The sequence below is a fragment of the Mesorhizobium sp. WSM1293 genome (assembly GCF_000513875.1).
GTDB classification, from domain to species: Bacteria; Pseudomonadota; Alphaproteobacteria; order Rhizobiales; family Rhizobiaceae; genus Mesorhizobium; species Mesorhizobium ciceri.
In genome coordinates, this window is sequence record NZ_AZUV01000004.1 from 55007 (window position 1) to 111737 (window position 56731).

A 56731-nucleotide genomic window follows, 5' to 3' on the forward strand; every position below is an offset into this window, starting at 1 on the left:
CAATTCGATGCTCGGCCGGCGCACCGACATGCCCGAGAATCTCTGGATCAAGGATCCGGAGACCGGCGAGATGGTGTTCCACAAGGACCTGGAATCGAACCAGTTCGTCATTCCCTCGTCCGGTCATCACATGAAGATCTCGGCCAAGGAGCGGCTGAAATTCTTCTTCGATGGCGGCAAATACGAGACCCTGGACAACCCCAAGGTCATGCAGGATCCGCTGAAATTCCGCGACGAGAAGCGCTATGTCGACCGGTTGAAGGACGCCAAGGCCAAGACCGGCCTTGAGGACGCGATCATCAATGCGCTGGGCACCGTCGAGGGTCTGCCGGTTGTGGTTACGGTGCAGGACTTCGCCTTCATGGGCGGTTCGCTCGGCATGGCCGCCGGCGACGCCATCGTGCACGGCTTCGAAGTGGCCCTGCAGCGCAAGCGGCCGCTGATCCTGTTTGCCGCTTCCGGCGGCGCCCGCATGCAGGAAGGTATTTTGTCCCTGATGCAATTGCCGCGGACAACGGTCGGTGTCGACCGGCTGAAGGAAGCCGGCCTGCCCTACATCGTCGTTTTGACCAACCCGACCACGGGTGGCGTGACCGCCTCCTACGCCATGCTGGGCGACGTGCACATCGCCGAGCCCGGCGCGCTGATCGGCTTTGCCGGACCGCGCGTCATCGAACAGACGATCCGCGAGAAACTGCCCGATGGCTTCCAGCGCTCCGAATATCTGATGGAGCACGGCATGGTCGACATGGTCGTATCCAGGCTGGAAATGCGTGAAACGATCGCGCGCCTGCTCAAGATGCTGCTCAAGCTGCCGGAAGAGCAAAAAACGCTGGAGCCGGAAATCCTGCCGCCGGCGGTGGTTGCCGCGGAAGCTCGGCCGCAAGCCTGAAGCGACACGAAGCGCCGCGACCGCGATTGCACGAGGGCTTCGGCGCGCTGTAGCCTTTGATTGCCATGGCCATCCGAAACCGATTCTGGTTTTCAGGCTCATGCGCTAGGATTCCACCATGACGACGCTTGCCGCCGACCGCGAAATCGAAGCCCTGATGGCGCTTCATCCGAAAGGCTTCGACCTTTCGCTCGACCGCATTTCGCGGCTGCTGGAGCGGCTTGACAATCCGCAGGACCGGCTGCCCCCGGTCATCCACATCGCCGGCACCAACGGCAAAGGTTCGTGCGCAGCCTTTTCACGCGCCCTGCTCGAGGCTGCGGACTACCGCGTCCATGTCCATACCTCGCCGCATCTGGTCAACTGGCATGAGCGTTACCGGCTGGCCGCCGATGGCGGCGGCAGGCTGGTCGAGGACAGGGTTTTCGCCGATGCCATTGCCCGTGCGGCCAGGGCCAATGAAGGCGAGAAGATCACCGTCTTCGAGATCCTCACCGCCGTCACCTTCCTGTTGTTTTCCGAACACCAGGCCGACGCCGCCATCATCGAGGTCGGGCTCGGCGGCCGCTTCGACGCGACCAATGTCATCAAGGAGCCGGCCGTGTCGGTGATCATGCCGGTGTCGCTCGACCATGAGGCCTATCTCGGCGACCGTGTCGAACTGATCGCAGCCGAAAAGGCCGGCATCATCAAGCCCGGCTGTCCGGTGGTCATCGGCGCGCAGGAAAGCGAGACGGCGCTGCAGGTGCTGATCGAAACCGCCGAGCGGCTTGAATGCCCCACCTTCGTCTACGGCCAGGACTTCCTTGCCTTCGAGGAAAACGGCCGCATGGTCTACCAGGACGAAGACGGCTTGATGGACCTGCCGCCGCCCAGGCTGCCCGGCCGCCACCAGTTCGCCAATGCGGCGGCGGCGATCGCCGCGGTCAAAGCGGCCGGTTTCGAGATCAGCCATCGCGCCGCCGAAAAGGCGATGGTCAATGTCGCTTGGCCCGGCCGCATGCAGAAGCTCGTGCAGGGCCGGCTGGCCGAACTGGCACCCAAGGGCGCCGATATCTGGCTCGACGGTGGCCACAATCCGGGCGCCGGCGTGGTGGTTGCCGAAGCGCTGGCTGAGCAGGAAGAGAAGAACCCGCGTCCGCTGTTCCTCATCTCGGGCATGATCAACACCAAGGACCAGAGCGGCTATTTCCGTGCCTTCAAAGGCCTCGCCCGGCATGTCTACACGGTGCCGGTGAGCCTCAGCGAGGCCGGCGTGCCGAACGACGAACTGGCGATCCGCGCAACGGAAGCCGGGCTGACCGCCGAGCCGGTGAGTTCCGTCGCTAGCGCGCTGATGCTGCTGCGCGACACCTGGGACGGCCCGTCGCCACGCATCCTGATCAGCGGTTCGTTGTATCTGACCGGAGCGGTGCTGGCCGAGAACGGCACCCCGCCGACCTGAAGCAGGCGACTATTCATGCCTTGGGTGGCTGCGGCGGCTGAGGCCGAACCTTGGCTTTCGACCTTCAGAAATCCCACGGTGAGATCAGATCAAGGCTGGTGGTGCCAAAGTCGCTGAGATTGCGCGTTGCCAGCCGGCCACCGTTCACGCGCGCTATCGCCGCAATCATGCCATCGGGGGCTGACATGCCGCGACCTTGGCGTGTCGCGGCCCCCATGATCTCGCCGTAAGCCAAGGCAGCATCTTCAGTCAGTCCAAAAATCCGGCCGGCAAATCGATGGCGCCACCGGGAAAGTCCCTGCTCCAGCCGATCGGCACGCTCATCAGGCCGTATTTTTTGGATGCCGAAGGCGATTTCAGCAATCGTCACTGTGGGAAGTGCCAGTTCAGCGTCATTGCGGACAAGCCATGCCAGGACAGCTTGGTCCGGCGCCTTCTTCAGACTCTCCGAAATCACGTTGGTATCGACGAAAATCAAAGCTCAAGTCCCGAATGAACCTGGCGGCCTTCGCGAATGATCTTTTCCAGATCGATGTCGGCGCCGTGGTTTGCAGTCAAGCTGGCATAGAAGGTGGAAGCAGGTTCACGGCCAGCTTCATGAATTTCGTAGGATTCGAGCGCACGTTCGACCACATCGGCTATCGAACGATTTTCACGACGAGCAAGTCTATGAGCCAGGTCGCGTGCTTTTGCGCTTCGGACTGAGAGTTGTGGTTCGGCCATTTCGAACTCCCTTTTAGAACGGATATAGGCCGATCCACTGCTGCCATCAAGGTGGCAGTTGATGGCGTGCCATCACGCGGTGGATTTCCAGCGCATTGATAGGCGACGTTACTTCAGCTCGATCTCGATAAAGGCGTATTCGCCTTCATTGGCGTTGATGACGTCGTGCTCTACGCCCTCCTTGCGGAAATAGGGCGCGCCCTTCTTCATCTCGGCGAAGGATACGCCGTCCTTGGTCAACAGCTTCACCTTGCCGTCCATCAGCGGCACGACGACGTAGTCGTGGCCGTGGCGATGCCAGCCGGTGTTCTCGCCCGGCGCGAAGCGGTATTCGGTGACGATGACACGCTCGTTGTCGATGAAGACGGTGGCCTTGGCGGATCCGGTCATGGAGTTCTCCTGTCTGGCTCAAGCAGATGACATGGAGTGCCCGGATGCGAGAGCCAGAGCCACGCACCGATGACGCCAACAAAAAGCCCGGCGCGAGGCCGGGCTTGATATCAGGAATTTCAGATGGGTCAGGCGAGGTTGCCATTGATCCAGTGCGACAGCGCGGTCTTCGGCGCGGCACCGACCTTCATGTCGGCCATTTCGCCGCCCTTGAAGATCATCAGCGTCGGGATCGAGCGCACGCCAAACTGGGCGGCAAGCTCCGGATTCTCGTCGATGTTGAGCTTGGCGATCTTGACCTTGGCGCCGAGTTCGGTGGCGATATCTTCGAGCGCCGGCGCAATCATCTTGCAGGGACCGCACCATTCCGCCCAGAAATCGACGACGACCGGTACGTTGGCGTCAAGCACGTCAGCCTGGAAGTTGCTCTTGTCGACCTTCACGGTTGCCATATGGAAAAATCCTTTTGAAAGTTTTTGTCCCACCAAATGTGGTGGTGATCGCGCCCTTCTTCAAGCAGGTGTTGTGTCACGCTCCCGTGAGTCGAGCAAGGGCGTCGTCCATGGCGCTGGCAGGCAGTTCGATCAGCCGCGGCGCCTCGGTGAACAGCAAGGCCGCCTTGACCGTGCGGCCGGGATAGAGCGGCTGCAACAGCGCGCGGTAGAGCGCCAACTGCAGGACATAGGCCGGCGGCACCTCGGCCAGAGTGGCGGGCGCCGGCCGGTTGGTCTTGTAGTCGACAATCGATACCGTGTCCGGCGTTACCGCCAGCCGGTCGATCTTGCCGGAAATCGAGCGCTTCTTGCCCTTGACCTCCAGGCTGCCCATGATCGCAACCTCGGCACGCGACGATGGCGCAAACAGCTGACCGAAGCCGGGATCGGCAAGGATCGATGTGACCGACGCCAGGGCCTTTTCACGCTCTGATGGCGGCCAGTCCGCACCGGTTCGCAAGAGATAGCGTTCTGCCGCTCCCGCACGTTCGGGCTCGGCAATACCGGGCAGCATCTGCAGCAGTTTGTGGAGGGCGAGCCCACGCAGCACGGCAAAGCCGGGCTCGGCATCGGCGTCGAGCACCGGCGACGCCTTGTCGACAACGGCTTGCTTGCCTTCGTCGATCAGCGCCGAGGCGCCCGATGGCGACAACGGACGCGGCAGATCCTCGAAGGGCAGCAAGGGCCGGAACAGCGTCGCCGGCAAAGGCCCAAAAGCGTCGGCCTGCCGTACCTGCTCGGCGGAACTTGGCGCGACGGGGGGCAGCTTGGTGACATGGAAACGGTGCACCGGCTCGCCGCCGGCGGGATGCGCACGCTGCTCGCTCTCCGGCGCACCGATCAGCGCGCGGCTGACGATCGAGTGCCAGGTGCCGGCGTTCGGCGCCCGCTTGCCATGATAGCCGCAGACGATCAGCCGGTCCTCGGCACGGGTCATGCCGACATAAAGCAGCCGGCGGTATTCGTCGTCGGCGAGTTCTCGTGCCCTTGAGGCCGCCGCTTTCGAAAAACCGTTGGCGACCTCGCTGGCCGAGCGCCAGAGATAGCCCTTGCCATCCCAGTTCGCGCCGGAGCTATCGAAGGGCATCAGGCGCGGCAAATGCTGGTCGCTGAACGGCGCGGAACCGCCATCGACCAGGAACACGACGGGCGCTTCCAAGCCCTTGGCGGCGTGCACGGTCATGACCCGGATCTCGTCGCGGGTCTGGTCCATCTCGCGCTTGATCTCGGGACCGGCGTTTTCCAACGTCGACAGGAAGGCTTCCAGCCCCGGCAGGCCGGTTCGCTCCTCGGCAAGGCAGAAGCTCAGGAACTCGTCGAGAATATCGCCGGCTTCGGGCCCGAGCCGCGCGATCATCTTGCGGCGCACGCCATCGCGCGCCAGCAGGGCGGCATAGAATTCGAACACCGGCTTAAACGCGGCTTCGTTCGTCCAGATGTCGACCTGGGCGACGATCTTCGCCAGTCTCTCGCTTTCGCCGGCGTGCTGTCGCAGCGATGCAATCAACGACAGACCAGCCGGCCTCTGCGCGGCGAGCGTGAAAAGCGCCTCTTCCGGCAGATCGAAGATCGGGCTGCGCAACACGGCGGCAAGCGACAAATCGTCCTGCGGCTGGATGAGGAGGTGACCGAGCGCGATCAGGTCCTTGACCGCGATGTGCCCGGGCAGGCTCAGCCGGTCGGCGCCGGCAACCGGAATGTCGCGGCGTTTGAGTGCGCGGGTCAGGGCATGGACGAAGCGATCGCGCTTGCGCACCAGCACCAGCACATCGCCCGGCCGCAGCCGCTTGCCGCGGCCTTCGATGATTTCGCCACTGCCGATCCAGCCGGCGATGGTGGCGGCGACGTTCTCGGCCACGCGCACCGCCGGCGCGTGCGCATGGTCGATGGCTTGCGTCCAGTCGTCGGGCTCATCGACAACATCGGCGCCGACCGACGGCCACACCTCGACATAGCCCGGCGCGTCGGTGCGGATCGCCTGGTGGCGAAGCGGATCGGGATCATGACTGATGCCGCGCCGCACGGCTGGATCGGCGAAGACGCGGTCGACCGCGGTCAGAACATCGTCGGTCGAGCGGAACGACCAGGTCAGCTTGAGGTCGGCGAAGGACGCCTCGGCGTCACGCACTCGTCCGGCAAACAACAGCCGGCTGTCGGCGAAGGAGTCCGGGGCCGCACCCTGGAACGAATAGATCGACTGCTTCTCGTCGCCGACGGCGAACACCGTGCGATGGACCCTGTCGCGTGCGCCAAAGCCGGCAAAGAATTCCTCCGCCAGCCGTTTCACCACTTCCCATTGGTCCGGACTGGTGTCCTGCGCCTCGTCGAGCAGGATGTGGTCGATGCCCTGGTCGAGCTTGTACTGCACCCAGGGGCCGGCGTCCGGCCGCGCCAGCAGGTTGACGGTGCGGGTGATCAGGTCGTTGAAATCGAGGAAGCCGCGGCTGCGCTTCAGCATTTCGTAGCGGGCGATCAGCCAGTCGGCGATGGTCAGCGCGGCAGCCGTGCCTTCAAGCATCCGGAACAGGGCCAGCCGATCGGTGGTTTCGACTATGGCGTTGGCGGCCGAGAGATAACGCTCCGCCAGATCCGGCAACCGGTCGACCAGGGCCTTCTTGAAGGCCTTTGCCGGGTCGTAAGCGTCGCCATCGGTCTTGAGGAAGGCTCGCGCGAGCAGTTGCAGGCGGCGAATGGGATCGCCCTCGGCAAAAGCCTGCCGCGCATAGGGCAGGATGTTGTTCAGCACCGATCTGGCGTCGGTGGCCTCGGCGGCGTGGGCGAAGCCGGCAAAATAGTCGGGCAGGAAGCCCGGCAACGGCCATACCGAAGCGGCTATGCCCTCGGCCGTCTGGCCTGGATGGAAATGGAATTCGTCGAACAGGGCCTGGAAATGCGTGCCATCGCGCCCGACCGCCTCGATGAAATGGCGCAAGCCGTCGCGCTTGCGCACAATCTCACCCAGCAAGGCGTCGAGCCCGGCTTCGCCGCCCCGATCGAGAATGGAGGCAAAAGCCTCGGCCAGATCCCTGTCACCGGCGGACGTGCCCGAAATCATCTCGCGGCGCGCCGCGGCAAACAGCGATGCCTCCATCTGGCCGTCGAGCATCTCGAAATGGGCCGGGATGTTGGCCTCCAGCGGGAACTGGTGCAGCACCGATTCGCAGAAGGCGTGAATGGTCTGGATCTTCAGCCCGCCGGGCGTTTCCAGCGCCTCGGCGAACAGGCGCCGCGCCCGGCGCATGGTCTCGAGATCGGGCCGGCGCCCCTCCAGCGCCTCGACCTTTGCCGCCAGATCCACGTCACCAAGCGTCGTCCACTCCGACAGTGTCGAAAAGACCCGGTTCGACATGTTGGCGGCGGCGGCGCGCGTATAGGTCAGGCACAGGATCTTCGACGGATCGGTGCCGCGCAGCAGCAGCCGGATGACGCGCTGGGCCAGCACATGGGTCTTGCCGGAGCCGGCATTGGCCGACACCCAGGCGGAATTGCCGGGGTCGGCGGCGCGGGCCTGGCTGGTCGCGGTGTCGCTGGGAATGGGATAGGCCTTCTTCATGCCTCCCCTCCCTCGTCGCCGGCATCGCCGCCTGCCGACCATTCGAGCACGCGGGCAAGATGGTCGTAGTCGCCATCCGTCTCGCCTTCGCGGAACGGCAGCGCGCGCGACAGATACCCGGTCGCAGCGTCCGCATAGTGGATCAATAGCTTTTCCAGCCGTGCCCAGGCCTCTTCGGCAAGATCGGTCGCGGTCCGCGGCTGGCGGTTGTGTTCGAGGATGGATTCCTCGAACACCTCGCCATTCGGCTTCAGCCTGATGAAAGCCAGTTGAGAGGGCTCACGCACGCCCAAATCCTTGAAGGCGCCGCGCCTGAGCAGCGCGCCCTCCAGCGCCAGTTGCGGCGCAAGCAGTGTGTGCGCCTGCGCCTTGGACGGCGAGGAGCCGGTCTTGTAGTCCAGTATGTCGGCCATGCCGCCGGCCAGAAGGTCGACCCGGTCGGCGTAGCCGGACAGCGTCACGCCGGACTGGCCGACAACGGTCTTTCCGGCGCGCTCCTCGGCATGGCGCCTTGTCACAGCATCAGCGCGCGTGCGCTCCCACTCGATGATGTTGGCGGCGAGTTTCTCGAAGCGCGGCCACCACACCGCCTCGACATCGGCCGGAAGGGCGGCTTCGGCAAAGCAGGCGCGGCCGGCGGCGATGAGGCCGGCAAGCGCATCGGGAGCGCGCGGATCGGCGACGCTGCCTGAGAACAGGTGCAGGATGGCGTGAAACAGCGTGCCGCGCTCGGCCGCACCGGGGTCGCGGATGACCGGATCGAGCGGCATCAGGCCGAGGATGCGTCTTGCATAGACGGCGTAGGGATCACGGCGCAGGGTCTCGATCTCGGTGACCGAGAAATGCGTCGGGCGCACCGACAGCGGCGGCTTCGGCTGCGGCCGTGGCGCGAAATCCTGCCTTGGGCCGGCATCCAGCGCGCGCGCCCAGGCGAGCAGCTCGTCGCCACGCCGGCGCAGCTCCGCTGCCTGGTCGCTGCCGATGAAGGTCAGCAGCCGCTGAAGCCAGCGCGACGGCACGGCGGGTGCATCGCCGGCACGTGCCGAGCGGGACAGCACCACCTTCCCGGCGCCCATGGCCATCTGGAAATCATGCGCGGCAAGGCCGATACGCCGCTCGGGCGGTTCGAGGTCGATGCCGGTCTTCATCAGCCGCGACATGAAGCGGTCGCTCTCTGGCTTGCGCGGCCATACGCCCTCGTTGAGCCCGCCGATGACCAGCGTGTCGACGGTCTGCAACCGGGCTTCCAGCGCGCCCCAGATGGCGATGTTCCGGTCGGTGCCTTGTGCCGGCTTGACCGTTTCAGGCGCGATCAGCGCCGCCATGATGTCGGGCCACTCGGTCGCCGCGAAGGACAGCGAAGCCGAAGCCGCGACCAGCCCGCGCAGCAGTTCGGCAAGCTTCTCGCCGGCGTCACCGGCATAGAGTTCGCCAAGGCCGCCGTCGGCGATGCGGCCGAGATTTTCGAGTGTCACGACACTGGCCCTGACAAGCGCGGCAAGGTCGGCGTCATCCCGGCCTCGGAAGGCTGCGAGCGGCGCCAGCGCCTGCTTGAGACGTTCGAGCAAATTCCGCGCAGTTTCGATAGAGCGCACGGTCAGCCGGGAAAACCAGAAGGGCTGTCGGCTGCCGCCGCCCAAGCCGGTGAGGCGGGCTTCGAACAGTTCCGGTAGCGAAACGATGTCGGGGCGGCCTGTGCCGCCGCGCAACGCCACCAGTTCGATCAGCTCCGCCGCGTGGCGCACATCGGCCCGTTCGAGGCCGAGGCCGAGCAGCGGATGCTTGAGCAGCGACAGCAGGCCAACCGGATCGCCTGGCCGGAACAGTGCCTCGAGCGCCAGCCTGAGCAGGCTGGCCGCCGGGGTGTTGGCGAGCGGTGTGCCACCGGAATCGTCGGCAACGACGCCGAAGCGCTGGAGCTCGATCGAGACGCGCCGCGCCAATGCGCGGTCGCCGGTGACGAGAGCCGCCCTTTGGCCGGGCTGTTCGACCGCGCGCTTGAGCGCGACGGCGATGGCGACGGCCTCATCACGTTCGCTGGCGGCTTCGAGCAAGGTCACCTCGGCGAAGGCGCCGGCAATGTCGGACGCCGGGAAACCGGCACGTGTCTCGGCCCAGAGTTCGGTGGTTTCGGCCGGCCGCAGCGCTTCGCCGACAAGGGCAGCGCGAAGCGCACGTCGCGGTTCGGCCACGCCAATCTCCTCGACGTCGCCGCGCAATACGCCGATCTTGCCGATCAGCCTGGCCAAGCCATATTGCGGGTGGCCGAGTACGGCTGGACGCGCGCCAGGCGCGGCAATCGCCTGGAACGACGCTTCGTCCAGCGTCCGGTCGAGACCCGGCAGCACGATGGCGCCGCCGGGCAGGCGCGCGATCGCGGCAAGCAATTCGGCCGTCGCTGGTATCGAGCCGGTCGAGCCTGCGGCGATGACCGGGCCGGTGGGCGGATTGCGCAGCAGCCGCGCCGCCTCGGCGCGGATCAGCGCACTGCGATGCGCGGCCGGATTGGAGCGGTCGCTTTCCGCGAGGAATTTCGGCCAGGCTTCGGTGACGATGCCGAGGAATTCGAGCGTCACCTGCCACCATCCGGCGAGATTGCCGGTCACCAGATCGGTGAGCTTGGCCCAGTCGGTGCCTTCCGTTTCGATCTCGTCCATCAGCCGGGCGAGATCGCGCGCCAGCCAGATCGCGTCGGCGGTGGAAGCCGGGATGACGATCTCCTCGGCGAAAAGGGCGGCGACATGCGCCGGCAGCTGGCGTTTCCAGGCGCGCGCCAGCGGCGTCAGCAGCAACAGGCGTTCGGTTGCCGAAATCGGCGGCGCCAGATCGATGGCCGCCGATGCCTCGGTCTCGAACGCGGCCTCATCCTCGTCGAATTCGCCGAGTGGCCGGATGACCGGCAGGATCGCCGAGCCGCCGCCGCCGCGTGCCGCCAGGCTGTCGACGAAGACACCCCGCAAGGCACGCGCGGCACGGCGTGTCGGCACATAGATAGTAACATCGGCCAAAGCGAGCGGGTCACCGTCGAATCGAAACCCCGGAACAAGACGGCCGGCAAGCAGCGCCTCGGCAAGCGTCGGCAGAAACGGCGCTCCGGGCGGGATCGAGAAGACGCGGCTGGAGCCGCTCATTGCGACTCGATGAGCGCACCGGCGACCGCCGCTTCCGCGAGCGGTACGGCATCGGGCGTGCCGACGGTGATCCAGTGGCCATGCATGGGCATGCCGAACAGGCGCCCTGCGGCGATGGCGGAATCGAAATAGGCGTTGAGCGAGTGCGGCCCGGCCGGTGCGCCCTTGAACAGGCGCGGATCGACGATCGCCGCGCCGGCATAGATCAGCCCCGCCGGATCCCCCTTTGAACGCCGCAAGCCGCCATCCGGCGCCACCAGGAAATCGGTGCTGCCGCAGTGTCCGGTCGCCTGTTGGAGATCCGCCAGCATCAGCAGAATATCCATTTTCGCCGCGTCCCATGCAAGGGCGAGGCGCTGGAGATTGAGAGGACCGTCATCGATCCAGAAGGTGTCGGCATTGAGGATGTAGAAGGGTCGCTCGCCCAGTTCCGGCAGCGCCTTGACGATGCCGCCGGCCGAATCGAGCAGTTGTTCGCTCTCGTCGGAAATGACGATTTTTGGCGCACGGCGCGCGGCGACATGGGCGAGGATCTGTTCGGGAAAATAGTGGACGTTGACCACGGCCTTCGCGACACCGGCGGCAGCCAGGCTGTCGAGGCTCCAGTCGAGCAACGTCTTGCCGGCAATCCTGACCAGCGGCTTGGGAATGGTGTCGGTAATCGGCCGCATGCGTTTGCCAAGGCCGGCGGCAAGTACGATGGCGGTGTCCGGTCCTGCTGTCACAGCGCTCGCTCCTCCAGCAAACCGTGGGCATCGTAGAACTCGCGCAGGCTTGCCAGCGCCGGATGAGACAAGGCCCGGCGCAGATAATCGCGAATGCGCGGCAGGTGTTTTAGATAATAGGGCTTGCCGTCGCGCTTTTCGAGGCGGACGAAGATGCCGAGGATCTTGGAATTTCGTTGCGCCGCCATGATGGCGTAGGATTCCAGGAAGCTTGCCTCGTCGAAAGCACCGGCTGCGTGGCGCGCCGCGACATAGGCATCCAGCGTCTTTCTCTCGATCTCGGGCGACATCGTAACACGCGCGTCCATGGCCAGCGAGGCGACGTCATAGGCGGACGGGCCGATCAGCGCGTCCTGGAAATCGACGATGCCCAGCCGATCATGCCCTGAACGGTCGCCGCGCCAGATGATGTTGGGCGAATGAAAGTCGCGCAGCATCAGCGTATATTCGCGGCCGTGCAGCCGGTCGAGGAGCGCGCCCCATTGCTTGTGGTAGCCGGCGCGCAAGGCACCGCTTGCCGGGCTGCCCGTTATTGCCGGCACGTACCAGTCGACCAGCAGATCGGCCTCGATCATCATGGCCTCGCGGTCGAAAGGCGGGACATCGTGGAAGCCGCCATGCCCTGTTTCCAAGCGCTGCGGCCAGGTCCTGCCATGCATCATGGCCAGCAGCTCGGCCGCCGCCGCGCAGCGCTCGGCCAGCGGCTGGCCATCGCTGCCGAGAAAGCCTGCCGAGCCAAGATGTTCGAGCAGCAGGAATCCCTGCTCCTGGTCCTCGGCATGGATTTCCGGAACGCTGACGCCGCCTGCCTTCAAGGCGCGGTCGATGGCGACGAAAGCGGAAACCGACTGGGCGGTGTGGGCGATCTCGGCATAGGGCTTGCCGTCGCGGACCGGCGGGCCGAGCACCAGCCGTGGCGAGTTCATCAGCACTTGCGGCTTTTGGCCCGGCAGCGAAACGATCTCGTAAGAGCGGGCAGAAGCATCGCCAATGAAATGGCGGCGCTGCGCTTGCGCCCAGCCGGCGCTCACGAGAAAGTCGCGCATGGCCAGCGACCGTGCGGCCCGATCGAAGGCAGGTCCCTGCCCCGACAATCGTGCCAGCCGGCCGTTGCCATGCTGGACGAGCTCGATCAGGACCGTGGTTTTCGGCAGATGGGCTTCCGCCCGCTCCGGCCATTCGACCAAAGCAGCACCTTGCGCCAAGGCTTCGTCGAACCCAAGCTCATCGATCTCGTCGGCCGAGGACAGGCGGTAGAGATCGAAATGATGCACCGGAATGCGGGTGTCGTAGCTCTGCACCAGCGTGAAGGTCGGGCTCGGAACGTCGAGGCCGGCATCGTCGGCCAAGGTCCTGATCAAGGCCCGCGCCAGCGTCGACTTGCCGGCGCCCAGATCGCCCTTCAGGGCAAGCACGTCGCCTGGGCGCAGCGACAGCGCCAGATCTTCGCCCAGCCGCGCTGTCTGGGTCTCGTCGGCGAGTAATCGCTCCAGCACCAGTCCGGTCATCGAACGCGCTACTCGGCCGCGGCACGGATGCCCGGCATGTCTGGAAAGGTGCAGATGACGGTCGTGCCCTTGTCCTTGCCGGTTTCGATGCGAACGCTGCCGCCATGCAGCTCGACGAAGCTCTTGACGATCGACAGGCCGAGGCCGGCGCCGCGCCGGCGGCCACCATTGGCGCGCGGCTCGAAACGGCGGAACACCGAATCGAGCACATCGGGCGGCATGCCGGGACCGTCGTCATGAACCGAGAATTCCACCCCATCCGCCAGGTGGCGGCAAGTGAGCCGGATGGTGCTGGCTTCCGGGGCGTAATTGGCGGCGTTGCTGAGCAGATTGTAGAGGATCTGGCGGACGCGGACCTCATCGCCGTGAAACGTCTTCGGCGCCGAGGCTGCTTCGACCTCGAGCCTGATCGAATGCTCTTCCAGCCGGTCGGCCACCAGTTCGGCCGCAGCGGCGATGGTGCGATCGACCTGCACCTCGGAAATATCGAGCTGCATGATGCCGGCGTCCACCGTCGCCAGGTCGAGTATGTCGTTAACGATGGTGAGCAGGACCGCGGAGGAGGAGCTGACATGCTCGACATATTCCCGCTGCTTCTGCGTCAGCGGACCGGTCGTGGGCTGTGACAGGAGTTCGGTGAAGCCGATGATGTTGGTCAGCGGCGAGCGCAGTTCATAGGAAACGTGCTGGACGAATTCGTTCTTGAGCTGATCGGATTTTTGCAGCGCCTCGTTCTTGTCCTTCAGCGCCCGCTCGACATGGACGCTGTCGGTGACGTCGACGAAGGTCATCATCACCTGCCCGTTGGGCAGCGGGATCATGGCGTAACTCAACACGTTGCCGTTGTTGAGCTCGGTCTGTCCGTGGCGGTCGCGGCGCTCGTCGTCGAAGCCGGTGACGGCGGCAACAAAGCCGGGCCAGGGGCTGTCCGCCGCCTGCCGGTCGCAAAGGTCGCGGATGGTGGAAACATGGACGCTGGGCTTGGCCGCTTCGCCGCTCAATCCCCAGAGCGTGGCAAAGGCAGGATTCGACAGCCGGAGCCTGCCGTCGGGTCCGAACACCGCTACGCCTTCGGCAAGATTGTCGAGCGTCTCGCCCTGGACCCGCACCGCTGTCTGGTAGCGGCTCTCGAGGTCCATCTTCTCGGTCAGGTTCTCGAACACCCAGGTCACGCCGCCCTTGGGCTGGGGGTTGGCGACGACGCGGATGGTCTTGCCATCCGGCAGATGCCACCAATGTTCCTGGGATTCCACAGCGCGATAGGCGCCGAGCAGGCCTTCCTTCCAGCGGCGCCATTCAGGCTGTTCGGCGATCTTGCCTTCGCTGCGCAGCCGGTCGAGCAGCAAGGCATTGTCTGGAGCGCTGTGCAGGAAGCCTGCGTCCAGGCCCCAAAGCTTCTGGAAGGCCTGGTTGAAGAACCGCAGCTTCTCGTCGGTGTCGAAAATGGCGACCGCCGTGTTGAGCTGGTCGAGCGTGTCGGCGTGGCTTCGCACTGTCCGTTCGTATTCGCCGCGAACGGCTTCGATGGCACTGGTGTCGCAGGCAAGGCCGGCCGAGCCATCGCTGCCGGCGAAATCGGTGACCGCGAACACACGGCGATCGCCTTCGATCACGGTGGACAGCGACTGCTCGAAAACCGGATGCGTCCTGTGCTGGGCGGCAATCGCATCGCGCGCCTGGCCGCCGAGGAACTCTTTCTTCTCCCGAACCGCGGCTTCGGCATTTTCGGCTTCGACGGCATCGGCATAGGCGCGGTTGACCCACCTCAGCCCGCCATCCTCGCTGCGGAGCCACGCCGGCATGTTCAGCGCGTCGAGCAGGCCGATCATCGTGTCGTGGTCGGCGGCCAGCCGCTGGTTCTCGATCTTCAGCCTGGCCTGGCTGCGCTGCGTCTCCGAGAGCGAGACGAAACGCACGAGCACATGCGCGGCACTCTTGCGGCCATGCACTTCGAGCGGCGCACCGGCCTGCGATTCGATGACCAGGTCGAAGGGTTTGGCCTTTTCGCGCAATCCCGCGACGGCATGTTCGAGTGCCGCCGCCGAACGCGGCATCAGCCAGCGGCCGAAAGCAAGAAAAGCGGCCCTATCCTCGGGAGCGCCGCTTTCGACGGGCAATGTGCCGATGAGCTCGGGCTTCTTGTTTTCCGCAGCCCAGACGACGACGCGCTGGTCGCGCAGATTGAGCAGCGCCTCGGAACGGCGGAGCGCCGCGTTGATGTCGGCGAGGCGGCTCCTGAGTTCGACATTCTCCGCCGAGGTGCGGGCTCTTTCGCGGATGAGAACGATGGCCGATATCAGTGCGGCACCCGTCACGCCGACGAACACTGCAAGCTGCATGACATCAATGGCACTCACCGACAGTCCGGCGACGCTGGCAACAGCGGTCTCGGCATGCGCGGCGGCGCCGGCCAAGGGCCCCGCGAGCGCGGAGGTGGCAAGGAATGTCGACGCGCGGGCGCGCCAGGACAGGCTCCCCCCTTCCAGGGCGGAGCCAGCAATCCCCGAATCGTCATGGCCGCCGGAAACGGCCCGTCCCGCTCTGTGCGGGTGTTGCCCCGGCATGTCTTGGTCCTCTCCGCCGCCTGAATGCAAGACCGCCCTGATGCGTGCCTCTCTTGACCCTCTCGGGCTGGAAGCATCGCCGAATCACCTGACAATAACCCCTCGCCGAATCGGCGTGAAGGCTGATGGCGCGCAAAAATAAGGCCGGGCGAAAAGTCAATCGCCCGGCCTCAATATCTGGTAGTAATTTTAGCTTTGGTTAATAGCGGTAGTGTTCCGGCTTGAACGGACCCTGCGGCGTGACGCCGATATAGGCGGCCTGTTCACCCGACAGTTCGGTCAGGCGGGCGCCAAGCTTGTCGAGATGCAGGCGGGCGACCTTTTCGTCGAGATGCTTGGGCAGGACATAGACCTGGTTCTCGTACTGGCCGGGCTTGGTGTAGAGCTCGATCTGCGCCAGCACCTGGTTGGTGAAGGATGCCGACATGACGAAGCTCGGGTGGCCGGTGGCGTTGCCGAGATTGAGCAGCCGTCCTTCCGACAAAAGGATCATCCGCTTGCCGTCCGCGAAGGTGATCATATCGACCTGCGGCTTGACGTTGGTCCATTTCAAATTGCGCAGCGCGGCGACCTGGATCTCATTGTCGAAGTGGCCGATGTTGCCGACGATGACCATGTCCTTCATCGAGCGCATATGGTCGAGGGTGACGACATCCTTGTTGCCGGTGGTGGTGATGACGATATCGGCGGTGGGGGCTGCATCTTCCAGCGTGACGACTTCAAAACCGTCCATCGCCGCCTGCAGGGCGCAGATCGGATCGACCTCGGTGACCTTGACGCGGGCACCGGCGCCCTTGAGCGAGGCCGACGAGCCCTTGCCGACGTCGCCATAACCGCACACGACAGCGACCTTGCCGGCCATCATCGTGTCGGTGCCGCGGCGGATGCCGTCGACCAGCGATTCCTTGCAGCCATACTTGTTGTCGAACTTCGACTTGGTGACCGAGTCGTTGACGTTGATGGCAGGGAAGGGCAGCAGGCCCTTCTTCTGCAGCTGGTAGAGCCGGTTGACGCCGGTGGTCGTCTCTTCGGTGACGCCGCGGATCGCCGCCTTCTGCTTGGTGAAGAAGCCGGGCGAAGCCTTCAGGCGCTTCTTGACCTGGGCGTAGAAATATTCCTCTTCCTCGCTCTGCGGGTTGGACAGCACGTCCTCGCCGGCCTCGGCGCGGGCGCCGATCAGGATGTACATGGTGGCGTCGCCGCCATCATCGAGGATCATGTTGGAGAGGCCGCCATCGGCCCACTGGAAGATCTTGTCGGTGTAGTCCCAATACTCCTCCAGCGACTCGCCCTTGACGGCAAACACCGGGATGCCGGCCTCGGCGATGGCCGCGGCCGCATGGTCCTGGGTCGAGAAGATGTTGCAGGAGGCCCAGCGGATATCGGCGCCAAGCGCCTTCAGCGTCTCGATCAGCACCGCCGTCTGGATCGTCATGTGCAGCGAGCCGGTGATGCGCGCGCCCTTGAGCGGCTGCTTGGGACCGAATTCCTCACGGCAGGCCATCAGGCCCGGCATTTCGGTTTCGGCGATCTCGAGTTCCTTGCGGCCCCAGCCGGCAAGCGAGATGTCGGCGACCACATAGTCCTTGCTACCCGTCATGGCAGTGCTCCGAATTGTTATGCTGCGAATGGTTGCGGATGCGCCCGCGCCGGTCGGCGCGTCGAAGGGCGCGAATTGCCGGCCTGACTAGCAGATCAGAGCAAGGACGACAATGGGATATAAAGAAATCTTTATTCGTGCATGTGTCTCGGACATGCTTTGGCAGTGTCCTAAATCAGCATTCCTCGCCGAAGCGGGACGCCACCAGTTGCTCCAGGGCGTCGATGACCTGCTGGGCCTCCGGGCCGCTGGCGGTGACGCGGATCGAATAGCCGGGGCTTGCCGCCAGCATCATCAGGCCCATGATCGAGGTGCCGCCAACCTTGACGCCATCCTTCTCGACATGCACCGAGGCATCGAAGCCGCTGGCCAGCTGGACGAACTTCGCCGAAGCGCGCGCATGAAGGCCGCGCTGGTTGATGATGGGAAAATCCCGGACTATCTGATCTTTTTCCGGGGACAGCGCGGTCATTTGCTGCTCAGGAGCTGGCTGGCAACATTGATGTATTTGCGACCGGCGGCCTGGGCCTCATCAAGGGCGGCCGCCATGTTGTCGCCCTTGCGGATCGAGGAAAGCTTGATCAGCATCGGCAGATTCATGCCGGCGATCACCTCGGTGCGGCCGGACTCCATCACCGAGATGGCAAGATTGGAGGGCGTGCCGCCGAACATGTCGGTCAGCACGATGACGCCCGCCCCGGTGTCGACACGGGCAACCGCGTCGACGATGTCGCGGCGACGCTGCTCCATATCGTCGTCGGCACCGATCGCCACGGTTTCGAAATTGTCTTGTGGCCCGACGACATGTTCGACGGCATGTCGGAACTCGGTGGCCAGTTGACCGTGCGTTACAAGCACGAGTCCGATCATTCTTTGGTGGCTCCCGTCATCGCCGCTTCACAGGCGCATTTTATGCTCGCCAGCCAATCCAGGCGGCGGGAGCGCTATCTTGTCGACGCGCGGCCCGTTGACAAGCCCAAAATTGCGCAGGCGCATGCCATTTTGACGCATTGCAGCAAAAAACCCGGAGCGGATCATAGAAAAGGCGCGATCGACAGCCGCGCCATCACGACCGGTAAGGCCGCCGCGACATTGCGTTCGACCACATCGACCTGTGGCACCAGACAACCCACGATGTTGCTTGCGGCATCCTCCTGGAAGCGCGGCGCTTCATCGGCCGGCACCAGGTGGACATGCAGGTCGACGAGGCCTGCCGGCTCGAATGGCAGAGGCCGGGGGCCGAGCCCAGGCACCTCGACGAGGCCTTCTATGGCGGCGGGAGCGCGGCACAGCAGCCGCCCGGCATGCGCCTCGACAAAGAGCTGATCGTCACCGACGAGCCGCGCGAACGATCCGCGCTGGCGACAATGATCTATGAGCGCCAGCGCCAGCGCCGTCTTGCCCGAGCCGGAGGCTCCGGTGACGAGAATGCCGCGCTCGCCGATCAAAACCATTGTCGCGTGAATGTTTTCAGGCTGCACGGCTGGACCAGGCATGGTTGGAATTCATGCTCTCAGCCTTCGGCCGGCAACGTCACCACAAAACGCGCGCCCTTGATCTCGCCGGGTTTGGTGCCGGGGATGTTCTCGGCGGTGAGCGTGCCGCCATGGGCCTCGACGATCTGCCTGGATATCGACAGGCCAAGGCCCGAATTCTGGCCGAACGCCTCGCCGGCCGGCCGATCCGTGTAGAAGCGTTCGAAGATGCGGTCGATGTTGTCGGCGCGGATGCCGGGGCCATTGTCGTCGACGGTGACGATGTTGAACTTGCCGGCACGCGCCAGCGACAGGCTGATGTGGCCATGATCCTCGGGAACGAAGGAACGGGCGTTCTCGATCAAATTGGTGATGACCTGGCCGATGCGCAGATCATGGCCGACGACGACATAGCCTTTGACGCCCTGCGGCAGTTTGGCGGCCTTGAACTCGATCTCGACCGCCTTCTTGTTGCGCGTCGCTTCGCGCGAAACGGCGACCAGATCGGTGATGAATTTCTTCAAATCGACCGTTCCCGCATCTTCACGCGCGAGTTCCGCGTCCAGGCGCGATGCGTCGGAAATATCGGTGATGAGCCGGTCCAGCCGCCTGACATCGTGCTGGATGATATCCATCAGCCGGCCGCGCGAATCGTCGTTCTTGGCCAGCGGCAAGGTCTCCACCGCGCTGCGCAGCGACGTCAGCGGGTTTTTCAGCTCGTGCGAGACATCGGCCGCGAAGCTTTCGATCGCCTCGATCCGGGCGTAGAGCGCGTTGGTCATGTCGCGTATGGCGATCGACAGATTGCCGATCTCGTCCTGGCGGTCGGAAAAGTCGGGGATCTCCTCACGGCTCTTGACGCCGCGCCGCACTCGCACCGCCGCCGCCGACAGCCGGCGCAGCGGATTGGCGATGGTCGAGGCGAGCAGCATCGACAGGATGGCGGTGACAAGGGCCGCGATGCCGAAGACGCGCAGGATCGCCTTGCGCTCGGCGGCGACGATCTTGTCGATGTCGCCGCCTTCGGTCGACAGCATCAGCACGCCCAGGACGGCACGAAAGCGCTGGATCGGCACCGCCACCGAAACGATCTGCTCGCCCTGCTCGCTGACGCGCACGATGGTCGAAGGGCTGCCGGTGAGCGCCTTGACCACTTCCGGGAAAGCGGCGCCATTGCCGCCCGGCTGCTCGTGATAGACCGGCAGCTCGGTGTTGCGGAAGAAGTCGAAGACGAATTTCTGGATGCGCTCGACCAGATCGGGCTCTTCTTCCTCGACCGGCGGCAGGTCGTAGCGCAGGATCTGGCCACGCGAATAGAGGTGGCGCGAATCGAGCAGCAGATTGGCGTCGCGGTCATAGATGCGGGCGCGGGTCCTGGTCGGCGAGATCAGCCTTCGCAGCACCGGGGCAACACGCTCCGGGTTGATGGGGAAATCGAGATTGTCGAGCTGGTCGGAGCCCGGCCCCAGGCTTTCGCCGGCCTGCAGTTCAAGCAGCTTTTCCGGGTCGATGCTGATCGAATCCGTCTCGACCGTCGCCGAAGCGGCGATGGCGCCGGCGATGATCTCGCCCTGGGTCATCAGGCTTTCGACGCGGGCGTCGATCAGCCCGTCGCGGAAGGTGTTGAGATAGAGGATGCCTGTCACCAGGACGGCGAGGCCGGCAAGGTTGAGGAACAGGATACGCCGCGTCAGGCTGGAAAAGATGTGATGGCCAAGGAAGCGGCGCATCGGCACCGTGATCTTCGAGACGAAGGACGGCATGATCCGCGACGGCCGCCTGGAGGCGCCCGCCGGTCTTGTTCGCTGTGCTTCCACTGCCATCGAATAGCAGGCCCTGCTACTTATGCTTCGCGGAACCGGTATCCGACTCCGTAAAGGGTTTCGATCATCTCGAAGTCGTCGTCGACGGCCTTGAACTTCTTGCGCAGCCGCTTGATGTGGCTGTCGATGGTGCGGTCGTCGACATAGACCTGTTCATCATAAGCCGAATCCATCAGCGCATCACGGCTTTTTACGACACCGGGACGCTGCGCCAGCGAATGCAGGATCAGGAACTCGGTGACGGTGAGCGTCACCGGCTCGCCCTTCCAGGTGCAGGTGTGGCGCTCCTGGTCCATGACGAGCTGGCCGCGCTCGAGAGAGCGGGCCTGCTGGCTGGGTGTCTTGGCGGCGGCCTCGCGGGCACTGGCGCGGCGCAGCACGGCGCGCACGCGCTCGACCAGCAGGCGCTGTGAGAAGGGTTTGCGGATGAAATCGTCGGCACCCATCTTGAGGCCGAACAATTCGTCGATCTCGTCGTCCTTGGAGGTCAGGAAGATCACCGGCAGGTCGGACTTCTGGCGCATCCGGCGCAGCAGTTCCATGCCGTCCATGCGCGGCATCTTGATGTCGAGGATGGCAAGGTTCGGCGGGCGTGCCGCCAGGCCTTCCAGCGCCGACGCACCATCCGTGTATGTCTCGACGCGATACCCCTCGGATTCCAGGGCGATCGACACCGATGTCAGAATGTTGCGGTCGTCATCGACAAGCGCGATTGTTGCCATTTCAAGCGGCTCCCTCATGAGCTGTCCCTTCTGTCGTAGAGAAGGGGCTTTTGCAGGACAAATTAGGTACAAAATGTGGCATAGGCCTTGTCCGCTGTCACGCGCGGCATGCCGGCGGCCACAATCCTACCTCGACATGGATTGGACGAACGTACATCGCCAATCCTTTGGGCAACCGCGAAACTTTTTGCACATATAAACGATTTAAACAACTTTCAAAATATTTAAATCGATTAATGATTTGATATCATTTGGCTTTTCTGGTTCTGACCATCTCAGCCCGCGTAGTGGGCGTGCCGGGAAGGTGCCGGCAAAGATGCGGCAAATCCAAGAGGGACACTCGATGTCGGAAGTCGGCAAACGCAATTCCGCCTGCGCGATCGATCATATCGGCCTGAAAACCACCGGCGTGGTGCGCTATAATTTCGGTGCGGCTGCCCTTTATGAGGACTCGATCCGGCGCGGCGAAGCCCGCTTGACGGCACATGGCGCGCTGGTCGCCGAAACAGGCCAGCACACCGGCCGCTCGCCCAAGGACAAGTTTGTCGTCCGCAACAGTGACACCGAACCGCACGTCTGGTGGGACAACAACAAGGCAATTTCACAAGCCCAGTTCGACACGCTGCTCGCCGATTTCCAGGCGCATGCCGCGGACAAGGATCTATACGTCCAGGACCTGATCGGCGGCGCCGATGCGGAGCTGAAGCTGCCGACCAGGGTGGTCACCGAATTTGCCTGGCACTCGCTGTTCATCCGCAATCTGCTCATTCGTCCCGATGCCGCCGAGCTCGAGCATTTCGTGCCTGATATGACGATCATCGACCTGCCGTCCTTCCGCGCCGATCCCGCCCGCCACGGCAGCCGCACCGAAACGGTGATCGCCGTGGATCTCACGCGCAAGGTCGTGCTGATCGGCGGCACCTCCTATGCCGGCGAGATGAAGAAGTCGGTGTTCACCATGCTCAACTATCTGCTGCCGGCGAAAGGCGTGATGCCGATGCATTGCTCGGCCAACGAGGGTACGTCCGGCGACGCCGCCATCTTCTTCGGCCTGTCGGGCACCGGCAAGACGACACTCTCGGCCGATCCCTCGCGCACGCTGATCGGCGACGACGAGCATGGCTGGGGACCCCACGGCATCTTCAATTTCGAAGGCGGCTGCTACGCCAAGACGATCAAGCTGTCGGCGGAAGCCGAGCCGGAAATCTTCGCCACCACGCAGCGCTTCGGCACGGTGCTGGAAAATGTCGTGCTCGACGCTGATGGCGTGCCGGATTTCAACGACGGAAGGCTGACCGAAAACACACGCTGCGCCTACCCGCTGGATTTCATCCCCAACGCCAGCAAGACCGGCCGCGCCAACCATCCGAAGAACATCATCATGCTGACCGCCGATGCGTTCGGCGTGATGCCGCCGATCGCGCGGCTGACCCCGGCGCAGGCGATGTATCATTTCCTCTCCGGCTACACCGCCAAGGTGGCCGGAACCGAAAAGGGCGTGACCGAGCCCGAAGCGACGTTTTCGACCTGTTTCGGCGCCCCGTTCATGCCGCGCCATCCATCGGAATACGGCAATCTGCTGCGCGAGCTGATTGCCCACCACGGCGCCGATTGCTGGCTGGTCAACACCGGCTGGACCGGCGGCGCCTACGGCACCGGCAAGCGCATGCCGATCAAGGCGACGCGGGCCTTGCTTGCCGCCGCACTCGACGGCTCGCTCAAGACGGCCGAGTTCCGCACCGACCCTCATTTCGGTTTCGAGGTGCCGGTGGCGGTTCGAGGCGTCGACAGCGCCATTCTCGACCCGCGCTCCACCTGGGCCGACAAGGCCGGCTATGACCGGCAGGCGGCAAGGCTGGTCGGCATGTTCGCCGTCAATTTCGAGAAATTCGAAAGCCATGTCGATGCCGTGGTGCTGGGTGCGGCGCCGCGCATGCAGGAAGCGGCGGAGTAATCGCGCTACGGGGTTCAGCTTCGTTGAAAGGCCCGGTTCGATCGGGCCTTTTCTTTTTCGATCCGCCGCGCCATGACTGCGGCATGGCGAGCGACGACAATATCTTCATATCAGGCGATGCGGTGATCCATCCGGGCGACCTGCACGAGGATTTCATCCGCTCGTCCGGTCCCGGCGGCCAGAACGTCAACAAGGTGGCGACGGCGGTGCAACTGCGCTTCGACGCCGCCAACGCAGCGGGTCTGTCGGAGCGCGTGCGCGAGCGGACGATCAAGCTTGCCGGCCAGCGTGCCACCAAGGACGGCGTCATCGTCATCGAAGCGGGCCGCTTCCGCACCCAGGAACAGAACCGGGCGGACGCCCGGGCACGGCTGACGGCATTGGTCGCCAAGGCCGCCGAGCCGCCACCGCCGCCGCGCAAGAAGACGCGGCCGTCGAAAGGTGCCGTGGAACGGCGGCTGAAGAGCAAGGCCGGGCGCGGCACGATCAAGAAACTGCGCGGCCGGGTGGAGAACGATTAAGCACCGCGAAGCTGCAACGCGCGGGTGGCTTCCAATTCTGGGTTGCAGATGGCAAGCTGCGATCACCCACCACAGCAATGGAGACCAACGATGGGCATGTTCGATTTCGTCAAGAGTGTCGGCAAGAAACTGGGCATCGGCGGTGACGACGAAGCCGCACCCACGGCCGACACACTCAAGAAGGAGCTCGATTCGCACAAGCTCGGCACCGATGGCGTCGAGGTCGTCGTCAACGGCGATACGGCGGTGCTGAAGGGTGTGGTCAAGGACCAGTCGATTTTCGAGAAGGCGGTCATCGCCGTCGGCAACACGCTCGGCGTCTCCAAGGTGCAGGCGGACGAATTACAGGTCGCGCCAGCACCTGGCACGGCCGCCGCCCCCGCCAAGGAGCCCACCTTTTACACCGTGAAGAAGGGCGACAATCTCTGGAAGATCGCCGAGAAAAGCTACGGCAAGGGCCAGGGCGTCAAGAACACGGTCATATTCGAGGCCAACAAGCCGATGCTGACCCATCCCGACAAGATCTATCCGGGCCAGGTGCTGCGCATCCCCGACCTCGCCTGATCGGCGACTGCCAATTCGACAAGAGCGGCGGCTTTCGGGTCGCCGTTTTCATTTGATCGTGACATTTTACGGTTCCGAATCATCCAAGAGGCGATCGAATCCGTGCTCGTTCTGCCCAAAGGCGTCCGCCACATGCCGGCCTACCTGTCACGCACCGTGCAGGAAGAACTGGTCGACGAGGTGAGACGGATCGTGCAGCAGGCGCCGCTGTTCGTGCCGGCCATGCCGCGCACCGGCAAGGAGATGAGCGTGCGCATGACCAATTGCGGGCCGCTGGGCTGGGTCACCGACAAGGAGCACGGCTATCGTTACCAGCCGGCGCATCCGCTAACCGGGGCGCCTTGGCCGCCAATTCCGCATGCGCTGCTCGACCTGTGGCGCGAGGTCTCGGGCTATCCGCATCCGCCGGAAGCGTGCCTGATCAATTTCTACACGGCGGATGCGAAGATGGGCCTGCATCAGGACCGCGACGAGACCGATTTTTCGGCGCCGGTCGTCTCCGTCTCGCTCGGCGACGACTGCCTGTTCCGGGTTGGCCAGACCACGCGTGATGGCGCCACCAAGTCGTTCAGGCTGCAAAGCGGTGATGTCGTGGTGCTCGGCGGCGAGGGGCGGCTGTGCTTTCACGGCGTCGATCGGATCTATCCCTCGACCTCGGCGCTGCTGAAAAACGGTGGGCGGATCAATCTGACATTGCGACGGGTGACGAAGCCGGCCGTCACAGCTTCCTAAGCGCCACTTCCTCGATCAGGTGGTCGGCGCCCTTGCGCAGGATCAAGTCGGCGCGGGCCCGCGTCGGCAGGATGTTCTCGCGCAGATTCTTCAAATTGATGTTGGTCCACAGGCCTTCGGCGATGGCGCGCGCCGAACCCTCCGACAGCTGCGAGTAGCGGTGAAAGAAGGAGTCCGGATTGCGGAAGGCGGTCTCACGCAGCCGCATGAAGCGGGAAATGTACCAGTTGTGGATCAGCTTCTCGTCGGCATCGATGTAGATGGCGAAATCGAAGAAGTCCGACAGGAAAGGCACGATCTTGCCGTCCTGCGGCAGCTTGCCGGGCTGCAGGACATTGATGCCTTCGAAGATCAATATGTCGGGCCGGTCGATGGTGACGAACTCGCCGGGAATGACGTCATAGGTGAGGTGCGAATAGACCGGCGCGCGGACATCGGGCAGCGCCGACTTGATGCCCGACAGGAAGCGCAGCAGCGCGCCGACATCGTAACTGTCTGGAAAACCCTTGCGCTCCATCAGGTTCTCGCGGCGCAGGACCTCGTTGGGCAGCAGGAAGCCGTCGGTGGTGATGAGATCGACCTTGGGGCTCGACGGCCAGCGCGCCAAAAGCTCCTTCAGCACGCGTGCGGTGGTCGATTTGCCGACCGCGACGGAACCGGCGATGCCGATGATGAAGGGCGTCTTGACCACGTCGACCGCGTTGAAGAAGGCCTGGCGTTGCCGAAACAGCAGCTGGCTCGCTTCGACATGAGCCGACAACAGCCGCGACAGCGACAGATAGATGCGCGTGACCTCTTCGAGATCGACCGGATCGTTGAGCGACCGCAGGCGGCGGAATTCGTCCGCGCTCAGCGTCAGCGGCGTGTCGGCGCGGAATTGCGACCATTGCTCGGCGGAGAAGAAGCGAAACGGGGAATACTTCTCGGTCGGCGCGAGCTGATCCATCGAGATACCTGCCCTTCCTCGCGGTCAGCCCTTGGGCCGTGACGCCTTCTCGGCGATGCCCGAACGCCGGGTGCGGCCTTCGAGCTCCTTGAGCACGTCGCTCAGCGAAACCCCCGAGAGGCCGAGAACGACGAGCCAATGATATATAAGATCGGCACTTTCCGAAACGAGGGCCTGTTTGTCGCCCTTGACGGCGGCAATCACCATCTCGACTGCTTCCTCGCCGAGTTTCTGCGCCGCCTTGTCGATGCCGCGCGCGAACAGTTTTGCCGTCCACGAGTCCGGGTCGCCGGAATGGGCGCGTTCCCTGATGGTTTCTTCAAGATCTGACAGCGAAAACTCAGCCATGGCGCCATCTATCTGCTTGTTTAGGCATGATCTTTTCCGAAAACCGGTTCCCACTTTTCGGGATCATGCTTTAGGGCCGATTATTCACAGAGTCCAGCCGCATCGGCAGCCCTGCGGCGGCCATATGCGCCTTGGCCTGCGCTATCGTGTAGGTCCCGAAATGGAAGATGGACGCGGCCAGCACCGCACCGGCATGGCCGTCGCGAACGCCTTCGACCATGTGGTCGAGCGTGCCGACGCCGCCGGAAGCGATGACCGGCGCGCGCACGGCGTCTGATATCGCGCGGGTCAGCGCGATGTCGTAGCCGGCCTTGGTGCCGTCGCGATCCATCGAGGTCAGCAGGATCTCGCCGGCGCCGCGATCGACCATTTTCCGCGCGAACTCGACCGCGTCGATGCCGGTCTTTTCGCGCCCGCCATGGGTGAAGATTTCCCAGCGGTCGGCCTCACCGGTGGCGGACACTTTCTTGGCGTCGATGGCGACGACGATGCACTGGTTGCCGAACTTGTCGGCGGCCTCGGCAACGAAATCCGGGTTCTTCACCGCCGCCGTGTTGATCGACACCTTGTCCGCGCCGGCCAAGAGCAGCTTCCTGATGTCGGCGACCTGGCGCACGCCGCCGCCGACGGTCAGCGGCATGAAGCATTGTTCGGCGGTGCGTGCGATGACGTCGAAGATGGTTTCGCGATTGTCCGACGAAGCAGTGATGTCGAGGAAGCAAAGCTCGTCGGCGCCGGCCGCGTCATAGGCCTTGGCCGCCTCGACCGGATCGCCGGCGTCGACGAGATCGACGAAGTTGACGCCCTTGACGACACGGCCGTTCTTGACGTCGAGACAGGGGATGACACGGGCTTTCAGCATCAGCGGCCCTCTATCGTGGCGATGAGATCGTTCAGCAACTGGCCGACCAGCGGCGGAACATCGGCTTGCGCGTCGAAAGCCGGATCGTAGGCAGAGACGGTGATGCCGACGACCGGCACCGCAAGCGCCATGGCGCAAGTGGCGTCGCGCAACTGCTCCGGGCTCGGGCCGCCCGAAGTGATATAGCGGTTGGCCTGCAACTCCCGGGGATCATGCACGTCCATGTCGAGATGCATGTGCACGCGTTTGGCGCCGGCGATCTTCAGTCTTTCGGTCGCCTGGGCCACCCCGGAGCATTCCGTCCGCACGATCGGCAGCGTCTCCAGCAGCCGCTTCTCGTCCGGATCGAGATCGCGCGCGTTGACGAGCACGCAACGCGACGGATCGATCGGCTTGAAGCCGGGAATGGCCGACGCCATCGGCCTCCAGCACAGGCCAAGCACCGTCGCCAGCGCCATGCCGTCGAGAAACCCGTATGCCGATGTCTCGGGCGTGTTGAGGTCGCCATGCTGGTCGGCCCAGATGATCGCATCGGCGTCCTCGCCGGCGACCGCACCGGCTGATGTCAGGCAGTTTCCCGCAAGGACGATGGGAAACCGGCCGGCGTCACGGGCAAGGCGAACCTCGGTCGCAACCGCGTTGCAGACAGCAAAGCCGGTGGCGATCTCGCGCTCCTGGATGTCTCCGACCCTGCCGATGTCTTCCACCGTAACGTCATGGCCGGCCATGGTCAGCGCGTCGACGAGCCCGCCTGATATCAGTGCGTCCGGGCCCTGGCCCATGCCGCCATGGTAATGACCGCTGTCGTAGGAGGCCAGGATGATGGAGATTTTCACGTCCGCGTCTCCGCCCTGCCCTGCAGGATCGCCAGGGCCTCGGCCGGATCGATGCGGCCGTCATAGAGCGCGCGCCCGGAGATCGCCCCTTCGAGCTTTTGCGCATCGGGCATGGTCATGCGCACGATGTCGGCGATCGAGGCGAGGCCGCCCGACGCGATGACCGGGATCGATACGGCATCGGCGAGATCGATGGTGGCGTCCCAGTTGATGCCGGTCAAAACGCCGTCGCGATCGATATCGGTGTAGATGATGGCGGCGACTCCGGCGCCCTCGAATTTCCTCGCCAGTTCGACGACGCCGAGGCTCGACGCCTCGGCCCAGCCCTCGACGGCGACCTTGCCGCCCTTGGCGTCGATGCCGACGGCGACCTTGCCCGGAAACGCCTTGCAGGCCTGTCTGACCAGGTCCGGGTCACGCACCGCCACCGTGCCGAGGATGACACGGGCCAGCCCGCGATCGAGCCAGTCCTCGATCTGCGCCAGCGTGCGGATGCCGCCGCCGAGCTGCACAGGGTTCTTCGTCGCCTTGAGGATGGCGCCGACCGCCGCGCTGTTGACGCTCTGGCCCTGGAAGGCGCCGTTGAGGTCGACGACATGCAGCCATTCGAAGCCCTGTTGCTCGAAGGCCCGCGCCTGCGCTGCAGGATCATCGTTGTAGATGGTCGCGGTGGCCATGTCGCCGTGCTTCAGGCGCACGCACTGGCCGTCCTTGAGATCGATGGCGGGGAAAAGGATCATCCGTTCAGGCGCCTTCCACAATGGCGAAATGCGATGTCGAATAGAGACGTCGGAACTTCAGCGCCGCCTGGTATTCGGGCGAATGGAAGCAGGCGAGTGCGACCGCGTAGCTCTCGAACTCGATGATGACATGGCGATTGCCCGACGACCCTTCCGGGCTCGACGACTGACCGCCGCGGGTCAGGAATTTTGCGCCATATTTGTCGAAAGCCGCTTTGTTGGCGGCAATGTATAGCGGATAGTTTTCCGGATCGGTCACCTCGACCATCGCCATCCAGTAACCCTTCTTGCTCATCGGTTTCCCCTTTGCTTGAGCATGATCTCGGGACAAACGGGACCGTTTGTCCGAGAAAACCGGGGTCCACTTTTCGGGATCATGCTCTAGGGCCTCCAGCGCAGGAAATTGGTGATCAGGGCGAGGCCCAGCGCCTGGCTCTTTTCCGGGTGGAATTGCGTGCCGACGAGATTGTCGCGGGCGACGGCCGCCGTCACCGGGCCGCCATAATCGGCGACCGCCAGCACTTCGTCCGGCTTGCGCGCATCGAGGTGGTAGGAGTGCACGAAATAGGCGTGCAGCCCGTTGGTCCCGGTGGGAATGCCGGCAAACAGTGGATGCTGGCGTTTGAGTTCGATCGTGTTCCAGCCGATCTGCGGGATCTTCAGCGCCGGATCGGAAGGCATGATCTCCTTGACGTCGCCCGATATCCAGCCGAAGCCCTCGGTAATTGTCTTTTCAAGGCCGCGCTGCGACATCAGTTGCATGCCGACGCAGATGCCGAGGAAAGGCCGGCCCTTGACGATCGCGACATCTTCGACGGCTTCCCGCATGCCTTCGACGGCCTGCAGGCCGGCCGCGCAATCGGCATAGGCGCCGACGCCGGGCAGGACGATGCGATCGGCCGTGCGCACCCGCTCGGCATCGGCCGTCAGGTCGATCTGCGCCGCGATGCCGGCTTCGCGCGCGGCGCGCTCGAAAGCCTTGGTGGCCGAGCGCAGATTGCCCGAGCCGTAGTCGATGATCGCAACCCGCATATCAGCTTCTTCCCGGAATCATGTCAGTTTCTTCCCGGTATGTGGGTCAGCCCCAGCGCAATGCCCGGCTGCGCTGGCCGCGCGAAGGCAGCATCGGGGACCATGCGCGGCGCCGGCGCAACCTCATCGGCAAGCGCTTCCGCCTCCAGCGCATAGCGTGTGTCGGCATCGTCGAGCCAACCGGCTTCGACCGCGCCCCACTCGTGCCAACCACGCCGGCGAAGTGCCGCGATGCGCAGGCCTTGCCCTTCCAGGCCGACATAGAGCGAAACCAGCAACGACAGCAGCGACCCGGCCACACCAAGGCCGAGCTTCTGGCCCAGCATCGAAAGCAGGCCCATGACGACGAAGGCAAGTGCTGCTTCGATCCACAGCCGATGCCAGGCGAACCATAGCGGCGGCACCAGGAGGCCCAGCCAGGTGAAGCCATCGCGGACAAAGGCCGTCGCATCAGCCTTTTCGCTGCGGCCTGGCGGTTCCATCACGACGTAGGTGGCCATGGCCTTATCCCTTCAACGATCCCTTGGTGGAGGGAACCGCATCCGGCTGGCGCGGATCGCGTTCGAGAGCAGCGCGCAGCGCGCGCGCCACCGCCTTGAAGCAGGTCTCGGCGATGTGATGGTTGTTGGCGCCATAGTGGTTGGTGACATGCAGCGTAATGCCGGCATTCTGCGCCAGCGCCTGGAAGAACTCGCGCACCAGTTCGGTGTCGAAGGTGCCGATCTTCGGCGACGAGAAGGAAACGTTCCAGACCAGGAAGGGACGGCCGGACACATCGATCGCGGCGCGCGTCAGCGTCTCGTCCATGGCAAGGTCGATCGAGGCATAGCGCATGATGCCGCGCCGCTCGCCGAGCGCCTTGGTCAAGGCCTGGCCGAGCGCGATGCCGGTGTCCTCGACCGTGTGGTGATCGTCGATATGCAGGTCGCCCTTGGCCCTGACCGTCATGTCGATCAGGGAATGGCGCGACAGCTGGTCCAGCATATGGTCGAAGAAGCCGACGCCCGTAGCGATATCCGACTTGCCGGAACCGTCGACATGGATCGACACGGAGATGTCGGTTTCCTTGGTCTTGCGGCTCGCTTCGGCGGAACGGGGCGGCATCACTCTATCCTTGTCCAGAGGTTCACATCGTGACCGGCTCAGAGGCTTCAAGCGCTCGCAAGCTTGAAAACGAAAGCCTTCTAGCAGCATGATCCGGCGATTGCCAGTTGCCTCTGGCAGCGGTATCGGCCTTGCCAGAGAGCGATTTGCAATCACCGGCCCCATGCATACATATGGCCGATCAAAGTTACTCGTACCGCGCCAATCGCCTTATCGGGATGGCGCTGCTCGGAGCCCAAGAAATGTCCAATGAACTGACCATGCACGCCACGACCATCGTGACGGTGCGCAAGGGCAACAAGGTGGTGATCGCCGGCGACGGCCAGGTCAGCCTTGGCCAGACCATCATGAAGGGCAACGCCAAGAAGGTGCGCCGCATCGGCAAGGGCGGCAATGTGATTGCCGGTTTCGCCGGCGCCACCGCCGACGCCTTCACGCTTCTGGAGCGGCTCGAGGCCAAGCTCGAACAATATCCCGACCAGCTGACGCGCGCCTGCGTCGAGCTCGCCAAGGACTGGCGCACCGACCGCTATCTGCGCCGGCTGGAAGCGATGATGCTGGTGGCAGACAAGTCAGTCTCGCTGGCGCTGACCGGCACCGGCGACGTGCTCGAACCCGAATTCGGCGTCATGGCCATCGGTTCGGGCGGCAATTACGCGCTGGCCGCGGCCCGCGCGCTGATGGACAGCGACAAGGATGCCGAGGAGATCGCCCGCAAGGCGATGCAGATCGCATCCGACATCTGCGTCTACACCAACAACAATTTCGTCGTCGAAACGCTCGATGCCGCCTGAAGAGGTGGTGACCTATGATTTTCGGCCGGTGACGGAGAAAGACCTGCCGATGATCGCCGGCTGGCTTGCCCAGCCGCATGTTGCAGAGTGGTGGGACGATCCGGAGACGGAAATCGCCGGGATTCGCGAGCATATCGACTCGATTTCCGTCGAGCCGCTGATCGTCGAGCTCGACGGCAAGCCGATCGCCTATCTGCAGAGCTACGACCCGCATCTGGAAGACGACCACCCCTACGCCGACCAGCCGTTCGGCACGCTCGGCATCGACGTGTCGATCGGCGTGCCGGAGTTGGTCGGGCGTGGCCATGGCTCGGCGATCGTGCGCCAGTTTGTCGAACAGCTTTTCGAGGAAGGTGTTCCGCGCGTCATCATCGACCCGGATCCCGCCAATGTCAGGGCGATCCGCGCCTACGAAAAGGCCGGCTTTGTTGCCTTTGACACCAGAACATCGGAGTACGGGCCAGCCCTGATGATGGCGCGCGACGCGACGCAGGAGCCCAATTGATCAGCGCCGAAACCCTGGACAAGGCAGTCGCGAAAGGTTTGATCTCGCAGACCTTGCGCGATCAGTTGGAGGCCATGGAACGCGCGGTCGCTCTCGCCCCCGAGGCCAGGCGCGCCGATGACGAGGGTGACGAGGAAAACCTGCGGCTGGTCGGCGGCGGCAACGATCTGTTCGTCACCGTGGGAACCGTTCTGCTCAGCGCCGGCTTCTTCTTTGTCCTCACCACCTTGCTTCCAGGCCAGACATTCTGGATCGCCGGCATCCTTGCGGTTTTCGCCTGGGGGCTCGCCGAAATCGTCACGCGTCAGCACCGGATGAAACTATCGTCGTCCGTGCTTGCCCTGATTTTCATGGCCGCCATTCTGGCCGCTCTGGCGCTGCAAGTGGAGGCCAGCTTCGGCATACGCAAGCCGGAAACCATCTGGCAGCTATTGGCGTTGCGCCAGACGGCGTCCCGGGCCGGATATCTGTTCCTGGGCGGAGGAATAATCGCGGCGGCGATCTATTTCTGGCGCTTTCGCGTCCCCATCATTGCCGGGACCATCGCCATCGCCTTCACACTGCTTGCCTTCCTGCAAACGGCGATAATCCTGTATGACAGTGTGACAACCGGCGCGATTGCGCCGCCGCGCCTCGAGGACGTTCCCGAATTGCTTCGTGCGGCCCTTTACATGCCGCTGATCTGCGGCCTGATCGTGTTCGCAACGGGTGTCGCTTTTGACATTTACGACAGGGATCGACGCAAGATCTGGTCCGATTGCGCTTTCTGGCTCCATGTCGTCTCGGCGCCGATGCTGGTGCATCCGCTCTTTATCATGGCAACCGGCCAAAACGTCGTATTCGGACATATCGCGCCGGATGCCAATGCAACCATCATGCTGACGATTCTGATCCTTGGCTTCCTCTATGTCGCGCTGGCCATAGACCGCCGTTCGCTTCTGGTTCCTACATTGGCTTACTTCGGCTCGCTGGGCATCTATTATCTGGTGAATTCCGCCTCCGATTCGACGGGCATCCCGCCTTTTGCCTTGATCCTGGTCGTTGTTGGCGCGCTGATTATCCTGTTCGGGGCCGGCTGGCAGCGTATCCGGCGGATTGTGGTCAACCCCACCTTGCCGGCGGCCGTGATCCGCCGGCTACCGCCGCTGAAGGCGTGACAGGGCTTTGTGATGGTCGAGACGGCGACGCGAAACGAGGGGGAATGAACCGATGACGACACCGGCCACGGAAAACAGCTATTCGGCCTACGAAGACAGCTGGCGGATGGGGCTTCTGCTGGTGCTTGCCATGGTCATCTTCCAGGCCGGGGCGCTCTACGGCATGGGGCGGACGCCGATCTGCACCTGCGGCTACGTCAAGCTCTGGCATGGCGTGGTGAACAGTTCGGAGAATTCCCAGCACATTTCGGACTGGTACACCTTCTCGCACATCATCCACGGCTTCCTGTTCTATGCGCTGGCGCGGTTCCTGTTCCCGCGTTCGCCGATCGGCCTGAGGCTGGCGTTCGCCGTCTTCATCGAGGGCGGCTGGGAGCTGCTGGAAAACAGCCCGTTCATCATCGACCGCTACCGCGCCGGCACCATTTCGCTCGATTACTATGGCGACAGCATCATCAATTCGGTGTCGGACACACTGGCCATGGTGCTGGGATTTGTGATGGCGCGAAGGCTACCTATATGGGTGATCGTCAGCCTCGCCATCATCTTCGAACTCGGCACCGGCTACCTCATCCGGGACAATCTGACACTCAACGTGATCATGCTGCTGCATCCGTTCGAGGCCATCAAGCAGTGGCAAAGTGGAATTTAGTGATATGAGCACATTTTCTCCCCGCGAAATCGTTTCGGAACTCGACCGCTTCATCATCGGCCAGAAGGACGCCAAGCGCGCCGTGGCCATTGCCTTGCGCAACCGCTGGCGCCGCCAGCAGCTGGAAGGCCAGATGCGCGAAGAGGTGATGCCCAAGAACATCCTGATGATCGGGCCGACCGGCGTCGGCAAGACGGAAATCTCGCGCCGCCTGGCGCGGCTGGCCGGTGCGCCCTTCGTCAAGGTCGAGGCGACCAAGTTCACCGAAGTCGGCTATGTCGGCCGCGATGTCGAGCAGATCATCCGCGACCTGGTCGAGATCGCCATCGGCCTGGTGCGCGAGAAGATGCGTGAGGACGTCAAGGCGCGCGCCCACGTCAACGCCGAGGAACGTGTGCTGGAAGCACTGGTCGGCAAGACGGCGAGCCCGGCCACCCGCGACAGTTTCCGCAAGAAGCTGCGCGACGGCGAGCTCGACGACAAGGAAATCGAGGTCGAGGTTGCCGACACCGGCAGCGGCGGCATGCCCGGATTTGAAATCCCCGGCATGCCGGGCGCCAATATCGGCGTGCTGAACATCAACGACATGCTGTCGAAGGCGATGGGCGGCAAGAAAACCAAGATGCGCAAGACGACGGTGAAGGAGTCCTACGACCTGCTGGTCAATGACGAGTCCGACAAGCTGCTCGATCAGGACGAGGTGGTGCGCCGGGCGCTCGATGCCGCGGAAAACGACGGCATCGTCTTCCTCGACGAGATCGACAAGATCGCGGCGAGATCGGACATTTCCGGCGGGCCCTCGCGCGAAGGCGTGCAGCGCGACCTGCTGCCGCTGGTCGAAGGCACCACGGTGGCGACCAAATACGGACCGTTGAAGACGGATCACATCCTGTTCATCGCCTCCGGCGCCTTCCACGTCTCGAAGCCGTCCGACCTGTTGCCGGAATTGCAGGGCCGCCTGCCGATCCGCGTCGAACTGCGGGCGCTGGAGAAGGACGATTTCGTGCGCATCCTGACCGAGACCGAGGCCAGCCTGATCAAGCAGTATATCGCGCTGATGAAGACCGAAGGCGTCGAGTTGACCTTCACCGAAGACGCCATCGATTCGCTCGCCGGCATCGCCGTCGATCTCAACGCCAGCGTCGAGAACATAGGCGCCAGGCGCCTGCAGACGGTGATGGAGCGGGTGCTGGACGAAATCTCCTACGATGCGCCCGACCGCAACGGAACGAGCGTCACTATCGACGCCGCCTATGTCGAAAAGCATGTCGGCGACCTGTCCAGGAATACCGACCTGTCGCGGTTCATCCTTTAAACGACGGCGCCGAAACGTTCCGGCGCCGGTCCAGGCAACATTTTCCGGCAAGCAAGATCATGTGTGGCCAGATGGTACCATCTGGCCACCTTTCGTCCTGCCGGGTGAAGGGGCGCTCTCGACTCGACCAAGAGCTTTACCTAGTTTGCGCGGCAATTCTCGATCTCTTAGTTGACGCAATTCCGGAAAACCGTTTCACACTTTTCCTGGAATTGCTTGGGCGGCGGGTGCATGAAAAAACTGATCCTGGTCATTCTCGGCTTGACGCTGGCGGCGACGCTGTTCGCCGCCGAGGCAGCGACATTGGTGCCGCCGGGAAATCGCAATGCCGTGCAGCCCGACATTCCCGGCGCCTCCAGCCGGCGCACGCAGGCGACCAACACCAGCTTCCAGGCGAAGTACCGCAAGGTCTATGCCCTGCTGCAGAACGACGCCGAATTGCGCGGCAAGATCAGGAAGGCGGCGGCCGCCTACGGCATCGATCCCCTGCACATCGTCGGCGCCATCGTCGGCGAGCACACCTACAACGTCGATGCTTATGACCGGCTGCAGACCTACTATGTCAAGGCGATCTCCTATCTCTCCAGCAAGCTGTCCTTCGCCTATGACGGCGAGGACATCACCGACTTCGTCCAGCGGCCGGAATTCAAGAAATGCGCGGGGATGTCCGACAGCTACGATCTGTGGGAATGCCGCGAACAGGTGTGGAACCGTTCGTTTCGCGGCAAGTCGGTCGGCGGGACCAGCTTTCCCGACGACCGCTTCGGCGCCACCTTCTTCCAGCCTTATTATGCCGGCCAGACCTTCGGCCTCGGCCAGCTCAATCCGCTGACCGCCCTGCAGATGAGCGATCTGGTGCACAAGGTTTCGGGCCTGCCCAAGCTCGACGTCGGCGATCCCAATTCGGTCTACAAGACCATCATGGATCCCGACCTGACGCTGCCCTACGTCGCCGCGACGATCAGGAAATCGATCGATGCCTATAAAAGCATTGCCGGCTTCGACATTTCGGGCAATCCCGGGCTGACCGCCACGCTCTACAATGTCGGCAATCCGGAGCAGCGCGCTTATGCCCTGAAGGCGGAGAACGACAGGCGCCGCGCCGCCGGCGAGCCCGAAAAGCTGCCGGAAGAGAATTATTATGGTTGGCTGGTGAACGACAAACTGCCGGAGCTGAAGGCGCTGTTTTAGGGCTGGGGTTCAGAGCCTTTACCTGCCCCTTGTAGGGCAGGTCGGACCGAAGGTTAGGGGCGGTGCCGCACTCCCATCCCGCAGCTGCGCAGCGGCCCCCAAAAAGGGGGAGCGTAGGCTCAGGCCGCCAGCAACGACTTCAGCTTCACGTCCTGCGAGCCCAGCGCTTCCGGCGCCGGCTTGGCCCGCTTGGCGATCAGCATTTCGGCCAGCCTGATGTCGCGGGCGACCGCGTTGCCGGGGCCGATGCCGCTGGCCGCGACCAGCCTGCCGTCTTCAGCCAAATGGAAGAGGATGAAGGCGCCGTCGCCGAGATCGCGGCGCACGATGTTTTTGCCCTCGTCGGAGAGCCCGGCGATCTGCAGGGACAGACCATATTGATCCGACCAGAACCACGGCACCGCCGCATGCGCCTCGCCGGCGCCGAGCATGTTCCTGGCCGCCAGCGCGCCCTGTTCCTGGGCGTTGCGCCAGGCTTCCAGCCGCACCCGGCGGCCGCCATAGACGGCGAGCGGAAACGAGCAGCAATCGCCGGCGGCAAAGATGTCGGGATCGCTGCTGCGCAGCTCGGCATCGACTGCAATGCCATTGTCGATCGTCAGCCCCGCTTCGGCCGCAAACCCGGTCACCGGCACGGCGCCGATGCCGATGATCGCGAGGTCGGCTGATATCTCCCGTCCGCCGGCAAGGGTGACGCGCACCTCGTTGCCATCGTCGGCGATGGACGCGATGCCGTCGCCGCACAGGATGTCGACGCCCTCGGCGACATGCGCCTCATGGATGATTTCCGCGATCTCCGCCGGCACGCCGCGCATCAGGATTCGAGGCTGCGCCTCGATGACGGTGACCGCGGCACCGAGCTTGCGGGCCGCGGCGGCGAGTTCGAGGCCGATAAAGCCGCCGCCGATGATGGCGATACGGTTGCCGGGGGTGAGATGCGCGCGAATGGCGAGCGCATCAGCGAAGGTTCTGAGATAGACGCAGCGCGGACCCAGACCCGGCATCGGCAGCTTGCGCGGCGTCGAACCGGTTGCCAGCAGGAGCTTGTCGTAAGGCAGGACCGATCCGTCCGACAGGCGCACAGTATGCGCCGCGCGGTCGATCGCGACGGCCTGGACGGAATGGACATGCCGGATCGACTTCTCGGCCAGAATTGCGTCGCTGGCGATCGCCTTGATCTCGGGCGCATCGCTGGCCATCGCCTCCTTGGACAGAGGCGGGCGCTCATAGGGCAGATGCGGCTCGTCGCCGACCAGCGTCACCGGCCCCTGATAATCGAGGTCGCGCAGCGCCAATGCCGCCCGCCCGCCGCATTCGCCGGCGCCGATGATGAGCATCCCCCCCGCCATATCGGTCATCCGATCTGGATCAGGACTTTGCCGGCATCGACCTTGACCGGATAGGTCTTGAGATTGACGCAGACCGGGGCGCCGCGGGCGTCACCCGTCTTGTAGTTGAAGCGCCCATTGTGCTTGGGGCATTCGATGATGTCATCCATCACCAGCCCGTCGGCCAGGTGCACCTTTTCATGCGTACAAAGGCCGTCGGTGGCGAAGAACTCGTCGTCGGGGCTGCGATAGATGGCGAAGGTGCGGCCGCCATGGTCGAAGCGCATCACATCCTCCTCGTCTATGTCGCCGGTGGCGCAGGCCTCGACCCAGTCGCTCATTCAAGTCCTCCCAAAAGCAAAAAAGTGCGCAGCGGTTTTCCGTCCGGAATTGCGTTAAATAAACAGTCTGGATCGGATGGAAGCACGATCATTCCGCCGCGGCGGCGACAGTGTCGTTGTGGAATTCTTCGCGATATGGCCGTGCGGTCGGCGGCAGCTCGCGCTTGAGGAAATAGTCCTCGTTGCGCAGCTGGCGCAGGAAGACCGGGATCATCTCGCGGTAGCCGGCCAGGATCGACGGTGTCGGTTCCGGCAGATCGTGCTTGATCAGTTCGTGCAGCCTCGGCAGCGCATGATAGGGCACCATCGGAAACATGTGATGCTCGACATGGTAGTTCATGTTCCAGTAGATGAAGCGGCTGATCGGGTTCATGTAGACGGTGCGGCTGTTCAGCCTGTGGTCGGTGACGTTGTCGGCGAGGCCACCATGCTGCAGCAGCCCGACCATGACATGGTGCCAGGCGCCGTAGAGCCTGGGCAGGCCGACCAGCATCAGCGGCAGGAACGAACCGGTGTAGAGCGCCAGCCCGACGGTGGCGGCATAGATCGCCGTCCAGATGCGGGCGACGCGGATCGCCTTGGGCTGTTCCTGTTCTGGAATGAAGGTCTTTTCGGCGGCGCTGACGGTGCCGGCGGCGTTGCGCAGCATATCGCTCATCGCATGCCAGGCGTCGAGCACGCCGACGAAGCCCAGCATGGCGCGAACCAGATCCGGCGGCCGCATCACCGAGATTTCCGGGTCGCGGCCGACGATGATGGTGTCGGTGTGGTGGCGCGTGTGGCTCCAGCGCCAGGTCACCGGATTGCGCATGATCATGAAGCAGGCGATCTGATAGACCGCATCGTTCATCCATTGCGTGCGGAAGGCGGTGCCGTGACCGCATTCGTGCCAGCGTGAATCCGTCGAGGAGCCGTAGAGCACGCCATAGACGAAGAAGAACGGCACGCACCACCATGTGCCCCAGAGCCAGGCGCCGCCGGCGCCGCTGACGATCAGGGCGGCGAACCAGATCGCCGTATCGCGGATCGCCGGCCCGTCGGAGCGCTGCATCAGCTCCTTCATCTGCTTGCGCGGTATGTCGGTGTGATACCACTCGGCCGCCGACAGGCCGGTCTCGACGGCGAGCTTGGCGTCGCGGCCGATCAGGCTGTAGTCACGCCGGGACGGCGCAGTGGACATGATTGCCTCCCTCGGCAAAGGCATCCGCCAGAGCGAATGCCATGAAATCCCTTGGCTTCAGGCGTCAAAGTAACGCCGACCGATGATAGACTCAACATCATAAAGATAGTTTCTATCATTTCCCATCAGGATGATGTACGAAGGGCTCGAGCAAACCCGACGAGGCAAGCATGGTGAAGCGGCCGACAATATCCGATCTGGCGCGCATCTCGGGCGTCAGTGTCGCCACCGTCGACCGCGTGCTGAACAACCGGCTGCCGGTACGCGAAGAGACAGCGCGCCGCGTCTACGAGACCGCTACCGACATCGGCTACCACGCCGCCGGCCTTATCAAGCAGCGCATGCGCCAGGAGTTGCCGGAGTACCGCCTGGGCTTCCTGCTGCTGCGGGGCAATGATGCCTTCTACGGTGACTTCGCGCGGGAACTCGAACTGGCCATCTCGCAATCGCAGCGCTTCCGCGGCGTTGCGAGCATCGATTTCGCCAGCTCCCTGGCTCCCGACGAGATCGCCTCCCAGATGCGCAGGCTGGCGGCGAAATCGAGGGCCATCGCGGTGGTCGGTCCGGACCATCCGACCCTGACAGCGGTCGTGGAAACCTTGAAGGCGAGAGGGCAGCCGGTCTTTTCGGTGCTGTCCGATTTTGCCGCCGGCATCCGGGAGGGCTATATCGGCCTCGACAACCGCAAGGTCGGGCGCACCGCCGCATGGATGATCTCCAAGGCAGCCAAGCGGCCCGGCAAGGTCGCCCTCTTCGTCGGCAGCCACCGCTTCCACGGCCATGAGCTGCGCGAGATCGGCTTTCGCTCCTTCTTCCGCGAGCATGCGCCGGAGTTCAGCGTGCTTGAAACGCTGGTCAATCTGGAAGCCAACCAGGTGACCCATGACGCGATGATCGATCTTCTGGCGCGCTATCCGGATCTTGCCGGCTGCTACGTCGCCGGCGGTGGCATGGAAGGCGCGGTCTCGGCGCTGCGGGCAGCGAAGCCCGCGACTATGCCGGTGGTCGTCTGCAACGAGATCAACGCCGAGTCGCGCGCGGCACTCGCCGACAACATCCTCACCATGGTGATCTCGACCCCGCTCGCTGCTTTATGCCGTGAGCTCGTCGACCTGATGGCGCATGCCATCGAAACCGGCGCCGCCAACGCTCCGGGCCAGACCTTTCTGCCCTTCGACATCTATCTGCCGGAAAACATCTAGCCAGCCGCCGCGCGAGGTGCCGAGGCAAATGATAGAATCCATCAGAGCGATGCGTAAATCGGCCCGCAGGCCGCGGAATCGCCCTTGACGCCCCGATGTGAAATGGAATAAATATTTCATCATCTGTATATTTTGGTTCTTTCGTTCCGGAATATCTGTTTCAAACAGAGGGTTTGACGTTCCAGCCAACGGCAAGCGTCACCCGGAATAGAAATGACATCAGGGAGAGATTCCCCGGGGAGATCGGGGATTCCGGATAAATCGGTGAAACCGGACACCAATATGTGGAGGAGAAACACAATGAAGAAATTGATTTTAGGCGTCGCCTTCGCGGCGCTGATGAGTTCATCCGCTCTGGCCGCCAAGGTTGGCGTGTCGATGGCCAAGTTCGACGACAACTTCCTGACCGTGCTGCGCAACGGCATGATCGAGCAGGCCAAGGGTATGAGCGGCGTCGAGCTGCAGGTCGAGGACGCGCAGAACGACGTTGCCAAGCAGCTTGACCAGATCAAGAACTTCGCCGCTTCGGGCGTCGACGCCATCATCGTCAACCCGGTCGACACTTCGGCCACGCAGGCGATGTCGGATGCCGCCGCCGCAGCCAAGATCCCGCTGGTCTATGTCAACCGCGAGCCGGTCAATGTCGACACGCTGCCCGACAACCAGGCCTTCGTCGCCTCGAACGAAGCCGATTCCGGCACGCTCGAGACCAAGGAAGTCTGCCGCCTGTTCAAGGAAGCCGGCAAGAAGGAAGCCAATGTCTATGTGATCATGGGCGAGCTTTCCAACCAGGCCGCCGTGCAGCGCACCAAGGACATCGACGACGTGATCGCGACGCCGGATTGCAGCTTCATCAAGATCATCGACAAGCAGACGTCGAACTGGAACCGCGACGAGGCGCAGAACCTGATGACCAACTGGCTGTCGACCGGCAAGCCGTTCGACGGCGTCATCGCCAACAATGACGAAAGCGCCATCGGCGCCATCCAGGCGATGAAGGCCGGCAACATCGACATGAAGGCGGTTGTCGTCGGCGGCGTCGATGCCACCCAGGACGCGCTGGCGGCCATGCAGGCGGGCGACCTCGACGTAACCGTGTTCCAGGACGCCGCCGGCCAGGGCGCCGGCGCTCTCGATGCGGCGCTCAAGCTCTCCAAGGGCAAGAAGGTCGAGCACAAGGTCTACGTGCCCTTCCAGCTGGTGACGCCAGCCAACATCGACAAGTTCCTGAAGAAGAACTGAGCCGCCAGCGGTTCGATACGGAGCGGCGCTCTCGATCAAGACAGCGCCGCTCCCCTCTCTCCCTCAGCGCCGGCATGGCGCGAGGGCGACCGCGGCTGATGGAGGACAGAATACGTGGCACAGACATCTCATGGCGTCGGCGGCGTCGGTTATGATGCGAAGAAGCGCACATGGCCGGCCGAGTTCAATGTTTTCCTGGCCCTGGTCATTCTCGTCGTCATCTTCGAACTGATCGGCCGCATCTTTCTCGGCGACAGCTTCCTGTTCAACACACGCAGCGATGTCGGCGGCATCTTCAACGAAGCGCGCCTGCAGATCATCATCCTGCAGGTGTCGATCGTCGGCATCATCGCCATCGGCGTGACACAGGTCATCATCACCGGCGGCATCGACCTGTCCTCGGGCTCGATCGTCGGCGCGACCGCCATGATCGCCATGAGCTTCGCCCAGGTGGCGACGGTCAACGGCAACCCCAATCCCAAGGCGATGTTCCTGGCGCAGGGCTGGACCGACCTGCCTGTCATCGTGCCGCTGCTGGTGGCGATCGCCTGCGGCCTCTTCGCCGGCCTGGTCAATGGCGCGCTGATCGCCTACACGCGCATTCCGCCGTTCATCGCCACGCTCGGCATGATGGTGACCGCGCGCGGTATCGCCAAATGGTGGTCCAAGGGCCAGCCGATCTCGTTTCCCACCGAGAGTTTCGCCAGCATCGGCAAAGGCCTGATGCCGGTCGTCATCTTCCTGTCGCTGGCCATCCTGTTCCAGCTGATCATGACCTATACGAGGTACGGCAAGCACTGTTACGCGATCGGCTCCAACGAGGACGCCGCGCGCATGTCCGGCATCAAGATCGCCAATCACAAGATCCTGGTCTACGTCATCGCCGGCATTCTCGCCGCGCTCGCCGCCGTGGTGCTGAGCTCCAAGAACCTGACCGCGCAGTCCGGCATGGGCGTGATGTACGAACTCGACGCCATCGCCATGGCGGTCATCGGCGGGGTCTCGCTGTCGGGCGGCCGCGGCTCGATCATCGGCACGGTGATCGGCTCGCTGATCTTCGGCGTCATCATCTCCGGCTTCACCTTCCTGCGCCTCGACGCCTACTACCAGGAGATGGTCAAGGGCGTGATCATCGTCGGTGCGGTGGTTCTCGACCAGTGGCGCCAACGCCTGCGGGCAATGAGGGCATGACCATGTCAGACATCGTCCTGAAGACCGAAAACCTGACCAAGCGCTATGGCGGCGTGCATGCGCTGGAAGGCGCGAATTTCGAGCTGCGCAAGGGCGAGCATGTCGCCATCATGGGCGACAACGGCGCCGGCAAATCGACCTTCGTGCGCCAGATCACCGGCGTCGAGCAGCGCACCAGCGGCCAGATCTGGTTCGACGGCAAGGAAGTGAACTTTGCCGGGCCGATCGAGGCCCGCACGGCGGGCATCGAGACCGTGTTCCAGAATCTGGCGCTGGCCGACGATCTCGACGTGCCGTCGAACCTGTTCCTCGGCCGCGAGAAGGTTTTGTTCAACCTCGGCCCGTTCTCGATCCTCGACCGCAAATACATGCGCAAGGCGACCGAGGCGGCGCTGGTCCGCACGGCGGTGAAGATCCCCAATCTGTCCAACACCATCCGCCACATGTCGGGCGGCCAGCGCCAGTGCGTGGCGATCGCCCGGACCGCGACCTTCGCCTCCAAGCTGATCATCATGGACGAGCCTACCGCCGCCCTTGGCGTGCAGGAGACCGCGCAGGTCGAAAACATCGTGCGTACGCTGAAGGACAATGGCGAGCCGCTGATCCTGATCAGCCACAATATGCGCCAGGTGTTCGATCTCTGCGACCGTATCGTCGTGTTCCGGCGCGGCCGCATCGTCGCCAATCTGCGCAAGGAGAACACCGACGGAAACGATATCGTCTCCTACATCACCGGCGCCAAGACCGGGGAGGCGGAACTCGCGGCCTAAAACAGGGCGATCGCCCTGTTTTAGGGACGATATGCGTGCTTGAAACAATCTTGCCCCCTTCCTCAGGGAAGGTGCGGACACAACTCTCTCCAACCCATCCCCCAGAGGAATACCCATGACCGTTCGCTTCGCTCTCCTCGGTGCCGGCCGCATCGGCAAGGTCCACGCCCGTGCCGTCGGCTCGAACCCGCAGGCCAAACTGGTTGCGGTTGCCGATGCGTTCGAGAAGGCGGCCACCGAACTGGCCAGCGCCTATGGCGCCGAGGTGCGCAGCATCAAGGACATCGAGAAAGCCGGAGATATCGACGCCGTCATCATCTGCACGCCGACCGACACCCATGCCGATCTGATCGAGCGCTTCGCCAAGGCCGGCAAGGCGATCTTCTGCGAGAAGCCGATCGACCTCGACGTCAAGCGCGTCGAGAAATGCCTGGCCGTGGTCGAGAAGACCAAGGCGACGCTGATGGTCGGCTTCAACAGGCGCTTCGATCCACACTTCGCCGCCGTGCGCAAGGCGATCGACGACGGCGCCATCGGCACCGTCGAGATGGTCACCATCACCTCGCGCGATCCCGGCGCGCCGCCGATCGACTACATCAAGCGTTCGGGCGGCATTTTTCGCGACATGACCATCCATGATTTCGACATGGCGCGCTTCCTGCTCGGCGAAGAGGTCGTGGCGGTCAGCGCCCATGCCTCGGTGCTGGTCGACAAGAAGATCGGTGATGCCGGCGATTTCGATAGCGTCAGTGTCATCCTCGAAACCGCTTCCGGCAAGCAGGCCGTCATCTCCAACTCGCGCCGCGCCACCTATGGCTACGACCAGCGCATCGAGGTGCATGGCTCGAAAGGCATGGTCGCGGCCGAGAACCAGCGCCCGGTGTCGATCGAGCTGGCCAACGAGAAGGGCTATACCCGCCCGCCGCTGCACGACTTCTTCATGACCCGCTATCTCGACGCCTATGCCAATGAGATCGCTGCTTTCATCGCCGCAGCGACATTAGGCAAGAAGGCCGCGCCGAGCGGCGCGGACGGACTGGTGGCGCTGAAACTGGCCGACGCAGCGCTGAAATCAGCAACGACCGGCAAGACCGTCCGTCTCGACAAGTAAGAGAACCCTTAGGAAAAACCACAGGAGCAGAGCGATGAGCGCATCAGCCGATCGCAATTCACAGACACGCGCCATCGTCACCGGCGGCGCGCAAGGCATTGGCTTTGCCGTCGCCGAGGCCTTGGCCGATGAAGGCTGCCGGGCACTGGCGCTCATCGGCCGCTCGCAGGAGAAGGGCGACAGGGCCGTCGCCCATTTCAAGAAAGCCGGCGTCGAGGCGATCTTCATCAGCGCCGATGTGTCAAAAGTGGCGGACTGCAAGCGCGCGGTCGCCACCGCGATCTCGCATTTCGGCACCGTCAACGCGCTGGTCAACGCCGCCGCCACTTCGGCGCGCGGTTCGCTGGTCGAAACCTCCGAAGAGTTGTTCGATACGATTTTCGATACCAATGTGCGCGGCCCGTTCTTCCTGATGCAGGGCGTGGTGGCGCATCTCCTTGAGAAGAAGGCGCCCGGCTCGATCGTCAACGTGCTGTCGATGTCGGCGCATACCGGCCAGTCGTTCCTGACGCCCTATTCGACCAGCAAGGGCGCGCTGATGACGCTGACCAAGAACGTCGCCAATGCCTATCGCTACAACCGCATCCGCTGCAATGCGGTGCTGCCCGGCTGGATGGACACGGAAGGTGAGGACATCGTGCAGAAGAAGTGGCACGACGCGCCGGACGACTGGCTGGCGAAGGCCGAAGCGACGCAGCCGATGGGCCAGTTGGTCAAGCCGGACCAGCTTGCCCGTCTGATCAGCTACATGGTCAGCCCGCAGTCCGGTGTCATGACCGGGTCGCTGGTCGACTACGATCAAAGCATTGCGGGGGCGTCACCGGAGTAACGCCGGCGAGTCTCAAACGCCCATCACTTCGTCATCCACGGGCGGAGCAAGGAGCGTAGCGACGCGGCGCAGACCCGAGGATCCATGCCGCGACTTCTGAGCGTTGCTGCGGTGCGGAATTCTGCTCCGCTGCACCATTCGGCCAAAGTCACGGAATGGATCCCAGGGTCTCCGCGACGGAGCTTCGCTCCTGCTCCGCCCAGGGAGGACGAAGTTTGGGTGCTTCGGCCATCCCGAATTGTCTCCGCATCAGGGCACGTGACAAGTGCCTCCGCATCGACTATATGAGCCTCATGATCAACCTGACCGCCACATATTGGTACTTTAGGAGCTCGCTGGCGGCGGGAGGATTGCGCTCGATCTGAAGATTGCAGCAACAAGATCCGAACAGCCGCCATACCTGGCGGCTTTTTTGTTTTCAGCCGGCAGGTTCCCTCTAAATCAAAGAGGAGCATGATGTCGTCCGAAAACCGCTTCACACTTTTCGGCATCATGCTCTCGACAGGAGCAGAAAGCCGTGTTGACCACCACAGACGACCTCCGGGTCAAGGAAATCCGAGAACTGAGCACACCGGACGAGGTGATGCGGGAGATACCGCGCACTTTGACGGCGACGCGCACCGTCAGCGCATCGCGCAACGCAACCCATGCCATCTTGAACGGGACCGACGACCGGCTGCTCGTCATCGTCGGCCCGTGTTCGATCCACGATCCGGTCGCGGCCGTCGACTACGCCAGCCGTCTGGCGGCGCTGCGCGAGAGCCTGTCGGACCGGCTGGAGATCGTGATGCGGGTCTATTTCGAAAAGCCGCGCACGACGGTCGGCTGGAAAGGCCTCATCAACGATCCCGACCTCGACGGCAGCTTCAACATCGACAAGGGGCTGCGGATGGCACGCAATGTGCTGTCGGCCGTCCACAATCTCGGCCTGCCGGCGGCGACCGAATTCCTCGACATGACCACCCCGCAATACATTGCCGACCTCGTCGCCTGGGGCGCGATCGGCGCGCGCACGACCGAGAGCCAGATCCACCGCGAACTGGCCTCGGGCCTCTCCTGCCCGGTCGGCTTCAAGAACGGCACCGACGGCAATCTGCGCATAGCCGCCGAGGCGGTGAAATCCGCCGCGCAGCCGCATCATTTCATGGCGGTGACCAAGGGCGGGCGCAGCGGCATCGCCACGACCGCGGGCAATGAGGACTGCCACGTTATCCTGCGCGGCGGCGTTCAGCCGAACTATGACACGGCGAGCGTCGAAGCCGCCGCTGTGGAACTCGCCCGCATCGGCGTTGCGCCCCGTCTGATGATCGATGTCAGCCACGCCAACTCGGCCAAGAAGCCCGAGAACCAGCCCAAGGTGGCGGCAGATGTCGCCGGCCAGGTCGCGGCAGGCGACGAGCGCATCATCGGCCTGATGATCGAGAGCAATCTCGTCGCCGGCCGGCAGGACGTGGTGCCGGGCAAGCCGCTGGTCTATGGCCAGAGCATCACCGATGGCTGCATCGACTGGGCGACCACCGAGACCGTGCTGCACGGCCTTGCCGGCGCCGTCGAGTGGCGCCGCTCGGCACGCCGCGCCATGATCGAGAACCGGCAGGGAGCTGCCTGACAGGGCATAGGGAAGTGGGCGGCGGTGACCGGGATTACGCCGCCCTTAATCCTTCCCATGCCGTGAACACCGATACGGCAAAGAGCAGCAGTCCGGCCGCCCGGCCGGCAAAAATGGTCGCCCGCGGATTGGCGATCAGAAGGTTGCGGCTGCGGCCGGCCGTGATAGCCAGCCCGCCATAGATCGCAGCCTGCGTCACCACGGTCAGCAGCCCCATGACCGTCGCCTGCATCCAGATCGGACCGTAGTCCGGTTTCAGGAACTGCGGGTAGACGGCAAGCACGAACAGGTATGCCTTCGGGTTGATCAGGCAGGTCACAAACCCCTGGCGAAACGCCTTCCATGCGGAACGGCTGCCGGCAGGCCCCTCCTGACCGACGATGATGGAACTGCGCATCAGCGTGATGCCTATGAAGGCCATGTAGGCGGCGCCGGCAAGCAGCAGCGGCTTGAACAGGATCGGCACGAAATGCATCAGCAGGCCGACGCCGATGGCGCCGTTCAGCGTGTGCACCATGCCGCCGACCATGATGCCGCCGGTCGCGGCAAGGCCTCGGTCGCGGCCGCCGGTCAGTGCATTGGCAAGCACGAAGAGCATGTCCATGCCCGGAACGGCGATGATGCCGAACAGCAGGATAAAGAAAAGCCAGAGATTTTCCGCATAGCCCATGTCAGTTGCCTGCCGCCTCGCTCCGCCAAACCGCAGCGGAACCTGTTGATTTTCAATTCGATAGGCGCTCCTATAGGTCAGCCCAACTGACGATGGTGTGTCAGTTGTGATGGAAACCGGGCGAGAAAAATGCGCAAGGCGTCGCGCCTGTTCGAGATCATCCAGATCGTGCGGCTGGCGCGGCAGCCGGTGACGGCAGCGACGATCGCCGAGCGGCTGGAGGTGACGGTGCGCTCAATCTATCGCGACATTGCCGCCCTGCAGGCGATGCGCGTGCCGATCGACGGCGGGCGCGGCATCGGCTACATCCTGCGTCCCGGCTTCGACCTGCCGCCGCTGATGTTCTCGATCGAGGAGATGGAGGCGATCGTCCTGTCGCTGGCGCTGCTGGAGCGCACCGGCGACAGCGAGCTCAAGCAGGCGGCCAAGCGCGTCAGCGCCAAGATCGCCGGCGCGGTGCCGCCGCCCTTGCGCCAGGTATTCGACGCCAATGCGCTTCATGCGTGGGGGTTCGCCGCGCCTTCGACCGGCGCGATCGACCTGGCGCTGGTGCGACGCGCCATCCGCGACGAGGAGAAGCTCGACCTCTCCTATCGAGACAAAATGGGCCGCGCCGCCGAGCGCCTCATCCGCCCGATCGCGCTGATCTACTACGCCGAAACCGCCAACATCGTCGCCTGGTGCGAGCTGCGCCAGGCGATCCGCAATTTCCGCAGCGACCGGATCGCGGATTGCCAGGCGACCGGGTTACGCTTCAAGGGCGAAGGCGACCGCTTGCGGCAGGTCTGGGTGAATGGATGGGAGACCAACGTCGCTGCCACGGTCGTCTGAGCGGGCTTATATCACCGTACGTCCACCCAGCGCTTTTCCTCGAACGAGCGCGCCATCGCGTGCACCGTGCGCTCGATCTCCAGCCCTTCGGCAAACTCGATGAGCCGCGCCGGCTTGCCTTCAAGCCGCGTCAGCAATTCGTGGCACTCGATGATCTTGAGATCGTTGAAGCCGAGGCCATGGCCCGGCGCCGGCACGAAGAGGTCATAGGGCTTGTGGTGCGGCGCCACCAGGATGGTGCGGTAGCCCTGTTCGGTCGGCCGGTCTGATGTGAGATAGAGCTGGAATTCGTTCGATCGTTCCTGGTCGAACAGGATCGACCCTTTAGAGCCGAAGATCTGCACGGCGATGCGGCCCTTGCGGCCCCAGGCTGAGCGGTTGACCAGCAGCGTGCCGGCAATGCCGTTTTCCAGATGCATCAGCACGCTGGCGATGTCGTAGGTCTCCACCGCGCGACGGCCGCCGCTGGCCAGCTTGCGATCGGCATAGGGTTTAGCCATGTCGCAGATGACACTGGCGACGCGGCCGAACAGGGCTGAGACCAGAGACAGCGGATGCACGGCGAAATCGTCGAGCGCGCCATAGCCGGAAGCTGCTTCGTGCTTCCAGAAGAACAGCGCTTCGGGGTCGGCCATGAAGTCCTCGTCCATCTCGATGCGCAGATGGTTGACCTCGCCGATGATCTTCTCTTCCAGCAGCGCGCCGATATGGCGGATGGCCGGGCTCTGGATGTAGTTGTAGCCGAGGGCCGCGACCTTGCCGGACTTTTTCGCCGCGGCCGCCATCGCCTCGGCCTCGGCAAAGCTCGGCGCCATCGGCTTTTCGCACCACAGATGCTTGCCTGCTTCGAGGATGGCGACGGCCATTTCCGGGTGGAACTGGTTGGGCGTGGTCAGCGAGACGATGTCGACTTCGGGATCGTTGACGACGGCGCGCCAGTCGCCCGACGCCTTGGCGAAACCGAACTCGCCGGCCTTGCGCCGGGCAAGCTCTTCATTGACCTCGCCGAGATGGACCAGCCGTGGCTTGGCCACGTCGGGAAAGACAGCGCTGACGGCACTCCATGCGATGGCGTGACACTTGCCCATGAAACCCGTACCGATGAGACCGACGCCGACCATTTTCCGTTTCTCCACTGCTTGAAGCGCTGCGTGGATGAATTAGTCCATTTTCTCCTGAAATGGAATGTCTGCCTCATTTTTTATGGTGTTCTTGCGCAGGCTCGCTATGATGAGGCACAGAGGACGCTTCACGCATGAGCCTGGACAGAGCGACGATGGACGAACGGGTACCTCGCGATTTCGAGACGCTGCGCACCACCATCCTGGAGCGACGCGAAAGCCTGCCGAAGCGCATCGCCCAGATCGCTGCCCATGCGCTCGACAATCCCGACGATATCGCCTTCGGCACCGCCGCCAGCATCGCTGCTTCGGCGGGCGTGCAGCCTTCAACTCTGATCCGATTTGCCCAGCAGCTTGGCTTCGATGGTTTCACCAGCCTGCAGCAGGTGTTTCGCGAGCGGCTGCGCGAGCGCAACTCATCCTATGACGAAAGGCTGCAGGCGCTGCGCGTCAAGGCAGAGGGGGGTGCCGGCCACCGGGCGATCTTCGACGGCTTCGTCGCCGCCGCCTCGACCTCGCTCAACGATATCTCGCGCACGCTGGACGAAGCGCATCTGGAAGACGCTATTTCCCTGCTGGCAAAGGCGGAAACCATCTATGTGCTGGCCAAGCGGCGCTCCTATCCGGTGGCGTCCTACATCGCCTATGCACTGGGCAAGCTGAAGATCCGCAACCAGCTGATCGAATCGGCGGCCGGGCTGAATGCCGAGATGATCGGCTTCGCCACGCCGGCGGATGCCGTGATCGCCATCTCCTTCTCGCCCTACGCGCCCGCCACGATCGAGGAGGCGCGCAGCATTTCGGAACAGGGCGTGCCGATCGTCGCCATCACCGACAGCTCGTTTTCGCCGCTCGCCCAGTTCGCCAAGGTCTGGTTCGAGGTTGCCGAGGCCGATTTCGCCGGCTTCCGCTCACTGTCGGCGACCATGGCGCTGGCCATGGCACTGACCGTCGGCGTCGGCGAGAAGCGGCGCGACACGGGCAGGAAGCGCAAGGCCTGATCCACCGCCGAAAAGGTACTTTTCACCGAAGGAATGCTCATTCCATATTGACTATGGATTGGAATTATTATTTCATATTCCCGGCGCCACGCTGCCGCTCGCGCGTGTACCCCAACACAACAAGGCCGACGGGAGGTTCCAATGAGCGAAGCCGTGGACGCTGAATACGCGCCGCTCGACGTCATCACCATCGGTCGCGCTTCCGTCGACCTTTACGGCCAGCAGATCGGCTCGCGGCTGGAGGACATCACCTCCTTCGCCAAGTCGGTCGGCGGCTGCCCGGCCAACATATCGGTCGGCACCGCCAGGCTCGGCCTGCGCTCGGCGCTGCTCACCCGCGTCGGCGACGAGCAGATGGGCCGCTTCATCCGCGAGCAGCTGACGCGTGAAGGCGTCAATGTCGACGGGCTCAAGACCGACAAGGAGCGGCTAACCGCACTGGTGCTGCTGTCGGTCGAGGACGAAGGCGTCTCGCCGATGATCTTCTATCGCTCGGACTGCGCCGACATGGCGCTGGCGCCGGAAGACATCGATGAGGCCTTCATCGCCTCGGCGCGCTCGATCGTCGTCACCGGCACGCATTTTTCCAGGCCCAACAGCGATGCCGCGCAGCGCAAGGCGATCCGCATCATGAAGGCCAAGGGCGGCAAGGTGGTGTTCGACATCGACTACCGGCCGAACCTGTGGGGTCTCGCCGGCCATGCCGAAGGGTTCGAGCGCTATGTGAAATCGGACCGGGTCTCGGCCCAGCTGAAGACGGTGCTGCCCGACTGCGACCTCATCGTCGGCACCGAGGAAGAGATCATGATCGCGTCGGGCGCCGATGATTGCCTGAGCGCCTTGAAGACGATCCGCTCGCTGTCGTCCGCCACCATCGTCCTGAAGCGCGGCGCGATGGGCTGCATCGTCTATGACGGACCGATCAGCGACGATCTCGAGGACGGCGTCGTCGGCAAGGGGTTTCCGATCGAGATCTATAATGTGCTCGGCGCCGGCGACGCCTTCATGTCGGGCTTCCTGCGCGGCTGGCTGGGCGGCGAAGACCATGCGACGGCGGCGACCTGGGCCAATGCCTGCGGCGCCTTCGCCGTGTCGCGGCTGCTCTGCGCGCCGGAATATCCGACCTTCGAGGAGCTGCGGTTCTTCCTCAAGAACGGCAGCAGGCATCTGGCGTTGCGCAAGGACGAGGCGATCAACCACATCCATTGGGCAACGACGCGCCGGCGCGACATTCCCTCGATGATGGCGCTCGCCTGCGACCACCGCGTGCAGCTCGAGGATGTGGCGGCGAAGGCCGGTGCCGATCCCGCACGCATCCAGGATTTCAAGGTGCTGGCGGTCAAGGCGGCGGCGAAGGTTGCCGCCGGCCGCGACGGCTACGGCATGCTGATCGACGAGAAACACGGCCGCAAGGCGATGTTCGAATTCGCCAGGCATTCCTTCGCCTGGCTCGGGCGGCCGGTGGAACTGCCGGGTTCGCGGCCGCTGCGCTTCGAATTCTCGCAGGACATCGGCTCGCAGCTCACCGAGTGGCCGGTCGACCACTGCATCAAGTGCCTGTGCTTCTATCATCCCGACGATCCGGCCGCGCTCAAGGAAGAACAGCAGCAGAAGTTGCGCGCGCTGTTCGAAGCGGCGCGGAAGGTCGGCAGGGAACTTCTCATCGAGATCATTGCCGGCAAGCATGGCAAGCTCGACGACACGACGATCCCGCGCGCGCTGGAAGAACTCTATGCGCTCGGCATCAAGCCGGACTGGTGGAAGCTCGAGCCGCAGGCGTCGAGCGGCGCCTGGGCGAAGATCGAGGCCGTGATCCTGAAGCACGACCCCTGGTGCCGCGGCGTCGTGCTGCTGGGCCTGGAAGCGCCGCAGGACGAGCTGGAAGCGGCATTCGCCGCCACCGCCAAGGCACCTATCGTCAAGGGCTTCGCCGTCGGCCGCACCATCTTCGTCCATGCGGCCGAACAATGGCTGGCCGGCAGGATGTCGGATGACGAGGCGATCGCCGACATGGCGCAGCGCTTCGAACAGTTGACGGATGCGTGGCTTGCCGCGCGCGGCCGCAAGGCGGCATAAGAAGGCGCGGAATAGGACTGCGGAGGAAAACACCATGAGCAAGACAATCCGCCTGACGATGGCGCAGGCGCTGACCCGCTTCCTGTCGCGCCAGATGACTGAGATCGACGGTAGCAAAGTCCCGATCTTCGGCGGCGTCTGGGCGATCTTCGGCCACGGCAATGTCGCCGGCATCGGCGAGGCGCTCTATCAGGTGCGCGACGAACTGCCGACCTTTCGCGCCCACAACGAACAGGCGATGGCGCATGCGGCAATCGCCTACGCCAAGGCCAATTTCCGCCGCCGCTTCATGGCCGCGACCTCTTCGATCGGCCCCGGCGCGCTCAACATGGTGACGGCGGCGGCGCTCGCCCATGTAAACAGGTTGCCCGTCCTGTTTTTGCCAGGCGATGTCTTCGCCAACCGCATCCCCGACCCGGTGCTGCAGCAGGCCGAGGATTTTTCCGACGGCACGGCGACGGTCAACGACTGCTTCCGTCCGGTTTCGCGCTATTTCGACCGCATCACCCGGCCGGAGCAGATCATTCCTGCGCTGAGCCGCGCCATGGCCGTGCTGACCGATCCGGCCGAATGCGGCCCGGTGACGCTGTCGCTCTGCCAGGACGTCCAGGCCGAGGCCTATGACTATCCCGAGAGTTTTTTCGCGGAGCGGGTCTGGCACCAGCGCCGGCCGCGCCCGGATCGCCTGGAACTGGCGGCCGCGGTCGCCGCGCTCAAGGGTGCAAAAAAGCCGTTGGTGATCGCCGGCGGCGGTGTCCTCTATTCGCAGGCGTCGGACGAACTGGCGAAATTCGCCGAGAGCGGCGGCATCCCGGTCTGCGAGACGCAAGGCGGCAAATCCTCGCTGCCGGACGACCACCCGCTCAACATGGCGGCGGTCGGCGTCACCGGCACTTCTGCCGCCAACCGGCTGGCTGAGGAAGCCGATGTCGTGCTGGCCATCGGCACGCGCCTGCAGGATTTCACCACCGGTTCGTGGGCGCTGTTCAAGAATTCGGGCAAGACCATCATCGGACTCAACGTGCAGCCCTTCGATGCCGGCAAGCACCGCGCCCTGCCGCTGGTGGCCGATGCGGCCGAGGGCCTGGCGGAACTCGGTGCTGCGCTGAAGGACTGGAAGGCGCCGGCAAGCTGGACCGACAATGCGTCCTCCGGCAAGAAGGCCTGGGCGGTCGAGGCGGCCAAGGTGACGGCGTCGACCAATGCCGCCTATCCGTCCGATGCGCAGGTGATCGGCGCGGTGCAGCGCGCCATGGGCTCCGGTGTGACGCTGCTGAATGCCTCCGGCGGGTTGCCGGGCGAATTGCACAAGCTTTGGCAGGCGGGCGCGCCCGGCTCGTACCATGGCGAATACGGCTTCTCGACCATGGGCTACGAGATTGCCGGCGGGCTCGGCGCCAAGATGGCGAAGCCCGGCGAGGAGATCGTCGTCATGATCGGCGACGGCTCCTACCTGATGATGAATTCGGAGATCGCCACCTCGGTGATGCTCGGCCTCAAGCTGACCATCGTGCTGCTCGACAACCGCGGTTACGGCTGCATCAACCGGCTGCAGATGGCGACCGGCGGCGCCAACTTCAACAATCTGCTGAAGGACTCGCGCCACGAGGTTCTGCCCGACATCGACTTCGCCGCGCATGCGGCGAGCATGGGGGCGATTGCCGAGAAAGTGCCGTCGATCGCCGGGCTGGAAAACGCGCTGGCACAGGCCAGGAAGAATACGCGCACCACGGTGCTCGTCATCGACACCGACCCGCTGGTTTCCACCGATGCCGGCGGTCACTGGTGGGATGTGGCGGTGCCGGAAGTGTCAGTGCGGCCGCAGGTCAACGCGGCGCGCAAGGCGTATGACGAAAAGCGGCAGATGCAGACCATCGGCGATTGATAGAGGCGCCGAAGCTCCTCCTTCTCCCTGTCTCTACACGGGGAGAAGATGCCGGCAGGCAGATGAGGGGCGGCGCCAACGAGCAAGAAACTGTTTTAGGACCGGAGTGACGACTTGAAAGCCAAACTGGGCATGTCCCCCATTGCGTGGTGGAACGACGATCTTGCGGAGCTCAGCGATGACGTGTCGCTGGAAGAATGTCTGCGCCAGTCGCGCTCGGCCGGCTTCACCGGCATGGAGATGGGCCGGCGTTTTCCCAATGACCCCGAAATCATGCTGCCGATCCTGAAGGCCGCCGACGTCACGCTGTGCGGCGGCTGGTTCTCGGGCACGCTGGTCGATGGGGAGATGGCCGACAACAAGGATCGCATCCAGCCGATGATCGACCTGTTCAAGGCGGTGAACGCGCCTTGCATCGTCTATGGCGAGGTTGGCCGTTCGATCCAGGGCGACCGCTCGAAGCCGCTGGCCACCAAGCCGAAGCTGTCGGACGACGAGATGAAAGCCTATGCGAAGCGCCTGACCGAACTTGGCGAATGGTGCGCAGAACAAGGCATGCCGCTGTCCTACCACCACCACATGGCGGCGGTGGTCGAGACCGAGCCGGAACTCGATGCCTTCATGCGCTATTCCGGAGCCGGCATTCCGCTGCTGCTCGATGCAGGCCATCTGGCATTCGCCGGCGGTAACGTGCTGCGCGCCATCGACAACCATCATACCCGGATCAGCCATGTGCATGTGAAGGACGTCCGCATGGGGGTGATCGAAAAGCTCGATCGCACGAAACAATCCTTCCTCGACGCGGTGGCGCTCGGCGCCTTCACCGTGCCGGGCGACGGTTCGCTGGACTTCGGCGCCATCGTGCAGCGCTTCGCCAACCATGGCTATGAGGGCTGGTTCGTGGTCGAGGCCGAGCAGGACCCGAAGAAGAACCCGCCGCTCAGGATGGCGCAAGTGGGCTACAAGGAATTGATGCGCGTCATGACGGCGGCCGGATACACGGTCGAGACGCAAGGCTTTCCAAATGTCTAGTTTCCCAATGGCTGGTGCGACGGGTTCCCGGCGAGGCCGATTGCTGTAGATTGGCCCGATGAAAGATTCCGAACACCCCTTCTTCCGGCCTTTGTGGCGGCGTGTCGCCGTCGTCGCGGTCTGCGTCATCTGGTCGATCATCGAGTTCGCCACCGGCACGCCGTTCTGGGGCATGATCGCGCTCGGCTTCGCCGGCTACGCCGTCTGGCAGTTTTTTTATCTCTACAAGCCTGCTGACGAGGCGAGGCCTCCGGTCGGGCCCGAGCCGAAGGAGTGACTGATCGCATGCGTCGGCGGTTAGCTTCCAGTGCTTCTAACTTCGTCATCCTAGGGTCTCCGCGACGGAGCTTCGCTCCTGCTAGGCCCTAGGATGACGAAGTTGAGAGGCTTCGGCCGATCTCGAAGATTTGCGATAGGAGAGACAAAAATGTCGAAGCTGCTCGTCAAAGCCGACAAGGGCCACGGTCGCGTCGCCCATGTGACGCCGAAAAGCGCCGGCTGGACCTATGTCGGTTTCGACCTGCATCGGCTGAAGCCGGGCGAGAGCGCCTCCGGCAAGACGGAGGATCGCGAAGTCTGCCTGGTGTTCGTCACCGGCAAGGGCAAGGCTTCAGCCGGCGGCAAGGATCTCGGCCTGCTCGGCGAGCGCATGTCGCCCTTCGAGGGCAAGCCGTGGTCGGTCTACATTCCGCAAGGCTCCGACTGGTCGGTGACCGCGGACACCGAACTGGAACTCGCGGTCTGCTCGGCGCCGGGCCTTGGCGGCCGCCTGCCGGTTCGCGTCATCGGACCGGACGATCTCGGCCAGGAGGTGCGCGGCAAGGGCACCAACACGCGCTATGTCACCAATATCCTGCCGGAGGGCAAGCCGGCCGATTCGCTGCTGGTGGTCGAGGTCATCACGCCCGGGGGGCATACGTCGAGCTATCCGCCGCACAAGCACGACCAGGACAATCTGCCCGCTGAATCCTACCTCGAGGAAACTTACTATCACCGCCTCAACCCGCCGCAGGGC

55 protein-coding genes (2 of these 55 cut by a window edge) are annotated in these 56731 nt (G+C 63.9%); 26 read left to right on the top strand and 29 right to left on the bottom strand.

The genetic code is table 11. From position 1 onward, the window contains the following. Both accD and M729_RS0105735 read left to right on the top strand, forming a co-directional pair. On the top strand, positions 1–892 hold the 3' portion of the coding sequence (gene accD / locus M729_RS0105730) for an acetyl-CoA carboxylase, carboxyltransferase subunit beta (RefSeq protein ID WP_013528321.1). 35 nt of this gene lie to the left of the window's left edge; the window shows 892 of its 927 coding nt (coding positions 36–927); the start codon falls outside the window, past its left edge; it ends in the stop codon at positions 890–892. Between the two features lie 118 nt (positions 893–1010). Continuing rightward, entirely contained in the window at positions 1011–2336 is a 1326-nt protein-coding gene (locus M729_RS0105735) for a folylpolyglutamate synthase/dihydrofolate synthase family protein (protein WP_024501984.1), read from the top strand. 64 nt (positions 2337–2400) lie between these two features. Here M729_RS0105735 and M729_RS0105740 read toward each other — a convergent pair whose 3' ends face one another. The 15 genes from M729_RS0105740 to M729_RS0105815 form a co-directional block, all read right to left on the bottom strand. Next, positions 2401–2814 (bottom strand): type II toxin-antitoxin system VapC family toxin, encoded by a 414-nt coding sequence (locus tag M729_RS0105740; RefSeq protein WP_013528323.1) that lies wholly within the window; start codon positions 2812–2814, stop codon positions 2401–2403. Further along, complete coding sequence (locus M729_RS0105745; RefSeq protein ID WP_027161023.1) at positions 2811–3059, bottom strand: hypothetical protein; 249 nt, start codon at positions 3057–3059, stop codon at positions 2811–2813. The genes M729_RS0105740 and M729_RS0105745 overlap by 4 nt, the downstream gene beginning before the upstream one ends. A gap of 108 nt (positions 3060–3167) precedes the next feature. Then, a complete protein-coding gene (locus M729_RS0105750; protein ID WP_027161024.1) occupies positions 3168–3449 on the bottom strand; it encodes a cupin domain-containing protein in 282 nt (93 codons plus the stop codon). Positions 3450–3577: 128 nt separating this feature from the next. Then, positions 3578–3901: a thioredoxin gene (gene trxA / locus M729_RS0105755; protein ID WP_013528326.1), complete on the bottom strand. Its 324-nt coding sequence runs from the start codon at positions 3899–3901 to the stop codon at positions 3578–3580. Positions 3902–3977: 76 nt separating this feature from the next. Then, entirely contained in the window at positions 3978–7496 is a 3519-nt protein-coding gene (gene addA, locus M729_RS0105760; RefSeq protein ID WP_027161025.1) for a double-strand break repair helicase AddA, read from the bottom strand. Further along, on the bottom strand, positions 7493–10627 hold the full coding sequence (addB, locus tag M729_RS0105765) for a double-strand break repair protein AddB (RefSeq protein ID WP_027161026.1): 3135 nt from the start codon (positions 10625–10627) through the stop codon (positions 7493–7495). The genes addA and addB overlap by 4 nt, the downstream gene beginning before the upstream one ends. Continuing rightward, entirely contained in the window at positions 10624–11352 is a 729-nt protein-coding gene (locus M729_RS0105770; protein WP_013528329.1) for a nucleotidyltransferase family protein, read from the bottom strand. Before M729_RS0105770 ends, addB begins: the two co-directional genes overlap by 4 nt. Beyond that, a complete protein-coding gene (tsaE, locus tag M729_RS0105775; RefSeq protein ID WP_027161027.1) occupies positions 11349–12860 on the bottom strand; it encodes a tRNA (adenosine(37)-N6)-threonylcarbamoyltransferase complex ATPase subunit type 1 TsaE in 1512 nt (503 codons plus the stop codon). The genes M729_RS0105770 and tsaE overlap by 4 nt, the downstream gene beginning before the upstream one ends. 8 nt (positions 12861–12868) lie before the next feature. Then, the gene (locus tag M729_RS0105780; protein WP_027161028.1) at positions 12869–15424 is read right to left on the bottom strand and encodes a PAS domain-containing sensor histidine kinase; all 2556 of its coding nucleotides are present in this window, start codon (positions 15422–15424) and stop codon (positions 12869–12871) included. A 199-nt stretch (positions 15425–15623) separates the two neighbouring features. Then, on the bottom strand, positions 15624–17024 hold the full coding sequence (gene ahcY, locus M729_RS0105785) for an adenosylhomocysteinase (RefSeq protein WP_013528332.1): 1401 nt from the start codon (positions 17022–17024) through the stop codon (positions 15624–15626). 175 nt (positions 17025–17199) lie between these two features. Continuing rightward, a complete protein-coding gene (locus M729_RS0105790) occupies positions 17200–17496 on the bottom strand; it encodes an HPr family phosphocarrier protein (RefSeq protein WP_013528333.1) in 297 nt (98 codons plus the stop codon). Next, positions 17493–17894, bottom strand: coding sequence for a PTS sugar transporter subunit IIA (locus M729_RS0105795; protein WP_010912939.1), 402 nt, complete (start codon positions 17892–17894; stop codon positions 17493–17495). Before M729_RS0105795 ends, M729_RS0105790 begins: the two co-directional genes overlap by 4 nt. 164 nt (positions 17895–18058) lie before the next feature. Continuing rightward, the gene (locus M729_RS0105805) at positions 18059–18520 is read right to left on the bottom strand and encodes a serine kinase (RefSeq protein ID WP_027161029.1); all 462 of its coding nucleotides are present in this window, start codon (positions 18518–18520) and stop codon (positions 18059–18061) included. Positions 18521–18537: 17 nt separating this feature from the next. Then, positions 18538–20322, bottom strand: coding sequence for a sensor histidine kinase (locus M729_RS0105810; protein WP_013528336.1), 1785 nt, complete (start codon positions 20320–20322; stop codon positions 18538–18540). Positions 20323–20342: 20 nt separating this feature from the next. Then, positions 20343–21044 (bottom strand): response regulator transcription factor, encoded by a 702-nt coding sequence (locus M729_RS0105815; protein WP_013528337.1) that lies wholly within the window; start codon positions 21042–21044, stop codon positions 20343–20345. Between the two features lie 343 nt (positions 21045–21387). Between M729_RS0105815 and M729_RS0105820 the strand changes: the two genes are divergently transcribed. The 4 genes from M729_RS0105820 (at position 21388) to M729_RS0105835 (ending at position 24815) form a co-directional block, all read left to right on the top strand. Continuing rightward, positions 21388–22998, top strand: a complete 1611-nt coding sequence (locus tag M729_RS0105820; protein WP_027161030.1) for a phosphoenolpyruvate carboxykinase — start codon at positions 21388–21390, stop codon at positions 22996–22998. Between the two features lie 83 nt (positions 22999–23081). After that, positions 23082–23519, top strand: a complete 438-nt coding sequence (gene arfB / locus M729_RS0105825) for an alternative ribosome rescue aminoacyl-tRNA hydrolase ArfB (protein ID WP_027161031.1) — start codon at positions 23082–23084, stop codon at positions 23517–23519. 90 nt (positions 23520–23609) lie between these two features. Further along, positions 23610–24083, top strand: coding sequence for a peptidoglycan-binding protein LysM (lysM, locus tag M729_RS0105830; protein ID WP_013528340.1), 474 nt, complete (start codon positions 23610–23612; stop codon positions 24081–24083). Positions 24084–24185: 102 nt separating this feature from the next. Beyond that, on the top strand, positions 24186–24815 hold the full coding sequence (locus M729_RS0105835) for an alpha-ketoglutarate-dependent dioxygenase AlkB (protein WP_027161032.1): 630 nt from the start codon (positions 24186–24188) through the stop codon (positions 24813–24815). Here the strand turns inward: M729_RS0105835 and coaA are convergent. The 9 genes from coaA to hisB form a co-directional block, all read right to left on the bottom strand. Next, positions 24802–25761, bottom strand: a complete 960-nt coding sequence (gene coaA, locus M729_RS0105840; RefSeq protein WP_013528342.1) for a type I pantothenate kinase — start codon at positions 25759–25761, stop codon at positions 24802–24804. The genes M729_RS0105835 and coaA overlap by 14 nt on opposite strands. A 24-nt stretch (positions 25762–25785) precedes the next feature. Further along, the gene (locus M729_RS0105845; RefSeq protein ID WP_027161033.1) at positions 25786–26109 is read right to left on the bottom strand and encodes a phosphoribosyl-ATP diphosphatase; all 324 of its coding nucleotides are present in this window, start codon (positions 26107–26109) and stop codon (positions 25786–25788) included. Between the two features lie 70 nt (positions 26110–26179). Continuing rightward, the gene (hisF, locus tag M729_RS0105850; protein ID WP_027161034.1) at positions 26180–26974 is read right to left on the bottom strand and encodes an imidazole glycerol phosphate synthase subunit HisF; all 795 of its coding nucleotides are present in this window, start codon (positions 26972–26974) and stop codon (positions 26180–26182) included. Continuing rightward, positions 26971–27807, bottom strand: a complete 837-nt coding sequence (locus M729_RS0105855; protein WP_013528345.1) for an arginase family protein — start codon at positions 27805–27807, stop codon at positions 26971–26973. Before M729_RS0105855 ends, hisF begins: the two co-directional genes overlap by 4 nt. After that, positions 27804–28547: a 1-(5-phosphoribosyl)-5-[(5-phosphoribosylamino)methylideneamino]imidazole-4-carboxamide isomerase gene (hisA, locus tag M729_RS0105860; protein ID WP_013528346.1), complete on the bottom strand. Its 744-nt coding sequence runs from the start codon at positions 28545–28547 to the stop codon at positions 27804–27806. The genes M729_RS0105855 and hisA overlap by 4 nt, the downstream gene beginning before the upstream one ends. A 4-nt stretch (positions 28548–28551) precedes the next feature. After that, entirely contained in the window at positions 28552–28842 is a 291-nt protein-coding gene (locus M729_RS0105865; protein WP_013528347.1) for a DUF1330 domain-containing protein, read from the bottom strand. Between the two features lie 86 nt (positions 28843–28928). Then, entirely contained in the window at positions 28929–29579 is a 651-nt protein-coding gene (gene hisH / locus M729_RS0105870) for an imidazole glycerol phosphate synthase subunit HisH (protein WP_024502000.1), read from the bottom strand. Between the two features lie 23 nt (positions 29580–29602). Continuing rightward, complete coding sequence (locus M729_RS0105875) at positions 29603–30079, bottom strand: DUF2628 domain-containing protein (protein WP_027161035.1); 477 nt, start codon at positions 30077–30079, stop codon at positions 29603–29605. Positions 30080–30083: 4 nt separating this feature from the next. Next, complete coding sequence (gene hisB, locus M729_RS0105880) at positions 30084–30683, bottom strand: imidazoleglycerol-phosphate dehydratase HisB (protein WP_024502002.1); 600 nt, start codon at positions 30681–30683, stop codon at positions 30084–30086. Between the two features lie 242 nt (positions 30684–30925). Between hisB and hslV the strand changes: the two genes are divergently transcribed. The 6 genes from hslV to M729_RS0105910 all read left to right on the top strand — a co-directional run bounded on the left by hslV (position 30926) and on the right by M729_RS0105910 (position 36297). Then, positions 30926–31477 carry an ATP-dependent protease subunit HslV gene (hslV, locus tag M729_RS0105885; protein ID WP_013528351.1) on the top strand — a complete coding sequence of 184 codons (552 nt, stop codon included), beginning with the start codon at positions 30926–30928 and terminating at the stop codon, positions 31475–31477. Beyond that, on the top strand, positions 31467–31982 hold the full coding sequence (locus tag M729_RS0105890) for a GNAT family N-acetyltransferase (RefSeq protein ID WP_027161036.1): 516 nt from the start codon (positions 31467–31469) through the stop codon (positions 31980–31982). Before hslV ends, M729_RS0105890 begins: the two co-directional genes overlap by 11 nt. Continuing rightward, a complete protein-coding gene (locus M729_RS0105895) occupies positions 31979–33139 on the top strand; it encodes a hypothetical protein (protein WP_027161037.1) in 1161 nt (386 codons plus the stop codon). The genes M729_RS0105890 and M729_RS0105895 overlap by 4 nt, the downstream gene beginning before the upstream one ends. Before the next feature lie 106 nt (positions 33140–33245). After that, complete coding sequence (locus M729_RS0105900) at positions 33246–33791, top strand: DUF2585 domain-containing protein (RefSeq protein WP_245267545.1); 546 nt, start codon at positions 33246–33248, stop codon at positions 33789–33791. 4 nt (positions 33792–33795) lie between these two features. Further along, a complete protein-coding gene (gene hslU / locus M729_RS0105905) occupies positions 33796–35106 on the top strand; it encodes an ATP-dependent protease ATPase subunit HslU (protein WP_024502005.1) in 1311 nt (436 codons plus the stop codon). A gap of 231 nt (positions 35107–35337) precedes the next feature. Further along, the gene (locus tag M729_RS0105910) at positions 35338–36297 is read left to right on the top strand and encodes a DUF1402 family protein (protein ID WP_027161039.1); all 960 of its coding nucleotides are present in this window, start codon (positions 35338–35340) and stop codon (positions 36295–36297) included. A gap of 119 nt (positions 36298–36416) precedes the next feature. Here M729_RS0105910 and M729_RS0105915 read toward each other — a convergent pair whose 3' ends face one another. From M729_RS0105915 to M729_RS0105925, 3 genes are all read right to left on the bottom strand, one after another. Further along, on the bottom strand, positions 36417–37655 hold the full coding sequence (locus M729_RS0105915; RefSeq protein ID WP_027161040.1) for an FAD-dependent oxidoreductase: 1239 nt from the start codon (positions 37653–37655) through the stop codon (positions 36417–36419). Continuing rightward, positions 37652–37966: a MocE family 2Fe-2S type ferredoxin gene (locus M729_RS0105920; protein WP_027161041.1), complete on the bottom strand. Its 315-nt coding sequence runs from the start codon at positions 37964–37966 to the stop codon at positions 37652–37654. Before M729_RS0105920 ends, M729_RS0105915 begins: the two co-directional genes overlap by 4 nt. A gap of 88 nt (positions 37967–38054) precedes the next feature. After that, the gene (locus M729_RS0105925; RefSeq protein ID WP_027161042.1) at positions 38055–39146 is read right to left on the bottom strand and encodes a fatty acid desaturase family protein; all 1092 of its coding nucleotides are present in this window, start codon (positions 39144–39146) and stop codon (positions 38055–38057) included. A gap of 170 nt (positions 39147–39316) precedes the next feature. Here M729_RS0105925 and M729_RS0105930 point away from each other — a divergent pair, with 170 nt between their 5' ends. The 7 genes from M729_RS0105930 (at position 39317) to M729_RS0105960 (ending at position 47100) form a co-directional block, all read left to right on the top strand. After that, positions 39317–40348, top strand: a complete 1032-nt coding sequence (locus tag M729_RS0105930; RefSeq protein WP_027161043.1) for a LacI family DNA-binding transcriptional regulator — start codon at positions 39317–39319, stop codon at positions 40346–40348. Between the two features lie 300 nt (positions 40349–40648). Further along, a complete protein-coding gene (locus M729_RS0105935; protein WP_027161044.1) occupies positions 40649–41590 on the top strand; it encodes a sugar ABC transporter substrate-binding protein in 942 nt (313 codons plus the stop codon). Positions 41591–41704: 114 nt separating this feature from the next. After that, positions 41705–42781: an ABC transporter permease gene (locus M729_RS0105940; RefSeq protein WP_013528362.1), complete on the top strand. Its 1077-nt coding sequence runs from the start codon at positions 41705–41707 to the stop codon at positions 42779–42781. 2 nt (positions 42782–42783) lie between these two features. Continuing rightward, a complete protein-coding gene (locus M729_RS0105945) occupies positions 42784–43551 on the top strand; it encodes an ATP-binding cassette domain-containing protein (protein ID WP_023810655.1) in 768 nt (255 codons plus the stop codon). Positions 43552–43666: 115 nt separating this feature from the next. Next, on the top strand, positions 43667–44662 hold the full coding sequence (gene iolG, locus M729_RS0105950; RefSeq protein ID WP_027161045.1) for an inositol 2-dehydrogenase: 996 nt from the start codon (positions 43667–43669) through the stop codon (positions 44660–44662). A gap of 34 nt (positions 44663–44696) precedes the next feature. Then, the gene (locus M729_RS0105955) at positions 44697–45491 is read left to right on the top strand and encodes an SDR family oxidoreductase (RefSeq protein ID WP_027161046.1); all 795 of its coding nucleotides are present in this window, start codon (positions 44697–44699) and stop codon (positions 45489–45491) included. Positions 45492–46008: 517 nt separating this feature from the next. After that, complete coding sequence (locus tag M729_RS0105960; RefSeq protein WP_027161047.1) at positions 46009–47100, top strand: 3-deoxy-7-phosphoheptulonate synthase; 1092 nt, start codon at positions 46009–46011, stop codon at positions 47098–47100. Between the two features lie 34 nt (positions 47101–47134). Here M729_RS0105960 and M729_RS0105965 read toward each other — a convergent pair whose 3' ends face one another. Further along, entirely contained in the window at positions 47135–47770 is a 636-nt protein-coding gene (locus M729_RS0105965) for a LysE family translocator (RefSeq protein ID WP_027161048.1), read from the bottom strand. Between the two features lie 129 nt (positions 47771–47899). Between M729_RS0105965 and M729_RS0105970 the strand changes: the two genes are divergently transcribed. Then, positions 47900–48601: a YafY family protein gene (locus M729_RS0105970; RefSeq protein WP_027161049.1), complete on the top strand. Its 702-nt coding sequence runs from the start codon at positions 47900–47902 to the stop codon at positions 48599–48601. An 11-nt stretch (positions 48602–48612) separates the two neighbouring features. On the opposite strand, the gene M729_RS0105975 is transcribed toward M729_RS0105970, so the two are convergent. Next, positions 48613–49722: a Gfo/Idh/MocA family oxidoreductase gene (locus tag M729_RS0105975; protein WP_013528369.1), complete on the bottom strand. Its 1110-nt coding sequence runs from the start codon at positions 49720–49722 to the stop codon at positions 48613–48615. A gap of 155 nt (positions 49723–49877) precedes the next feature. On the opposite strand from M729_RS0105975, the gene M729_RS0105980 reads away from it, so the two are divergent. The 6 genes from M729_RS0105980 to iolB all read left to right on the top strand — a co-directional run. Further along, positions 49878–50723 (top strand): MurR/RpiR family transcriptional regulator, encoded by an 846-nt coding sequence (locus M729_RS0105980; protein WP_024502014.1) that lies wholly within the window; start codon positions 49878–49880, stop codon positions 50721–50723. Between the two features lie 141 nt (positions 50724–50864). Further along, positions 50865–52799, top strand: a complete 1935-nt coding sequence (gene iolC, locus M729_RS0105985; protein ID WP_027161050.1) for a 5-dehydro-2-deoxygluconokinase — start codon at positions 50865–50867, stop codon at positions 52797–52799. A 34-nt stretch (positions 52800–52833) separates the two neighbouring features. Next, positions 52834–54684, top strand: a complete 1851-nt coding sequence (iolD, locus tag M729_RS0105990) for a 3D-(3,5/4)-trihydroxycyclohexane-1,2-dione acylhydrolase (decyclizing) (protein WP_027161051.1) — start codon at positions 52834–52836, stop codon at positions 54682–54684. Positions 54685–54798: 114 nt separating this feature from the next. Next, positions 54799–55716 (top strand): myo-inosose-2 dehydratase, encoded by a 918-nt coding sequence (gene iolE, locus M729_RS0105995; protein WP_027161052.1) that lies wholly within the window; start codon positions 54799–54801, stop codon positions 55714–55716. Positions 55717–55774: 58 nt separating this feature from the next. Continuing rightward, on the top strand, positions 55775–55993 hold the full coding sequence (locus tag M729_RS0106000) for a hypothetical protein (RefSeq protein WP_027161053.1): 219 nt from the start codon (positions 55775–55777) through the stop codon (positions 55991–55993). A 150-nt stretch (positions 55994–56143) separates the two neighbouring features. After that, positions 56144–56731, top strand: the 5' portion of a protein-coding gene (gene iolB, locus M729_RS0106005; protein ID WP_027161054.1) for a 5-deoxy-glucuronate isomerase. The gene runs 225 nt beyond the window's last position; only the first 588 of its 813 coding nucleotides appear in the window; the start codon lies at positions 56144–56146; its stop codon lies beyond the right edge, outside the window.

What these genes read in the sequence shown, in the direction of transcription:
- M729_RS0105735 (WP_024501984.1), top strand. Translation starts at nt 1,011, where the DNA reads ATGACGACGCTTGCCGCCGACCGCGAAATCGAAGCCCTGATGGCGCTT.
- M729_RS0105745 (WP_027161023.1), bottom strand. Translation starts at nt 3,059, where the DNA reads ATGGCCGAACCACAACTCTCAGTCCGAAGCGCAAAAGCACGCGACCTG.
- M729_RS0105750 (WP_027161024.1), bottom strand. Translation starts at nt 3,449, where the DNA reads ATGACCGGATCCGCCAAGGCCACCGTCTTCATCGACAACGAGCGTGTC.
- trxA (WP_013528326.1), bottom strand. Translation starts at nt 3,901, where the DNA reads ATGGCAACCGTGAAGGTCGACAAGAGCAACTTCCAGGCTGACGTGCTT.
- addA (WP_027161025.1), bottom strand. Translation starts at nt 7,496, where the DNA reads ATGAAGAAGGCCTATCCCATTCCCAGCGACACCGCGACCAGCCAGGCC.
- addB (WP_027161026.1), bottom strand. Translation starts at nt 10,627, where the DNA reads ATGAGCGGCTCCAGCCGCGTCTTCTCGATCCCGCCCGGAGCGCCGTTT.
- tsaE (WP_027161027.1), bottom strand. Translation starts at nt 12,860, where the DNA reads ATGACCGGACTGGTGCTGGAGCGATTACTCGCCGACGAGACCCAGACA.
- M729_RS0105780 (WP_027161028.1), bottom strand. Translation starts at nt 15,424, where the DNA reads ATGCCGGGGCAACACCCGCACAGAGCGGGACGGGCCGTTTCCGGCGGC.
- ahcY (WP_013528332.1), bottom strand. Translation starts at nt 17,024, where the DNA reads ATGACGGGTAGCAAGGACTATGTGGTCGCCGACATCTCGCTTGCCGGC.
- M729_RS0105790 (WP_013528333.1), bottom strand. Translation starts at nt 17,496, where the DNA reads ATGACCGCGCTGTCCCCGGAAAAAGATCAGATAGTCCGGGATTTTCCC.
- M729_RS0105795 (WP_010912939.1), bottom strand. Translation starts at nt 17,894, where the DNA reads ATGATCGGACTCGTGCTTGTAACGCACGGTCAACTGGCCACCGAGTTC.
- M729_RS0105805 (WP_027161029.1), bottom strand. Translation starts at nt 18,520, where the DNA reads ATGCCTGGTCCAGCCGTGCAGCCTGAAAACATTCACGCGACAATGGTT.
- M729_RS0105810 (WP_013528336.1), bottom strand. Translation starts at nt 20,322, where the DNA reads ATGGCAGTGGAAGCACAGCGAACAAGACCGGCGGGCGCCTCCAGGCGG.
- M729_RS0105815 (WP_013528337.1), bottom strand. Translation starts at nt 21,044, where the DNA reads ATGGCAACAATCGCGCTTGTCGATGACGACCGCAACATTCTGACATCG.
- M729_RS0105820 (WP_027161030.1), top strand. Translation starts at nt 21,388, where the DNA reads ATGTCGGAAGTCGGCAAACGCAATTCCGCCTGCGCGATCGATCATATC.
- arfB (WP_027161031.1), top strand. Translation starts at nt 23,082, where the DNA reads ATGGCGAGCGACGACAATATCTTCATATCAGGCGATGCGGTGATCCAT.
- lysM (WP_013528340.1), top strand. Translation starts at nt 23,610, where the DNA reads ATGGGCATGTTCGATTTCGTCAAGAGTGTCGGCAAGAAACTGGGCATC.
- coaA (WP_013528342.1), bottom strand. Translation starts at nt 25,761, where the DNA reads ATGGATCAGCTCGCGCCGACCGAGAAGTATTCCCCGTTTCGCTTCTTC.
- M729_RS0105845 (WP_027161033.1), bottom strand. Translation starts at nt 26,109, where the DNA reads ATGGCTGAGTTTTCGCTGTCAGATCTTGAAGAAACCATCAGGGAACGC.
- hisA (WP_013528346.1), bottom strand. Translation starts at nt 28,547, where the DNA reads ATGATCCTTTTCCCCGCCATCGATCTCAAGGACGGCCAGTGCGTGCGC.
- M729_RS0105865 (WP_013528347.1), bottom strand. Translation starts at nt 28,842, where the DNA reads ATGAGCAAGAAGGGTTACTGGATGGCGATGGTCGAGGTGACCGATCCG.
- hisH (WP_024502000.1), bottom strand. Translation starts at nt 29,579, where the DNA reads ATGCGGGTTGCGATCATCGACTACGGCTCGGGCAATCTGCGCTCGGCC.
- M729_RS0105875 (WP_027161035.1), bottom strand. Translation starts at nt 30,079, where the DNA reads ATGGCCACCTACGTCGTGATGGAACCGCCAGGCCGCAGCGAAAAGGCT.
- hisB (WP_024502002.1), bottom strand. Translation starts at nt 30,683, where the DNA reads ATGCCGCCCCGTTCCGCCGAAGCGAGCCGCAAGACCAAGGAAACCGAC.
- hslV (WP_013528351.1), top strand. Translation starts at nt 30,926, where the DNA reads ATGTCCAATGAACTGACCATGCACGCCACGACCATCGTGACGGTGCGC.
- M729_RS0105890 (WP_027161036.1), top strand. Translation starts at nt 31,467, where the DNA reads ATGCCGCCTGAAGAGGTGGTGACCTATGATTTTCGGCCGGTGACGGAG.
- M729_RS0105900 (WP_245267545.1), top strand. Translation starts at nt 33,246, where the DNA reads ATGGGGCTTCTGCTGGTGCTTGCCATGGTCATCTTCCAGGCCGGGGCG.
- hslU (WP_024502005.1), top strand. Translation starts at nt 33,796, where the DNA reads ATGAGCACATTTTCTCCCCGCGAAATCGTTTCGGAACTCGACCGCTTC.
- M729_RS0105910 (WP_027161039.1), top strand. Translation starts at nt 35,338, where the DNA reads ATGAAAAAACTGATCCTGGTCATTCTCGGCTTGACGCTGGCGGCGACG.
- M729_RS0105915 (WP_027161040.1), bottom strand. Translation starts at nt 37,655, where the DNA reads ATGACCGATATGGCGGGGGGGATGCTCATCATCGGCGCCGGCGAATGC.
- M729_RS0105920 (WP_027161041.1), bottom strand. Translation starts at nt 37,966, where the DNA reads ATGAGCGACTGGGTCGAGGCCTGCGCCACCGGCGACATAGACGAGGAG.
- M729_RS0105925 (WP_027161042.1), bottom strand. Translation starts at nt 39,146, where the DNA reads ATGTCCACTGCGCCGTCCCGGCGTGACTACAGCCTGATCGGCCGCGAC.
- M729_RS0105930 (WP_027161043.1), top strand. Translation starts at nt 39,317, where the DNA reads ATGGTGAAGCGGCCGACAATATCCGATCTGGCGCGCATCTCGGGCGTC.
- M729_RS0105935 (WP_027161044.1), top strand. Translation starts at nt 40,649, where the DNA reads ATGAAGAAATTGATTTTAGGCGTCGCCTTCGCGGCGCTGATGAGTTCA.
- M729_RS0105945 (WP_023810655.1), top strand. Translation starts at nt 42,784, where the DNA reads ATGTCAGACATCGTCCTGAAGACCGAAAACCTGACCAAGCGCTATGGC.
- iolG (WP_027161045.1), top strand. Translation starts at nt 43,667, where the DNA reads ATGACCGTTCGCTTCGCTCTCCTCGGTGCCGGCCGCATCGGCAAGGTC.
- M729_RS0105955 (WP_027161046.1), top strand. Translation starts at nt 44,697, where the DNA reads ATGAGCGCATCAGCCGATCGCAATTCACAGACACGCGCCATCGTCACC.
- M729_RS0105965 (WP_027161048.1), bottom strand. Translation starts at nt 47,770, where the DNA reads ATGGGCTATGCGGAAAATCTCTGGCTTTTCTTTATCCTGCTGTTCGGC.
- M729_RS0105970 (WP_027161049.1), top strand. Translation starts at nt 47,900, where the DNA reads ATGCGCAAGGCGTCGCGCCTGTTCGAGATCATCCAGATCGTGCGGCTG.
- M729_RS0105975 (WP_013528369.1), bottom strand. Translation starts at nt 49,722, where the DNA reads ATGGTCGGCGTCGGTCTCATCGGTACGGGTTTCATGGGCAAGTGTCAC.
- M729_RS0105980 (WP_024502014.1), top strand. Translation starts at nt 49,878, where the DNA reads ATGGACGAACGGGTACCTCGCGATTTCGAGACGCTGCGCACCACCATC.
- iolC (WP_027161050.1), top strand. Translation starts at nt 50,865, where the DNA reads ATGAGCGAAGCCGTGGACGCTGAATACGCGCCGCTCGACGTCATCACC.
- iolD (WP_027161051.1), top strand. Translation starts at nt 52,834, where the DNA reads ATGAGCAAGACAATCCGCCTGACGATGGCGCAGGCGCTGACCCGCTTC.
- M729_RS0106000 (WP_027161053.1), top strand. Translation starts at nt 55,775, where the DNA reads ATGAAAGATTCCGAACACCCCTTCTTCCGGCCTTTGTGGCGGCGTGTC.